This is a genomic window from Streptomyces sp. NPDC006174 (assembly GCF_040614075.1).
GTDB lineage: Bacteria > Actinomycetota > Actinomycetes > Streptomycetales > Streptomycetaceae > Streptomyces.
Window position 1 is genome coordinate 164,257 of sequence record NZ_JBEXTJ010000009.1, and the last position, 53,769, is coordinate 218,025.

The 53,769-nt window shown below is 72.2% G+C and carries 56 protein-coding genes, 1 tRNA gene and 2 pseudogenes (2 of these 59 cut by a window edge); 34 read left to right on the forward strand and 25 right to left on the reverse strand.

The features are described 5' to 3' along the window. Positions 1-110, forward strand: partial view of an MFS transporter gene (locus ABZ267_RS21750; protein WP_356747536.1) — the 3' portion only. 1,213 nt of this gene lie to the left of the window's left edge; 110 of the gene's 1,323 nt are visible here — the last part of the coding sequence; its start codon lies off the left edge, out of view; it ends in the stop codon at positions 108-110. On the opposite strand, the gene ABZ267_RS21755 is transcribed toward ABZ267_RS21750, so the two are convergent. Further along, the gene (locus tag ABZ267_RS21755; protein ID WP_356747871.1) at positions 100-696 is read right to left on the reverse strand and encodes a flavin reductase family protein; all 597 of its coding nucleotides are present in this window, start codon (positions 694-696) and stop codon (positions 100-102) included. The two genes, ABZ267_RS21750 and ABZ267_RS21755, sit on opposite strands and share 11 nt — an antisense overlap. 80 nt (positions 697-776) lie before the next feature. Next, on the reverse strand, positions 777-1,361 hold the full coding sequence (locus tag ABZ267_RS21760; RefSeq protein WP_356747538.1) for a CGNR zinc finger domain-containing protein: 585 nt from the start codon (positions 1,359-1,361) through the stop codon (positions 777-779). A 161-nt stretch (positions 1,362-1,522) separates the two neighbouring features. Between ABZ267_RS21760 and ABZ267_RS21765 the strand changes: the two genes are divergently transcribed. Both ABZ267_RS21765 and ABZ267_RS21770 read left to right on the forward strand, forming a co-directional pair. Then, positions 1,523-1,978, forward strand: coding sequence for a VOC family protein (locus ABZ267_RS21765; RefSeq protein WP_356747540.1), 456 nt, complete (start codon positions 1,523-1,525; stop codon positions 1,976-1,978). 51 nt (positions 1,979-2,029) lie between these two features. Then, positions 2,030-2,980 (forward strand): pyridoxamine 5'-phosphate oxidase family protein, encoded by a 951-nt coding sequence (locus ABZ267_RS21770; protein WP_356747542.1) that lies wholly within the window; start codon positions 2,030-2,032, stop codon positions 2,978-2,980. A 15-nt stretch (positions 2,981-2,995) separates the two neighbouring features. Here the strand turns inward: ABZ267_RS21770 and ABZ267_RS21775 are convergent, their stop codons facing one another. Next, positions 2,996-3,853 carry an enoyl-CoA hydratase-related protein gene (locus ABZ267_RS21775; protein ID WP_356747544.1) on the reverse strand — a complete coding sequence of 286 codons (858 nt, stop codon included), beginning with the start codon at positions 3,851-3,853 and terminating at the stop codon, positions 2,996-2,998. Positions 3,854-3,930: 77 nt separating this feature from the next. Beyond that, a pseudogene (locus tag ABZ267_RS21780) lies at positions 3,931-6,160 on the reverse strand (acetate--CoA ligase family protein). Positions 6,161-6,358: 198 nt separating this feature from the next. On the opposite strand from ABZ267_RS21780, the gene ABZ267_RS21785 reads away from it, so the two are divergent. The 3 genes from ABZ267_RS21785 (at position 6,359) to ABZ267_RS21795 (ending at position 7,983) form a co-directional block, all read left to right on the forward strand. Further along, positions 6,359-6,432, forward strand: a tRNA-Met gene (locus tag ABZ267_RS21785). 217 nt (positions 6,433-6,649) lie between these two features. Beyond that, the gene (locus ABZ267_RS21790) at positions 6,650-7,477 is read left to right on the forward strand and encodes an NAD(P)H-binding protein (protein ID WP_356899721.1); all 828 of its coding nucleotides are present in this window, start codon (positions 6,650-6,652) and stop codon (positions 7,475-7,477) included. Between the two features lie 122 nt (positions 7,478-7,599). Beyond that, positions 7,600-7,983 carry a hypothetical protein gene (locus ABZ267_RS21795; protein WP_356747548.1) on the forward strand — a complete coding sequence of 128 codons (384 nt, stop codon included), beginning with the start codon at positions 7,600-7,602 and terminating at the stop codon, positions 7,981-7,983. A 17-nt stretch (positions 7,984-8,000) separates the two neighbouring features. On the opposite strand, the gene ABZ267_RS21800 is transcribed toward ABZ267_RS21795, so the two are convergent. Next, positions 8,001-8,927, reverse strand: a complete 927-nt coding sequence (locus ABZ267_RS21800; protein ID WP_356747550.1) for an AraC family transcriptional regulator — start codon at positions 8,925-8,927, stop codon at positions 8,001-8,003. 123 nt (positions 8,928-9,050) lie between these two features. Here ABZ267_RS21800 and ABZ267_RS21805 point away from each other — a divergent pair, with 123 nt between their 5' ends. After that, positions 9,051-9,908, forward strand: coding sequence for an NAD(P)H-binding protein (locus tag ABZ267_RS21805; RefSeq protein WP_356747552.1), 858 nt, complete (start codon positions 9,051-9,053; stop codon positions 9,906-9,908). 15 nt (positions 9,909-9,923) lie between these two features. Here the strand turns inward: ABZ267_RS21805 and ABZ267_RS21810 are convergent. Further along, a pseudogene (locus tag ABZ267_RS21810) lies at positions 9,924-10,686 on the reverse strand (NAD(P)-dependent oxidoreductase); the annotation flags it as partial. A 2-nt stretch (positions 10,687-10,688) separates the two neighbouring features. Further along, entirely contained in the window at positions 10,689-11,882 is a 1,194-nt protein-coding gene (locus ABZ267_RS21815) for an NAD(P)/FAD-dependent oxidoreductase (protein ID WP_356747553.1), read from the reverse strand. A gap of 225 nt (positions 11,883-12,107) precedes the next feature. Here ABZ267_RS21815 and fepB point away from each other — a divergent pair, with 225 nt between their 5' ends. The 5 genes from fepB (at position 12,108) to ABZ267_RS21840 (ending at position 16,162) form a co-directional block, all read left to right on the forward strand. Next, positions 12,108-13,106: a Fe2+-enterobactin ABC transporter substrate-binding protein gene (gene fepB, locus ABZ267_RS21820; protein ID WP_356747555.1), complete on the forward strand. Its 999-nt coding sequence runs from the start codon at positions 12,108-12,110 to the stop codon at positions 13,104-13,106. A gap of 33 nt (positions 13,107-13,139) precedes the next feature. Beyond that, positions 13,140-14,168 carry an iron ABC transporter permease gene (locus tag ABZ267_RS21825; protein ID WP_356747557.1) on the forward strand — a complete coding sequence of 343 codons (1,029 nt, stop codon included), beginning with the start codon at positions 13,140-13,142 and terminating at the stop codon, positions 14,166-14,168. Then, positions 14,165-15,220, forward strand: a complete 1,056-nt coding sequence (locus ABZ267_RS21830; RefSeq protein WP_356747559.1) for an iron chelate uptake ABC transporter family permease subunit — start codon at positions 14,165-14,167, stop codon at positions 15,218-15,220. The genes ABZ267_RS21825 and ABZ267_RS21830 overlap by 4 nt, the downstream gene beginning before the upstream one ends. 79 nt (positions 15,221-15,299) lie before the next feature. Next, a complete protein-coding gene (locus ABZ267_RS21835) occupies positions 15,300-15,752 on the forward strand; it encodes a DoxX family protein (RefSeq protein ID WP_356747561.1) in 453 nt (150 codons plus the stop codon). After that, positions 15,749-16,162 (forward strand): Zn-ribbon domain-containing OB-fold protein, encoded by a 414-nt coding sequence (locus ABZ267_RS21840; protein ID WP_356747563.1) that lies wholly within the window; start codon positions 15,749-15,751, stop codon positions 16,160-16,162. Before ABZ267_RS21835 ends, ABZ267_RS21840 begins: the two co-directional genes overlap by 4 nt. Positions 16,163-16,168: 6 nt before the next feature. Here ABZ267_RS21840 and ABZ267_RS21845 read toward each other — a convergent pair whose 3' ends face one another. Beyond that, complete coding sequence (locus tag ABZ267_RS21845; protein ID WP_356364106.1) at positions 16,169-16,582, reverse strand: hypothetical protein; 414 nt, start codon at positions 16,580-16,582, stop codon at positions 16,169-16,171. A gap of 77 nt (positions 16,583-16,659) precedes the next feature. Between ABZ267_RS21845 and ABZ267_RS21850 the strand changes: the two genes are divergently transcribed. Both ABZ267_RS21850 and ABZ267_RS21855 read left to right on the forward strand, forming a co-directional pair. Next, positions 16,660-17,481 carry a helix-turn-helix transcriptional regulator gene (locus tag ABZ267_RS21850; RefSeq protein ID WP_356747565.1) on the forward strand — a complete coding sequence of 274 codons (822 nt, stop codon included), beginning with the start codon at positions 16,660-16,662 and terminating at the stop codon, positions 17,479-17,481. Next, positions 17,478-17,735 carry a DUF397 domain-containing protein gene (locus tag ABZ267_RS21855; RefSeq protein ID WP_356747567.1) on the forward strand — a complete coding sequence of 86 codons (258 nt, stop codon included), beginning with the start codon at positions 17,478-17,480 and terminating at the stop codon, positions 17,733-17,735. The genes ABZ267_RS21850 and ABZ267_RS21855 overlap by 4 nt, the downstream gene beginning before the upstream one ends. Here the strand turns inward: ABZ267_RS21855 and ABZ267_RS21860 are convergent, their stop codons facing one another. The 3 genes from ABZ267_RS21860 to ABZ267_RS21870 form a co-directional block, all read right to left on the reverse strand. Next, on the reverse strand, positions 17,736-18,320 hold the full coding sequence (locus tag ABZ267_RS21860) for a hypothetical protein (RefSeq protein WP_356747569.1): 585 nt from the start codon (positions 18,318-18,320) through the stop codon (positions 17,736-17,738). Between the two features lie 11 nt (positions 18,321-18,331). Further along, positions 18,332-19,240 (reverse strand): zinc metalloprotease HtpX, encoded by a 909-nt coding sequence (gene htpX / locus ABZ267_RS21865; protein ID WP_356747571.1) that lies wholly within the window; start codon positions 19,238-19,240, stop codon positions 18,332-18,334. 91 nt (positions 19,241-19,331) lie between these two features. Continuing rightward, positions 19,332-20,015 (reverse strand): pyridoxal 5'-phosphate synthase, encoded by a 684-nt coding sequence (locus ABZ267_RS21870; protein WP_356747573.1) that lies wholly within the window; start codon positions 20,013-20,015, stop codon positions 19,332-19,334. Between the two features lie 73 nt (positions 20,016-20,088). Between ABZ267_RS21870 and ABZ267_RS21875 the strand changes: the two genes are divergently transcribed. Together ABZ267_RS21875 and ABZ267_RS21880 are read left to right on the forward strand one after the other, a co-directional pair. Beyond that, complete coding sequence (locus ABZ267_RS21875) at positions 20,089-20,367, forward strand: type II toxin-antitoxin system Phd/YefM family antitoxin (RefSeq protein WP_018510729.1); 279 nt, start codon at positions 20,089-20,091, stop codon at positions 20,365-20,367. Next, complete coding sequence (locus ABZ267_RS21880; RefSeq protein ID WP_356747575.1) at positions 20,360-20,764, forward strand: type II toxin-antitoxin system VapC family toxin; 405 nt, start codon at positions 20,360-20,362, stop codon at positions 20,762-20,764. The genes ABZ267_RS21875 and ABZ267_RS21880 overlap by 8 nt, the downstream gene beginning before the upstream one ends. A gap of 22 nt (positions 20,765-20,786) precedes the next feature. On the opposite strand, the gene ABZ267_RS21885 is transcribed toward ABZ267_RS21880, so the two are convergent. Next, complete coding sequence (locus tag ABZ267_RS21885; protein ID WP_356747576.1) at positions 20,787-21,968, reverse strand: acetyl-CoA acetyltransferase; 1,182 nt, start codon at positions 21,966-21,968, stop codon at positions 20,787-20,789. A 164-nt stretch (positions 21,969-22,132) separates the two neighbouring features. On the opposite strand from ABZ267_RS21885, the gene ABZ267_RS21890 reads away from it, so the two are divergent. Both ABZ267_RS21890 and ABZ267_RS21895 read left to right on the forward strand, forming a co-directional pair. Further along, positions 22,133-23,338 (forward strand): acyl-CoA dehydrogenase family protein, encoded by a 1,206-nt coding sequence (locus ABZ267_RS21890; protein WP_356747578.1) that lies wholly within the window; start codon positions 22,133-22,135, stop codon positions 23,336-23,338. Then, the gene (locus ABZ267_RS21895; protein WP_356747580.1) at positions 23,338-23,829 is read left to right on the forward strand and encodes a nitroreductase family deazaflavin-dependent oxidoreductase; all 492 of its coding nucleotides are present in this window, start codon (positions 23,338-23,340) and stop codon (positions 23,827-23,829) included. The genes ABZ267_RS21890 and ABZ267_RS21895 overlap by 1 nt, the downstream gene beginning before the upstream one ends. A gap of 105 nt (positions 23,830-23,934) precedes the next feature. Here the strand turns inward: ABZ267_RS21895 and ABZ267_RS21900 are convergent, their stop codons facing one another. Continuing rightward, positions 23,935-24,582, reverse strand: a complete 648-nt coding sequence (locus ABZ267_RS21900) for a TetR family transcriptional regulator (RefSeq protein ID WP_356747582.1) — start codon at positions 24,580-24,582, stop codon at positions 23,935-23,937. A 364-nt stretch (positions 24,583-24,946) separates the two neighbouring features. On the opposite strand from ABZ267_RS21900, the gene ABZ267_RS21905 reads away from it, so the two are divergent. Further along, positions 24,947-25,756, forward strand: coding sequence for a VOC family protein (locus ABZ267_RS21905; RefSeq protein WP_356747584.1), 810 nt, complete (start codon positions 24,947-24,949; stop codon positions 25,754-25,756). Between the two features lie 230 nt (positions 25,757-25,986). Then, positions 25,987-28,410 carry a PQQ-binding-like beta-propeller repeat protein gene (locus ABZ267_RS21910; protein WP_356747586.1) on the forward strand — a complete coding sequence of 808 codons (2,424 nt, stop codon included), beginning with the start codon at positions 25,987-25,989 and terminating at the stop codon, positions 28,408-28,410. A gap of 98 nt (positions 28,411-28,508) precedes the next feature. Here the strand turns inward: ABZ267_RS21910 and ABZ267_RS21915 are convergent, their stop codons facing one another. Continuing rightward, positions 28,509-29,171, reverse strand: coding sequence for a hypothetical protein (locus tag ABZ267_RS21915; RefSeq protein ID WP_356747588.1), 663 nt, complete (start codon positions 29,169-29,171; stop codon positions 28,509-28,511). 240 nt (positions 29,172-29,411) lie between these two features. On the opposite strand from ABZ267_RS21915, the gene ABZ267_RS21920 reads away from it, so the two are divergent. Next, positions 29,412-29,945, forward strand: a complete 534-nt coding sequence (locus tag ABZ267_RS21920) for a hypothetical protein (protein ID WP_356747590.1) — start codon at positions 29,412-29,414, stop codon at positions 29,943-29,945. Positions 29,946-29,978: 33 nt separating this feature from the next. Here ABZ267_RS21920 and ABZ267_RS21925 read toward each other — a convergent pair whose 3' ends face one another. The 3 genes from ABZ267_RS21925 to ABZ267_RS21935 are packed head-to-tail and all read right to left on the reverse strand — an operon-like array spanning position 29,979 to position 32,376. After that, a complete protein-coding gene (locus tag ABZ267_RS21925; protein ID WP_356747592.1) occupies positions 29,979-30,764 on the reverse strand; it encodes an enoyl-CoA hydratase/isomerase family protein in 786 nt (261 codons plus the stop codon). 3 nt (positions 30,765-30,767) lie between these two features. Beyond that, positions 30,768-31,223 carry an OB-fold domain-containing protein gene (locus ABZ267_RS21930; protein ID WP_356747594.1) on the reverse strand — a complete coding sequence of 152 codons (456 nt, stop codon included), beginning with the start codon at positions 31,221-31,223 and terminating at the stop codon, positions 30,768-30,770. A 4-nt stretch (positions 31,224-31,227) separates the two neighbouring features. Beyond that, a complete protein-coding gene (locus ABZ267_RS21935) occupies positions 31,228-32,376 on the reverse strand; it encodes a lipid-transfer protein (RefSeq protein WP_356747596.1) in 1,149 nt (382 codons plus the stop codon). A 100-nt stretch (positions 32,377-32,476) separates the two neighbouring features. Here ABZ267_RS21935 and ABZ267_RS21940 point away from each other — a divergent pair, with 100 nt between their 5' ends. The 3 genes from ABZ267_RS21940 to ABZ267_RS21950 all read left to right on the forward strand — a co-directional run bounded on the left by ABZ267_RS21940 (position 32,477) and on the right by ABZ267_RS21950 (position 34,707). After that, positions 32,477-34,033: a FadD3 family acyl-CoA ligase gene (locus ABZ267_RS21940; RefSeq protein ID WP_356747598.1), complete on the forward strand. Its 1,557-nt coding sequence runs from the start codon at positions 32,477-32,479 to the stop codon at positions 34,031-34,033. Between the two features lie 150 nt (positions 34,034-34,183). Next, a complete protein-coding gene (locus ABZ267_RS21945; protein WP_356363284.1) occupies positions 34,184-34,312 on the forward strand; it encodes a hypothetical protein in 129 nt (42 codons plus the stop codon). After that, on the forward strand, positions 34,312-34,707 hold the full coding sequence (locus tag ABZ267_RS21950) for a PIN domain-containing protein (RefSeq protein ID WP_356747600.1): 396 nt from the start codon (positions 34,312-34,314) through the stop codon (positions 34,705-34,707). The genes ABZ267_RS21945 and ABZ267_RS21950 overlap by 1 nt, the downstream gene beginning before the upstream one ends. 148 nt (positions 34,708-34,855) lie before the next feature. Here the strand turns inward: ABZ267_RS21950 and ABZ267_RS21955 are convergent, their stop codons facing one another. After that, on the reverse strand, positions 34,856-35,026 hold the full coding sequence (locus ABZ267_RS21955) for a hypothetical protein (RefSeq protein ID WP_356747602.1): 171 nt from the start codon (positions 35,024-35,026) through the stop codon (positions 34,856-34,858). A 205-nt stretch (positions 35,027-35,231) separates the two neighbouring features. Then, positions 35,232-38,186, reverse strand: coding sequence for a BTAD domain-containing putative transcriptional regulator (locus ABZ267_RS21960; RefSeq protein WP_356747604.1), 2,955 nt, complete (start codon positions 38,184-38,186; stop codon positions 35,232-35,234). 322 nt (positions 38,187-38,508) lie between these two features. Here ABZ267_RS21960 and ABZ267_RS21965 point away from each other — a divergent pair, with 322 nt between their 5' ends. Further along, positions 38,509-39,729 carry an amidohydrolase family protein gene (locus tag ABZ267_RS21965; protein WP_356747606.1) on the forward strand — a complete coding sequence of 407 codons (1,221 nt, stop codon included), beginning with the start codon at positions 38,509-38,511 and terminating at the stop codon, positions 39,727-39,729. A 45-nt stretch (positions 39,730-39,774) separates the two neighbouring features. Here ABZ267_RS21965 and ABZ267_RS21970 read toward each other — a convergent pair whose 3' ends face one another. Both ABZ267_RS21970 and ABZ267_RS21975 read right to left on the reverse strand, forming a co-directional pair. Continuing rightward, on the reverse strand, positions 39,775-40,614 hold the full coding sequence (locus ABZ267_RS21970; protein ID WP_356747608.1) for a MerR family transcriptional regulator: 840 nt from the start codon (positions 40,612-40,614) through the stop codon (positions 39,775-39,777). 154 nt (positions 40,615-40,768) lie between these two features. Further along, complete coding sequence (locus tag ABZ267_RS21975; RefSeq protein ID WP_003967102.1) at positions 40,769-40,972, reverse strand: cold-shock protein; 204 nt, start codon at positions 40,970-40,972, stop codon at positions 40,769-40,771. 331 nt (positions 40,973-41,303) lie between these two features. Between ABZ267_RS21975 and ABZ267_RS21980 the strand changes: the two genes are divergently transcribed. The 4 genes from ABZ267_RS21980 (at position 41,304) to ABZ267_RS21995 (ending at position 46,321) form a co-directional block, all read left to right on the forward strand. After that, positions 41,304-42,197 carry a menaquinone biosynthesis protein gene (locus tag ABZ267_RS21980; RefSeq protein WP_356747610.1) on the forward strand — a complete coding sequence of 298 codons (894 nt, stop codon included), beginning with the start codon at positions 41,304-41,306 and terminating at the stop codon, positions 42,195-42,197. Between the two features lie 278 nt (positions 42,198-42,475). Continuing rightward, positions 42,476-44,383, forward strand: a complete 1,908-nt coding sequence (locus ABZ267_RS21985; RefSeq protein ID WP_356747612.1) for a protein kinase — start codon at positions 42,476-42,478, stop codon at positions 44,381-44,383. Positions 44,384-44,454: 71 nt separating this feature from the next. After that, the gene (mqnC, locus tag ABZ267_RS21990) at positions 44,455-45,654 is read left to right on the forward strand and encodes a cyclic dehypoxanthinyl futalosine synthase (RefSeq protein WP_356747614.1); all 1,200 of its coding nucleotides are present in this window, start codon (positions 44,455-44,457) and stop codon (positions 45,652-45,654) included. A 7-nt stretch (positions 45,655-45,661) separates the two neighbouring features. Continuing rightward, positions 45,662-46,321, forward strand: a complete 660-nt coding sequence (locus ABZ267_RS21995; RefSeq protein WP_356747616.1) for a hypothetical protein — start codon at positions 45,662-45,664, stop codon at positions 46,319-46,321. 19 nt (positions 46,322-46,340) lie between these two features. On the opposite strand, the gene ABZ267_RS22000 is transcribed toward ABZ267_RS21995, so the two are convergent. From ABZ267_RS22000 to ABZ267_RS22010, 3 genes are read right to left on the reverse strand one after another with little or no spacing between them, the layout of a single operon-like run. Beyond that, positions 46,341-47,339: a DUF3152 domain-containing protein gene (locus ABZ267_RS22000; protein ID WP_356747618.1), complete on the reverse strand. Its 999-nt coding sequence runs from the start codon at positions 47,337-47,339 to the stop codon at positions 46,341-46,343. Then, entirely contained in the window at positions 47,336-47,833 is a 498-nt protein-coding gene (locus ABZ267_RS22005; RefSeq protein ID WP_356747620.1) for a hypothetical protein, read from the reverse strand. The genes ABZ267_RS22000 and ABZ267_RS22005 overlap by 4 nt, the downstream gene beginning before the upstream one ends. 9 nt (positions 47,834-47,842) lie before the next feature. Next, the gene (locus tag ABZ267_RS22010; protein ID WP_356747622.1) at positions 47,843-48,382 is read right to left on the reverse strand and encodes a SigE family RNA polymerase sigma factor; all 540 of its coding nucleotides are present in this window, start codon (positions 48,380-48,382) and stop codon (positions 47,843-47,845) included. A 442-nt stretch (positions 48,383-48,824) separates the two neighbouring features. On the opposite strand from ABZ267_RS22010, the gene ABZ267_RS22015 reads away from it, so the two are divergent. From ABZ267_RS22015 to ABZ267_RS22035, 5 genes are read left to right on the forward strand one after another with little or no spacing between them, the layout of a single operon-like run. Next, on the forward strand, positions 48,825-49,700 hold the full coding sequence (locus tag ABZ267_RS22015; RefSeq protein WP_356747624.1) for an ABC transporter permease: 876 nt from the start codon (positions 48,825-48,827) through the stop codon (positions 49,698-49,700). A gap of 58 nt (positions 49,701-49,758) precedes the next feature. Continuing rightward, positions 49,759-50,811, forward strand: coding sequence for an ABC transporter substrate-binding protein (locus tag ABZ267_RS22020; RefSeq protein WP_356747626.1), 1,053 nt, complete (start codon positions 49,759-49,761; stop codon positions 50,809-50,811). Next, on the forward strand, positions 50,795-51,616 hold the full coding sequence (locus tag ABZ267_RS22025) for an ABC transporter ATP-binding protein (protein ID WP_356747628.1): 822 nt from the start codon (positions 50,795-50,797) through the stop codon (positions 51,614-51,616). The genes ABZ267_RS22020 and ABZ267_RS22025 overlap by 17 nt, the downstream gene beginning before the upstream one ends. Positions 51,617-51,648: 32 nt before the next feature. Next, positions 51,649-52,572: a TauD/TfdA family dioxygenase gene (locus ABZ267_RS22030; protein WP_356747630.1), complete on the forward strand. Its 924-nt coding sequence runs from the start codon at positions 51,649-51,651 to the stop codon at positions 52,570-52,572. Between the two features lie 30 nt (positions 52,573-52,602). Next, positions 52,603-53,295, forward strand: coding sequence for a demethylmenaquinone methyltransferase (locus ABZ267_RS22035; protein ID WP_356747632.1), 693 nt, complete (start codon positions 52,603-52,605; stop codon positions 53,293-53,295). 13 nt (positions 53,296-53,308) lie between these two features. On the opposite strand, the gene ABZ267_RS22040 is transcribed toward ABZ267_RS22035, so the two are convergent. Then, positions 53,309-53,769, reverse strand: partial view of a GNAT family N-acetyltransferase gene (locus ABZ267_RS22040; protein ID WP_356747634.1) — the 3' portion only. Its footprint extends 73 nt past the window's final position; only the last 461 of its 534 coding nucleotides appear in the window; its start codon lies off the right edge, out of view; it ends in the stop codon at positions 53,309-53,311.

The following is a 53,769-nucleotide window of genomic DNA, read 5'->3' on the forward strand; positions in this document are numbered from 1 at the left end:
GCGGCTACGACGTGGTCTGGTACGCGTCGGGAGCGCTGTGCGCGGTGGCCGCGCTGATGTCGCTGGTGATCCGGCGGGCGAGGGCGGCTTCGGAGGCCGCTAGCGGCTGAACCGCCCGAACACGCCCCGGTGGAACAGCAGCGGCTCCGCCTCCTCCGCCGCGCCGAGCGCCTCCACCCGGCCCACCACGATGAGGTGGTCGCCACCGGTGTGGACGGTGTGGACGCGGCAGTCGATCCAGGCCGGTACGGAGTCGAGCAGCGGTGACCCGGTCGCCGGGGCCTCCTCGTACGCCACGCCCGCGAACTTGTCGGCCCCGCTCACCGCGAACGCCCGGCACAGCGCGCCCTGCTCGGCGCCGAGGATGTTCACGCAGAACGACCCGGCGCGGGCGATGCGCGGCCAGGTCGTCGACGTACGGGCGACCATGAAGGACACCAGCGGCGGGTCCAGCGAGAGCGAGGCGAAGGACTGGCAGGCGAAGCCGGTCGGTCCGTCCTCGTCGCGCGCGGTGACGACCGTGACGCCGCTGGCGAAGTGGCCCAGTACGCGGCGGAATTCGGCCGGATCGATCCGCAGCCGCTCGTCGTCCCGGACGGCCCTGAGGTCCGGCCGGGGCAGTACCTCCAGAGGCGGCCGGTCTGCTGTCGTGGCGGCGCCGACGGACCTGAGGTACCGGACGGCGGTGGCGGCCATGCCTGCGTGTCCCATCACCCGGCCATTAGAGCTGACGGAACGTCAGATGTGAACCCACATGTGCCACGCGCTCGTTCGCCTCACGCGCCCGTGCGGCGCGCGTAATGGCGTTGCGCCTTCGCGCGGTTGCCGCAGCCCGCCATCGAGCACCAGCGGCGGGTGCCGTTCTTGGAGATGTCGTAGAAGTGCAGGACGCAGGCGTCGTTGGCGCACGGGCGGATGCGGTCGGGCCGGTCGGCCACCAGGTGGAGCCAGTTGTCGGCCGCGTACCAGGCCGGCCCCCAGGACGCGTCGTCCACCTCCACCGCCGACTCCGGCAGCCCGTCGGGCCCGAGCGTGCGGCGGATGCGGCCGTGCGACAGCACCTCGTTGAGTGCCGCCGCGGTGGCGGGCGTGGCCGGTTCCTGTCGGGCGGCGGACGCGGCGAGCGCCTCCAGTGCCGTACGGGTCTCCAGCAGCCGGTCCAAGGTGGCGCGGCCGGCGGGTGCGGCGAGCGGGCCCGTGTGGGCGCGGACCGGATCGCTGTTCAGCCAGATCGCCAGGCCGTTCTCGGATTCCAGCAGGTCGCGCGGGCCCTCCGTGTCGATCCAGCGGGTGTTGAGCAGATCCAGCGCGAGCGGTTCGCCGGTCAGCGGCCGGGGGTCGGGCCCGGTGGAGTGCGGCACGGCTGTGGGTCCTTCCGTCGCGAGGTGTTCTCCTTCGATTCTAACCGGTCAAGAAATTTTCACCGGTTGACGGCCTCCGTTCTAACCTTTAAATTCTCTTTTACTGGTTGCGGGAGTACTCGCGACGCCGACCGGACGACCGAAAGCGTGAGGATCCGACCATGAGCAAGGCGAAGAACCTGCAGACCGGCCACATCGGCCTCAACGTCACCGACCTGGACCGCTCGGCCGCCTTCTACCGCGAGGTCTTCGACTTCGACGTGCTGGCCGAAGGCGAGGACGCCGACCGCCGCTGGGCCTTCCTCGGGCGCGACACCCGGCTCGTGGTGACCCTGTGGCAGCAGAGCGCAGGCGCGTTCGATCCGGCGCTGCCCGGTCTCCACCACCTCTCCTTCCAGGTGGACACCGTCGAGGAGGTCCGGGCCACCGAGGAGGTGCTGCGCTCGCTCGGCGCCGCGTTCGCCTACGACGGCGTCGTACCGCACGGCGAGACCGGCACCTCGGGCGGCATCTTCTTCACCGATCCCGACGGCATCCGCCTGGAGGTCTACGCGCCGACCGGCGCCGACCCGGCGGACGCACCGAGCGCCGGTGCTCCCACCTGCGGTTTCTTCTAGGCCGGACACGTCCCAGGCATGGCCGGAGCGGAAAGGGCAAGGTGCGGAACCATGAGCGGATACCACCGAGGTGAGCTCGCCGTGCAGGAGCGGGCCGGTCTCGACCGGCGGGCGGCCGGTGCGCAGCGGGCCATCCGCCCGGACATCCCCGAGGTGGCGGCGGACTTCCTCGCCCGGCAGCCCTTCCTGGTGGTGGGCGGCGCGGACGAGCGAGGCCGGATCTGGGCGACGCAGCTCACCGGCGAACCGGGATTCCTCCGCGTCCCCGCGCCGGACACCTTGGTCATCGACGCCCTGCCGCTGCCCGGCGACCCACTGGCCGGCCTGCTGACCAGCGCCGGCCCGGACGGCGCCGGCAAGCGTGAGGTGGCCCCGGCCCGGATCGGCATGATCGGCATCGAACCGGCCACCCGTCGGCGGATGCGCATGAACGGCCGGGCGGTCCGCGACGGGAACGGCCTCCGCGTCACCCTCGACCAGGCCGTCGCCAACTGCCCCAAGTACATCCAGGAGCGCCACCACCACCGGATCGCACCGGGCGAGGAGAGCGGTCAGCGCCACACGGTCGCGGACGGCGACGCCCTGAGCCCCGCGCAGCAGGAGGCGCTGCGGACCGCCGACACCTTCTTCGTCGCCACCGCCTCCGACCGAGGCGACGCCGACGCCTCGCACCGGGGCGGCAACCCGGGCTTCGTCCAGGTGCTCACACCCCGGCTGCTGCGCTGGCCCGACTACGCGGGCAACGGCATGTTCCTGACCCTCGGCAACCTCGAACTCAACCCGGCCGCCGGGCTGTTGGTCCCCGGCTGGGCCACCGGCACCTCCCTGCACGTGACCGGCTCGGCCCGCACCGTCTGGGACGCGGAGGCGGTGGCGCGGGTCCCGGGAGCGGAGCGCCTCGTGGAGTTCGAGATCGCCGCCGTACGGGAGGTCGCCGCCGCCTCTCCGCTGCGCTGGTCGGAGCCGGTCCCGCACCGCTTCAACCCGCCGGTGGCAGGCTGAGGTCGGGTGCTCCGGTCAGTGGCCCCGGTACTCCGGAGTACGGCGCTCGATGAACGACGCCACACCCTCACCGGCGTCCCGCGTGGTCATGTTGATCTCCTGAGCCGCCGCCTCGGCCGCGAACGCCGTGGCCCGGTCGCTGTCCAGAGACGCGTTCACCAACTGCTTGGCCAGGGCCAGGGACCGCGTGGGCCCGGAGGCGAGCCGTCCGGCCCACGCGGTGGCGAGACCGGCCAACTCGCCTTCCGTAACAACCCGGTTGACGATCCCCATCCGCTCCGCGTCCGCCGCCGACAGCGCGTCACCGAAGAACATCAGCTCCTTCGCCCGCTGCGGCCCCACCAGCCGGGGCAGCAGATACGCGCCGCCGCCGTCCGGGACGAGTCCTCGGCGTACGAAGACCTCGATGAACTTCGCGGTGTCGGCCGCCAGGACCAGATCGCAGGCGAACGCCAGATGCGCGCCGATCCCGGCGGCGGTCCCGTTGACGGCGGCGATCACCGGCTTCTCGCAGTCCAGCACGGCGGCGATGAGCCGTTGCGCGCCGAGCCGGATGGTCCGGGCGACATCGCCGGCGACCCGTTCGCGGGCCCGCGTGGGCGCGCCGCGCAGATCGGCGCCCGCGCAGAAGCCGCGCCCGGTCGCGGTGAGCACGACGGCTCGTACGGCCGGGTCGGCGGAGGCGTCGGCCAGCAGGTCGATGACCCGCTCCCGCTGCTCCCAGGTGACGGCGTTCATGGCCTCGGGCCGGTTGAGCGTGATCCAGGAGACGCCGTCGGCGGTGGTGGAGTGGAGGACGGTGGACTCGACGGGCGCGGAGGCCGACGGCGTACGGTCGACGGATGCCGGGCCCGCGACCGGAACACGGCTCACGGGTTCCGGGCCGGCCACCGGCGTACGTTCCACGGGTTCCGGGCCGGCGACCGGCGTACGGTCCCCAGGCTCCGCGCTCACCGGCACACCGCCAACGCGTCCAGAGCCACCGCGCCCTGCCCGCGACCCAGCACCACCAGCGGGTTGATGTCCAGCTCCGTCAGGTCGTCGCCGAGCTCCAGCGCCATCCGCTGCACCCGCAGCACCACCTCCACCAGCGCGTCCACATCCACCGGCGCTCCGCCGCGTACGCCCGCCAGCAGCGCCCGGCCGCGCAGCTCGCCGAGCATGTCCCGGGCCTCCTTCTCGCCGAACGGAGGCACCCGTACCGCCGTGTCGTGCAGCACCTCCACCAGTACACCGCCGAGTCCGACCGTGACCGTCGGGCCGAAGAGCGGGTCGTGCGTGACGCCGACCATCATCTCGACGCCCCGGTCGATCATCTGGCAGACCAGGATGCCGTCCAGGTCCACCGACTCGAAGCGGGCGATGTCGGTCAACTCGCGGTAGGCGTCCCGTACTTGGCTGGCGGACGTCAGCCCCGCCTTCACCAGGCCCAACTCCGTCTTGTGGGCCAGGTGCGGCCCGGAGGCCTTCATCACGACCGGGTAGCCGACCGGACCGGCCGCCCGGACCGCACCCGCCGCGCTGGTCACGAGCTGCTCGCGCGGCACGCGGATCCCGTACGCGCGCAGGAGCTGCTTCGCCGCGTGCTCGCTGAGCTGTTGGCCCGGCCGCATCAGGCCGCGCGCCTTGCGGAAGGACGGAGAAGGGGTGCGCGGCGCCTCGTCGAAGGGGGAGCGGTAGGCGGTGGCGAAGCGGTGGTGGTCCAGGTAGGCCTTCACGGCGGTGACGCAGTTGGAGAACGTGCGGAAGGTGGCGACGCGGGAGGAGCCGAGGAGCGTGGTGCGGTAGGCGTCCTCGGTGCCGACGGGAGAGCCCCAGATCACGCAGACCAGCTTGTCCGTGGCCTCGGCGGCGTCCACCAGGTCCTGTGCGAGGCGGTCGCTCATGGGCGGGAACGGGCCGGTGATCGGACAGATCAGGACCCCTACGGACGGGTCGGCGAGGATCGCGTCGATGATCTTCCGGCCGCGGTGGTCGCCGACCGGGTGGCCGCCGTTGTCGATCGGGTTGGCGACGTTGAGGTAGCCGGGTATCCAGGTGTGCAGCTCGTCCTGCTTGGCGGCGGAGAGCGTGGGCAGCGGCAGACCGGCCGCGGTCGCCAGGTCGGCGAAGTGGGCGCCGGTGCCGCCGGAGATGGAGTACACGGCGACGCCCTCGGCCTGCGGCGGCCGGGCGCGGGCCAACAGGGCCGCGGTGTCCTGGAGTTCGTCGAGACCGTCCACGCGGACCACACCGAACTGCCGCATCGCCGCGTCCACCACCTGGTTCGCTCCGGTGAGCTTGCCGGTGTGCGAGGCGGCGGCCTCGGCCCCGGCCTCCGTACGTCCCACCTTCACCGCCACGACCGGCACACCCGCGCGCGCGGCCCGGTCGGCGGCGAGCAGAAAGGCGCGGCCGTCCTTGAACCCCTCCATGTAACAGGCGATGGCCCCGACCTCCGGCCGCTGCGCGAAGTACGCCAGGAAGTCGGCGGTCTCCAGATCGGCCTCGTTGCCCGTCGGCGCCCAGTGCGAGAGCCGGATGCCGAGTTCCTGGAGCGTGTAGAGCGGCCGGCCCTGGTGGCCGGACTGGGTGATGAGAGCGATGGCCGGGCCCTCCAGGTCGTCCCGGAACTCCTCGAAGGCGTTCAGGTTGGTGTTCGGCCCGAGCAGCCGTACGCCGGACCGCTCCACGGCCGCCGCCAGCCGCGCCTGTGCCACCGCGCCCGCCTCACCGGTCTCGGCGAACCCGGAGGCGAAGGCCACGGCGAACGGGATCTTGGCCTCGCCGAGCTCCTCGACCACCGGGAGCGGGTCGGCGACCAGCAGGACCCGCGAGGTCGACGGGCTCCGGCAGCGCGGCGACCGACGGGACGCAGGTCAGGCCGAACACGGCGTCCCGGGCCGGATGCACCGGATACAGCCGCGCTCCGACGCGCTCGGCCCAGGCGATGAGCTGCCGGGTGATGCCGGTGTTCGGGCGCCCTTCGGTGTCGGAAGCGCCGACGACGGCCACCGAGCGCGGCCGGAAGAAGCGGTCCAGGTCGGGCACGGCCAGGTGCAGTGGCCGCCCGCTGACATCGAGCCCGCCCTGCCGGGTGGCGGTGGGCAGACTGACGACGGAGGCGTGCGGCTCCTCGCCGCAGGCCACCACCCGGGCGCGGAAGTCGGTGGTGAGGGTGCCGTGAGTCGATCCAAGCATCGTTCCGCCACTCCTGCTCAATGGTCCGCCGGCCCGGTGTCCTCGTGGGGGCAGGCGCGATTGGCTGACGCTCTGTCAGGTTACTGAACTGACGGCTCGTCAGGAATGGTCGTGCAGGCAAAGGCTTTCGGCGGTACGGGACGGCGGTCGCCGCTGGTCACGGCGGGGCGGGAAGTGGCGTAGGGTGGGGTTCACCGACGCGGGGTGGAGCAGCTCGGTAGCTCGCTGGGCTCATAACCCAGAGGTCGCAGGTTCAAATCCTGTCCCCGCTACTGATGGAAAACGTGAGGCCCGGATCTCTTGGATCCGGGCCTCACGCGTTCTCCGCCTCCAGGGCCCGGACGGTCGGACATCCCTCCCGGACGCTGAGCCATGGCGGGGCGGCGGAGCCCGGGCCAGGCTCGAGCCATGACACACACGCCAGACGCAACACCCGCACAGACCCCGTCCCCGTCTCCGTCTCCGTCCTCGTCTCCGTCTCCGGTTCTGGTGATCGGCGGCACCGGCAAGACCGGCCGCCGTGTGGTGGCCCGCCTCCGTGAGATGGGAGTGGAGACCCGGGCGGCCTCCCGGTCCGGCGAGACCCGGTTCGACTGGGAGGACCCGACGACCTGGGCGCCGGCCCTGGAAGGGGCCGAGGCCGTCTACATCGTCCCGCTGGACACCGAGCCGTCCCCGACGCCCGCCTTCGTCGAGCAGGCCGTGGCTGCCGGAGTGCGACGGCTGGTGCTGCTCTCGGCCCGAGGTGTCGACGTACCGGGCTACTTCGGCTCTCCGCTCCTCGACGGAGGCCCGCACCTGAAGGGCGAGGAGGCGGTACGTTCCTCCGGGCTGGCCTGGACGATTCTGCGGCCCGGCTGGTTCATCCAGAACTTCACCGAGGGCGTCTTCCTCGACGCCGTACGCGACGGCGAGCTTGCTCTTCCGGTCGGCGACGGCCAGGCCGCGTACATCGACACGGACGACATCGCGGCCGTTGCTGTGGCGGCCCTCACCGAGGACGGCCACGACGGCGAGGTGTACGAGCTGTCGGGCCCGCGCGCGCTGGGCATCGCCGACGTCCTGGACGAGATCGCGAAGGCGCGGGGCGGTGCGCCTGCCGTCTACGTCGCGGCCGAGGAGACGGCGTTCCGGGACGAGCTGATCGCGCAGGGCATGGCGGAGGTGGAGGCCAAGCTCTGGACGGCCGCCCTGGACCCGATCCGCACGAGCCGCGAGGCCCCGCTGAAGGACGGCGTACGCCGAGCCCTGGGCCGCCCGCCGCGCGATGTTGCCGACGTCTTCCGGGACGCGGCGGCGGAGGGGGCCTGGGGGTGAGGTGCGGAGAACCACACGTTGAGCTGACGTCAAGGAGGTGGTGGCGTAGGGCCGCGCGGTAGGGTGCGCAGGCGGCTTTCAGGGCTTACGAGGGTCGGGCCTGCCCACCGGACGGAGCGGTGATGGAACGGTTCCGTGTGCTGCTGGTGGACGCGGCTCCCGGTGCGTTGCTCGGCCGGGAGCTGGAGCGGCTGCTCGGCCATGGGCTGGCCGTCACGCTGAACCTGCGGCGGGTGGCCGATCGCGCCGGAGCGCGGGCCGACTGGGGCGGCCGGGTGGAGTTCGCCGACTTCGACCCCTTCGAGGAGGCCGCGCTGCTCGCCGAGGCGGTACGGGACGGGCTCGGCCACCACGCGGTCAAGTCCCGGGCCGGAGTGCCGCCGCGGGCGGCGTTCCTCGCCGGAATGACCAGGACCGCCATGGCCACCGCCGCCCTACGCTGCGCGGACCACATCGCGGCCCTGCTCGCCGGGCGGCCGGACGGCGTTCCGGTGGTCACGGCCTGACGGCCGGCGCCCCGCTCTCACCCCGCCGGAGCGGACCGCACCGGTCCCGCCGCCGTCGCCTCCTGGCGGTACGTGCTCGGGCTCTCGCCGCGCAGTCGCTTGAACGCCGCGCTGAAGCCGAACGCGTCCGCGTAGCCGACCCGTCGGGCCACCGCCGCCACCGTCAGCTCCGGGCGGGTCAGCAGGTCGGCGGCGAGGGTCATGCGCCACTCGGTCAGGTACGCCACCGGGCCGTCGCCGACCAGCTCCGTGAACCGTTTCGCCAGTGTCGTCCGCGAGACTCCGGCCCGGGCCGCCAGCTCCGCCGTGGTCCAGGGATGGGCCGGGTCCTCGTGCATCGCGCGGAGCGCGGGGCCCGCGACCTCGTCGCCGAGGGCTCCGTACCAGCCCGGCGGCTCGGCCTCCGGGCGGTCGAACCAGTCCCGCAGCGTGCACACCAGCATCCAGTCCAGCAGCCGGTCCAGCACGATCTGGTGGCCGGGCCGCGCGCCGCCGATCTGCGCGACCAGGTAGTCGCGCAGCGGCCCGCAGTCGTCCTCGTCGGGCACGACGAGCGCCGGCGGGAGCGCCCGGAGCAGCCGCTGAGGAACCTGCGCCTGTACGTCGTAGGTGGCGGCCAACAGCACGGTGGGACCGTCGAGTTCGGGCGCGGCGGACATGTCGGCGCTCCAGTGCACCTCCCGTACGCCCGGCTTCGCCGCGTTCTCCGGGTCGTCGGTGAAGGTGAACGGCGCCGGCCCCCGTACGATCGCGGCCTCGCCGACCGCCAGCCGCAGCGGCTCCCCGCCCTCCGGCACGATCCAGCCGGACCCGCGCATCGGCAGGCACAGCGTCAGGTAGGCCCCGTCCGTGAAGCGCAGGGACCACGGCGGCCAGAGCACCGACCGCCCGAACACCGCACCCTTGCCCCGCACGCCCCGCAACAGCTCGTCGAACACGTCCATGGCGCCACGATAGGCAGAAACATCGCGTGCCCGGACCGGTGGTACCCCTGGGCCGGACGCTCACCTATGCACGACGGACGGGCGCCCATGGCCCGGATGGCCGCCGCGCGATGGACTTGCCCCATGACAGCGAAGACCGGCACGCACCGCACCACCCCGTCCACCGTCCTCGTCCTCGGCGCCACCGGCAAGACCGGCCGCCGGGTCGTGGCCCGTCTGCGCGACTCGGCTGCGGTCACGGTCCGGCCGGCCTCCCGCTCCGGTGAGGTCCGCTTCGACTGGACGCTGCCCGAGACCTGGGAGCCGGCACTCGCCGGAGCCGACGCGCTCTACCTCGTGGCGCCCGACGACCCTTCTCCGGTACGGGAGTTCGTGCGGCAGGCCGAAGCCTCCGGCGTACGCCGCTTCGTCGTGCTCTCCGGCCACGGCATCGAGAAGGCGGGCGCGGAGTTCGGCCAGGGCATGGCGGCCGCCGAGGCGGCGGTCCAGGAGACCGGAGCCGCGTGGACGCTCCTGCGGCCCAACAACTTCTTCCAGAACTTCGACGAGGACCTGTGGCTGGCCCCGCTCCGGGCCGGCCGGCTGGGCCTGCCGATCGGCGACATGCCGGAGCCGTTCATCGACGCCGACGACGTGGCGGCGGTCGCGGCGGCGGTCCTCACCGAGGACGGCCACGACGGCAAGACGTACGACCTGTCGGGCCCGCGCGCGCTCACCTTCGCCGAGGCCACCCGCACGATCGCCGAGGCGGCGGGCCGCCCGATCCGCTACGAGGAGCTGACCGCGGCCGCGTACCGCGCCGAACTCCTCGCCGAGGGCTGGCCGGAGGCGGCGGCCGACGCGCTGAACGCCATGTTCGCCCTGCACCGCGCGGGCCACACGGCCGAGGTCACCGACGGCGTCCAGCAGGTCCTGGGCCGCGCTCCGGCCGGCCTGGAGCCGTGGGCGCGGAGCGTCGCGGCGCGCGGAGTGTGGGCGTAGGGCCTTCCGTTCGGATCATGCCGGGCTCCTGAGCACCTCGGTCAGGGCCGAGATGCTGTGGCCGCCATGACCGGCGTCGACGGCGCGCCGCAGCAGGTCGTGGAAGGGCAGGTGCCACGCCACGTCCAGCCCGGCCTCCTCGGCGAACGCCTCGTCGTGGGCCGCTCCGGCCAGGAACAGGTCCACCGAGGACGCGGGATCGCCGTAGTCGCGCCGGTCGATCTCCTCGGCGAAGACCGGCAGGAGCGCGCCGATCATGTCGAACCACTTGACCCCGAACCGCACCATGGAGGCGGCGTCGAGACCGCGCGCCCGGAGCGCCGCCGCACCCTGGAAGAAGCCGACGAGCGCGGGGAGCAGGGTGCCGCCGACCGCCATCTCGTACAGCGCCGCGAGGTCGGGGTCGTCGCCGAGGTGGACGGTGTCGCCGCCCAGCACCCGCAGGGTCGCCGCGTGCTCGTCGAAGACGCGCCGGTCGCCGCCGTAGTACAGCAGGGTGTCCTCGGCGCCGACGGCGGACGGCACGTTCTTGACCGCTCCGCCGAGATAGCGCGCGCCGTGCCTGGACGCCCAGTCGGCCATCGCCCGGGCCTCGGCCGGTGACCCGCTGTTCAGGGTCACCAAGGTGGCCTCCGATCGTCGCTGCGGCCGGCCCGAGCGCCTCGACGGTGGACGCGAACGTGGTCAGGCAGGCGATGACCAGGCCACTCGCCGCGACGGCCTCGCCGGCCGTCCGCGCCTGCCGGGCCCCGAGCGCCACCAGCGGCGCGACGCGGGACCTCAGTGCGCCCGCGCGACCCTCTTCGCGATCTTCCGCGCGTCCAGGGCCATTTCGCGGAGCATCCCGCTGATCGGGTTGGTGAAGCCGGTGAAGTAGAGGCCCGGCGCCTGCTTCGGCGTGCGGGCGCCGTGGACGACCGGGCGGCCGCGCGCGTCCAGCACGTCCAGGTGGCCGAGCAGCGGCTCCAGGGCACGGGTGTAGCCGGTCGCCGCGATGACCGTGTCCGGGGTGAGGCGGGTGCCGTCGGCCAGGAGCACCGCGTCCTTCTCGAAGGAGGCGACGGTCGCCACCGGAACCACCGTGCCGGTCTTCACCGCGGCGATCAGGCCGACGTCCTGCACCGGAATCGCACCCTCCCGCACCCGCGAGTACAGGCCCGACTCCGGCCGCGGCAGCCCCTTCGCCGACAGATCCGGTACGGCGATCCGCGCCATCACGGACCCCGCCCGGTCCACCAGCCACACCGGCAGCCGGCGGACCAGGATGCCGGTCGCCTGCGCGGGCCAGCCGGCCGTGGAGCGCCGCACGATGTGCGGAGCCGTACGCACCGCGATCCGCACGCGCGAGGCGCCGCCTTCCGCCAGGTCCGCCGCGATCTCGGCCCCGGTGTTGCCGATGCCGACCACCAGGACGTCCTTGTCGGCGTACGGGGCCGGGTTCCGGTACTCCGCCGCGTGCAGCAGCTCGCCGGTGAACGTGTCGCGGCCCGGCCACTCCGGAACGCGCGGCGTGTGGTTGAAGCCGGTCGCGACGACGACCGCGCGGGCCCGCAGGACGCGGCCGCCGGTGGCGGTCAGCTGCCAGTCGCCGGAGCCGTCGGGAGCCGGGTCGATCCGGGTCACCTCGACGCCCGTCACCACCTCCAGCTCATGGTGCTCGGTGTACTTCTCCAGGTACCGCACCACATCGTCCCGGCCGACCCACCGGCCGAACCTGCGCGGCATCTTCAGCCCCGGCAGCGCCGACCACCGCCGCGTGGTGTGCAGGTGCAGCCGGTCGTAGTGGCCGCGCCAGGAGGCGCCGACCCGGTCCGCCTTCTCCAGGACCACCACCCGTACGCCACGGTCGCGGAGCGCGGCGGCGGTGGCGAGGCCGCCGGGGCCGCCGCCGATGACGTAGACGGGGCGGTCGTCCGTACGGTCGGTGAGCGCGACGGCGTCGGTACTGCCGGTGGGGGACGGGCTGTTGGGCATGGTTCGGAGCGTAATCGCCCGCTCTGTTGATGGGTCTCGGTCAAGGTGGGAATCGATTGCGAATTGATCACGAGAGGCAGGATGTGGCGGTTGCGCACCCTTCGCTCCGCTCACCCCGTCTAAGGTAAGGCTAACCTTGCTTCGGTTGATGTGAGGTGACCATCGGGGGCCCTCGCGCGGTGCGGTGCCGCGCGCCCACCAGGCGGTCGAAGGGGTGGGACGTACATGAACGGCAGACAGCTTCGGACCCGGTTCCAGGGAGTGGCGGTCCTCGCGGCCGGGCTCCTCGCGCTCACCGCCTGCGGTGACACGGCCGACAAGAGCGCCGGGACCGGCACGAGCGACAAGGCTGCCGCCGCCACCCACTCCGTCAAGCACGACGCCGGTACGGCCGAGAAGGTCCCGGCACAGCCGAAGCGCATCGTCTCGGTCAGCGTCACCATGACCGGCCACCTGCTCGCGCTCGACGCCCCGGTCATCGCCTCGCAGGCCACTCCGCCCTCGGTCATCACCGACAAGCAGGGCTTCTTCACGCAGTGGTCCGACGCGGCCGCCAAGAACAGCGTCAAGGTCGCCTACCAGGGCTTCGAGCCCGACGTGGAGAAAGTACTGGCCCTGAAGCCGGACCTCATCGTCGGCGCCTCCTCCGGCGCGGAGAACGCCGAGAAGTTCTACGACAAGCTCTCCGCCGTCGCGCCGACCCTCCTCTACCGCCACGACGACGTCTCCTGGCAGGACCTCACCGCCCGCCTCGGCAAGGACCTCGGCCTGGAGAAGCGCGCGAGCGAGGTCGTCGCCGCCCACGACGAGCGGGTCGGTGAGGTCAAGGCCGCCATCACCGTGCCGAAGCAGTCCGCCGCGCTCGTCCGCGACAACCAGTCCGCGATGACCGTCTTCACTCCCGAGTCCGCCCAGGGCCGGCTGCTCACCTCGCTCGGCTTCACCGTTCTGGAACCGCCGGCCGGCAAGGGCCAGACGCAGGGCGGCCGTTCGGACTTCGCCGAGTTCAGCCAGGAGAAGGTGGCCGACACCGCGAAGGACAGCTCGCTCCTCTTCGTCAGCCACACGCCCGAGGAGATCACCGCCGCCACCGCGCGCCCGGTCTGGAAGGACCTGGCCGCCGTCAAGGACAAGCGCGTGCACGACCTCGGTCTCGACACCTTCCGGCTGGACTACTACAGCGCGGGCAACCTGATCGACAAGATCGAGACGGCCTTCGGCTGACGGTGGCCGGGAACGACGTGAACCTCAAGCGCCGTGATCCGTAAGAGACCCGCCGTACGCGTACGGTACGCCGCCGGGCTCACGGCGGGCCTGCTCCTCCTGGCCCTCGCCGTGGCCGGCGGCCTCGCCGTGGGCGCGCAGCCCGTACCGCCGGCCGAGGTGCTGGCCGCGCTGTCCGACCCGGACGCTCCGCACGCCTCGCTCGTCCGCGAGGTCCGGGTGCCGCGCACGCTCCTCGCCGTCACGGCCGGAGCGGCGCTCGGCCTGGCCGGTGCGGTGATGCAGGGCATGACCCGTAACCCGCTGGCCGATCCCGGCATCCTCGGCGTCAACACCGGCGCCGCCTGCGCGGTCGTCGCCGCGACCGTCCTGCTCGGTACGCGCTCGCTCCAGGCCGTCGTCTGGTGGGCGCTGCTCGGAGCGGCGGTCGCGGTGGTGGTCGTGTACCTGCTCGGCGGCCGGGGCGCGGGTCGCGGGACTCCGGAAGGGCTCGTGCTGGCGGGAGTCGCCGTCACCGCGGTGCTGGGCGCCGTGGTCAGCGGGCTCGGCGTGCTGGACGCGGACGCGTACGGGACGCTGCGGATGTGGTCCGTCGGTACGCTGGCGGGCCGCGAACTCCCGGTGCTCTGGGAGGTGTTGCCGTTCCTGCTGGTCGGTGCGGTGCTGGCGCTCACCGTCGCGCCGGCCCTGAACGCGTTCGCGCTCGGCGACGAGGCCGGCCGCGCGCTGGGCGTCGCGCCGGGACGCGTACGGCTGCTCGGCACGCTCGCCACGGTGCTCCTCAGCGGAGCCGCGACGGCCGCGATCGGCCCGGTCGGCTTCATCGGCCTGGTCGCACCGCACGTGGCCCGCCTGCTCACCGGCCCGGACCACCGCCGCCTGATGCCGTACGCGGTCCTCATCGGCGCGGGCCTGCTGCTCGTCGCGGACATCGTGGGCCGGGTCATCGCGCGGCCGGCCGAGATCCAGGTGGGCATCGTGACGGCGTTCGTGGGAGCGCCGGTGCTGATCTGGCTGATCGGCCGCACCCGGTCCGCCTCGCGGAAGGCGGCGACGGCATGAGCGTTCTGACCCGAACGGCGGCGGTACGAGGAGCTCTGACGCGAACCACGGTGGTACGGACCCGATCCCTCTCCCTCCGCGTACGCTTCCGGCCTCTCGCCGTCACCCTCCTCCTGGCCCTCCTCGCGGCAGCCAGCGGCGCGCTCGCGCTCACCCGGGACGGTCTCGTACCGCCCGCAGAGGTGCTCGGCGCACTGTTCGGCGCGGGCTCGGAGCAGGTCGCGTTCGTGGTCCTGGAGCTGCGGCTGCCGCGCGTGGCGCTCGGGCTCGTCGTCGGTGCGGCACTGGGCGCGGCCGGTGCGCTGTTCCAGCAGCTCTCCCGTAACCCGCTCGGCAGCCCGGACATCGTGGGCTTCAACTCCGGTGCGGCGACCGGTGCGTTGCTGGTCCTGCTGCACGGAAACCCGGCGTACGTGGCGGTGGGAGCAGCAGGCGGCGGACTGGCCACGGCGGTGACCGTCCAACTCCTGGCCCGACGCGGCTCGTTCCGGGGCAACCGGCTCATCCTCGCCGGAATCGCGGTCGGTTCTCTGCTGACCTCGGTCAACGCGTACCTGCTTACGCGAGCCGCCCTCGACCACGCCCAGTCGGCCCAGCTCTGGCTGATCGGCAGCCTCGGCTCCACCGAACGCCACCAGATCCTCCCGGCTCTCATCGCGCTGGCGGCCCTGCTCCTGCTCGCTCTTCCTCTGGTCCGTCGGCTGGACCTGCTGGAGATGGGCGACGAGGCGGCGGGCGGCCTGGGCATCGAGGCGGGCCGGACGCGCGTGCTCGTCCTCCTGGTCGCGGTGGGACTCAGCGCGGTGGCGGTCTCGGTGGCCGGGCCGATCGTGTTCGTGGCGCTCTGCGCACCGCAGCTGGCCCGCCGCCTGAGCCGCGGTACGGGAACGGGTCTGCTGCCCGCCGCCGCGATGGGCGCACTGCTGCTCTCCGCCTCCGACCTGGTGGCGATCACGCTGCCGACGGCGGGCCCGCTGCCGGTGGGCGTGGTGACGGGTGCGCTGGGCGGCGTCTACCTGGCGTGGCTGCGGGGCCGCAGGCGGCGGCGCTGAGGGCCGTGCAGACCTCTTGCGCGGGCGGCCCGCATCCGCTGAACTGACGTACCGTCAGAAGGCGACAACTGGAGGGCCGATGCAGACGATCTGGCTCGGCGGTGCGGAGTGGCTCGCCGTCCTGCGCATAGGCCTCGGCCTGTGGTGGCTGGAAAGCTGGCGGCACAAGGACAGGAAGGGCTGGTTCGAGCGCGGTACGGGGATCGCCTGGGCGGCGGACGTGGCGGACAAGCACCGGTGGGGCGTGGTGCGTACCGGCTTCCGGCGGGTCGTGGAACCGCGCCCGAAGGTGATCGCGTACGTCGTCGTCCACGCCGAACTCGCCCTCGGACTGGGCCTGGTGACGGGCTTCCTCACCCCCATCGCCCTGATCGCCGGCCTCCTCCTCAACCTCCTGTACCTGGTCCTGATGATCCACGACTGGGCCGAGCAGGGGCAGAACGCGATGATGGCCCTGATCTCGCTGGTGGCCCTGTTCGCGATGGCCTGGCAGACGTGGTCACTGGACGCGGCGTTCGGGCTCTTCCTGTGAGCGCGGACCGGACAGCGGCGGGCCCGCGCTTCGACCTTCCCGAGCCGGACGCCTTCACGCGGCCGTACTGGGACGCGGCGGCGGAGGGGCGGCTGCTGATCCGGCGGTGCGGCGGCTGCGGCCGGGCGCACCACTACCCGCGCGAGTTCTGCCCGTACTGCTGGAGCGAGGACGTGGAGTGGGAGCGCGCGAGTGGTGACGCGACCCTGTACACGTGGTCGGTCGTCCACCGCAACGACCTGCCGCCCTTCGGGGACCGCGTCCCGTACGTGGCCGCTGTCGTCGACCTCGCCGAGGGGCCGCGGATGATGACGGAGGTCGTGGAGTGCGCGCACGGCGACCTCCGCATCGGTATGGGGCTGACGGTCACGTTCCGGGAGGCGGTACCGGTCTTCCGGCCCGGCCGCTGAACCCGCTCACTCCTCGTGGGCCGCCGGAGCCAGCTGGGCCATCACCAGCCCGTGCAGCAGCTCCGGATCCACGAACTCGTCCTCCTCCGGCGCACCGCACCGCCAGCTCAGCGGATACGTGTTGCCGTCCGGCGCCGGGATGCCCACCCACTCGTCCCGCGCCGCCGGCCCGAAGCACTTCGCACCCGGCGGCCAGTCGTACCCGTCGCTCGTCCCCGGCGGAATCAGGAAGTACGTCCACCGCGCCCCGGCCATCTCCCGCACCACCGGCCCCGGCTCGCCCTCGGTCAGCGTCGCCAGATGCTGGAGCACGGCCTCGCCTCGGACGCCCCGGAGCCGGATGGCGTCGAAGTAGATGCCGGTGAGGTGGAGTTGGTGTCCGGCGGCCGGTACCCATTCAGGGTGTTTCTTGCTCGTCATGGCTACGAGCATTCCCTCGGCTGCGTAGCGTGACCAGCGGAACACGGCGTACATCAAGGCGATGTGAGGAGGGCGGGATGGCTGTGGGGACGAGTGGTGCACCGACGCACGGACTGCGGCTCGTGGGAGACCTGATCCGTATCCACCGGGCGCGGGCCGGACACACGCAGAAGACGGCGGCCGACGTGCTGCTGATCTCGGAATCCCTGATGGGAGCGTTCGAGCGAGCGGAACGCATTCCTTCGCGGGAGGTGCTGGCGGACGCCGAGCGCGCGTTCGGAGCGGATGGGGCGCTGGAGGCATGCTGCGATCTGGTGGACGAGGAGAAGTACCCGCCGAAGTTCCTGGACTGGGCGCGGCTGGAACGGCTTGCGCGCATCATCAGCGCGTACGAGACGATGCTGATGCCTGGCCTGCTCCAGACGGAGGCGTATGCGACGGCGCTGTACCACTCGCGCGTACCGGCGTACTCGGAGGCGGAGATCATCCGGCACGTCGAAGCGCGACTGGAACGGCAGACGGTACTGACGCGCAAGTCGCCGCCGCGTATCGGGTACGTCATCGAGGAGTCGGTCCTGGACCGGACGCTGGGCGGACCGGAGGTGCTGAAGGAGCAGTTGCTGCACGTGCTGGACTGCATCGAGCGGTTCAACCACCTGACGGTGCAGGTGATGCCGTCGGACCAGCACACGCATGCGGGGCTGATGGGGCCCATGCAGTTGATGTCCACAGCGGAAGGTCGCAATCTGCTGTATGTCGAGGCTCAGGGCGGCGGTAGGTTGATCTCGAAGCCGGAGCAAGTGAGCGACCATTTGGACCTCTTCGGCATTCTGCGGGCTCAGGCGCACAACCCCTGGAAGTCGGCGGAGATCATCGAGACGAAGGTGAGGCAACTGTGAGCCACGGACCCGGATTGACCTGGTTCAAGTCGAGCTACAGCGGCAACGAAGGCGAAGCTTGCATCGAAGTCGCCTACGACTGGCGTAAGTCGGGCTACAGCGGCAACGAAGGCGCCGCCTGCGTAGAGGTCGCCACCTGCCTCCACACCGTCCACGTCCGCGACTCCAAGGTCACCGACGGCCCCACCTTCGCCGTCGCCCCGGCCGCCTGGACCACGTTCCTGGACCACGCGACCGCGACCGTCAGCGCCTGATCACAACCCCGGCGCGCCCCACACCGGAAACCACCGCGACAGGTCCTTCTCGACCCGCAGGTCGTCGCCGAGAGCGCCGCGCACCTGGAGCTCCAACTGGTTGTCCCGCTTCTCGGCGCCGCCGGGGAGCGGGGCGAACGGATAGAACGTGCCGCGCTTGTAGAGGTAGACGAGCGCCAGCGCACGCCCCTCCGCGTCCCGGAAGCCGATCAGCGAGCAGAGCAGGTGCGGGCCGAAGCCGCCGTCCTGGAGCAGGGTGTTCACCGCGTGCAGGTCGTTGACGAGGCCCGCCGTGTCGTCGGCCGGGTGGGTGGCGAGGAGCCAGGTGTAGCCGTACGTGTCGCGGCTGAACTCCACCGGGATGCCGCCGCGCTCGGTGTCCGCGTCGAGCAGCTCCCGTACGTCCTCCTGGAGGCGAGCGAAACCGCCGCCTTCCACGCCCGCGAAGCAGACCGAGCCCAGGCCGGTCGGCGTGAGGCCGGTGGCGGCCTGGAGGGTGAGGGCGGCGGAGGGGACGGCGAAGAGCTGGTCGAGGTCGGGGCGGACGGGTTTGCTGCGGCCGAGGATGGCGTCGAGCAGGCCCACGGAACGGCTCCTTATCGGGACAGGTCGGTGGAGATGCGGGACAGCTGGTCCAGGCGCTGTTCCAGCGTCGGGTGCGAGGAGAACAGCCGGCCCAGGGACTCCTTCGCGGAGAACGCGGGCATGAAGTAGAACGCGTTGTACGGCTCCGCTTTCCGCAGGTCCTCGGTCGGGATGCGGGCCATCTGGCCGCTGACCTTCGTCAGCGCCGAGGCGAGGGCGGAGGGCCGGCCGGTGAGGAGGGCGGCGGCGCGGTCGGCGGAGAGCTCACGGTAGCGGGAGAGCAGCCGGGTGAGCAGGAAGCTGATCGCGTACACGACGGCGCTGATCAGCGGGATGAGCAGGAGCAGGACGCCGGCCGGGTCGTTGCCGGGACGGCTGCGCGCGAAGCCGCCCCAGAGAGCGATCCGCGTGATGATGCCGGCCAGGACGCCGAGGAACGAGGCGATCGTCATGACGGCGACGTCCCGGTGCGCGACGTGGGACATCTCGTGCGCGAGGACGCCTTCCAGTTCCTCCGGCTCCAGCCGGCGCAGCAGGCCCGTCGTCGCGCAGACGAGAGCGGTCTTCTCGCTGCGGCCGGTGGCGAACGCGTTCGGTACGTCACTCTCGGCGATGGCCACCTTGGGTTTCGGCATGTCCGCCAGCGCGCAGATGCGGTCGATGGTGCCGTGCAGCTCGGGGGCCTGTTCGGGCGTGACCTCGCGGGCGCCCATGCCGTACGCCGCGATGCGGTCGCTGAACCAGAACTGGGCGATGAACAGGCCGCCGGTGATGATCAGGATGATCGGCCAGGAACCGCGCAGGGCCGCGAGGAGCACGCCCACGAAGACGACGTACAGCAGACCGATCAGGAACATGGTGGTGACCATGCGACCGGTCAGGCCCCGGTCCGGGGCGTAGCGGGAACGGGCTCGTGGCATCGGTACCTCCAGCGACTCGCCTTCCTCCCATAGTGCCCTCTTCCTGTTGAAACCGGGTTAAGGGGGGCGGTGGGGTGCTGGTGGGGCCGCTTCAGGGCCAGAGCAGCTCGCGCGTCCATGCGCCGCCTTCCGTGCCGCTCCCCGTACGGCGGTAGCGGAGCCGGATGTGGCGCCGCCGGGCGTCGCCCTGGAAGAACTCGGCCTCGGCCGGCTCGACCACGTACCGGGTCCAGGTCGGAGCCTCGGCGTCCGGCTCCGCCTGGGCCCGCTCCCAGGCCGCGTCGGCCGTCCGGTGGAGGGTGTCCACGGACTCCACGACCTCGCTCTGTGAGCCGGTCAGCGCGGCGGCGAGGGCTCCGGTGGACCGGGCATGCAGGTCGGCGTGGCTTTCGGCCGGTGTGCAGCGGAGAACGGGGCCCCGGACCCGTACCTGGCGGCCCAGAGCCGGCCAGTAGAAGCCGAGCGCGGCGTACGGGCGGGCGGCGAGCTGGTGGCCCTTGGCGCTGGTGGTGTGCGAGGCGAAGTGGAAGCCGCGCTCGTCGGCACCGTGGAGGAGCAGGGTGCGTACGTCGGGGAGGCCGTCGGCGTCCGCCGTGGCGAGGGTCATCGCGTGCGGCTCGGGCTGCCCGGCCGCCACGGCGTCGGCGAACCACGCATGGAAGAGGGGGAGGGGCGAGGGCGGGGCGGTGGCCGGGTCGAAGTGCGGCAGTTCGGTGTCCCAGACGCGTTGGGCGTGCAGGAGGGAGGAGAAGAGGCGCGGGGCGGGTGCGTTCATGGTGGCTATTTGACCGCATGGCTTGCCTCTGATCGCTGTAGCACGATGAGACACAGAGCGCTACGGTGGCTTTATGAAGACCATCACGCAGCGGGAGTTCCGCAACAAGTCCGCAGAGGTCATGGACGCGGTGGAGGGCGGTGAGACCTTCCACATCACCCGGAATGGCATAGAGGTCGCCGAACTGCGCCCCCTCAGTCGCAAGAGGCAGCTCAGCGCAGAGGAGCTCGTGGCCCGGCATCGGCGGCTGCCCCGAGTGGACGGTGCGCTGCTGCGCCGCGAGGCGGATGAGTTCTTCGGCGGGGACGACCGGGTGGGCGACGACGACGTGTGGGAGCGCAACGGTGGCTGAGCGACACCGCGCGGGTGTGCTCGATACCTGCGCGTACATCGATCTCGATGTGCTGGAGCCGGAGCGGCTGCCCGCGCTGCCCCTCCTTACGGCCGTTTCGCTGGCCGAACTCCAGCAGGGGGTGGCCATGGCGAAGGACCCGCTGGTGCGGGCCGCGCGGATGGAGAAGCTGGGGGCGGCGGTGGCAGACTTCGAACCGCTCCCCTTCGACGCGGCCGCCGCCGCACGCTACGGGACCCTCGTCACGCTCGTCCTCGCGGCTGGGCGCGACCCTCGGCCGCGACGCCTGGACCTGATGATCGCGTCCATCGCGTCGGTCCGGGATCTGCCGCTCTGCACGCGGAACGCTGACGACTTCAAGGGGCTGGAGAGCGCGGTCACGGTCGTCGGGCTGTGAGACAGGCGGAGCGGTGGCCCCCTCACCCCCGCCCCAGCACCACCGTCCCCGACGAGCAGAACCAGCCGCCCGTCCCCGATGCCACCGCCAGCTCCGGCAGGCGGCCTCCGGACCGGTGGACCTGGCGGTCGCCGGCCTCGCCGCGTAGCTGGCGTACCGCCTCCACCAGCAGGAACAGGCCGCGCATCCCGGGATGGCAGGCGGAGAGGCCGCCGCCGTCCGTGTTCACCGGCAGCTCGCCGCGCAGGCCCGTGCGGCCCTTTTCCACGAACGCGCCGCCCTCGCCCTTCGCGCAGAAGCCCAGGTCCTCCAGCGTCACCAGCGTCATGTACGTGAACGCGTCGTAGATCTCCGCCAGGTCGATGTCGGCCGGCCGCACTCCGGCCCGCTCGAAGGCCAGGCGGCCCGAGACGGCGGCCGGCGAGACCGTGAAGTCCTCCCACTCCGACATGGTCACGTGCGAGACGTGCTCGCCGGTGCCGAGGATCCACACCGGCGCCTTTGCCGTGTCCGGTACGTACTCCTCCGCCGCCAGCAGCACCGCGCAGCCTCCGTCGCTGCGGATACAGCAGTGCAGCTTGGTGAACGGGTCCGCGATCATGGGCCCGGACAGCACGTCGTCCACCGTGATCGGGTCCCGGAACATCGCCTCCGGGTTCGCCGCCGCGTTCGCGCGGGCCGTCACGGCCACCTCGGCGAGCTGCTCCAAGGTCGTGCCGTACGCGTGCATGTGGCGGCGGGCGGCCATCGCGTACTTGGCGATCAGGCTGTGTCCGTACGGCACCTCGAACTGGAGCGGCCCTCGTGCTCCGAACGACAGGTTCGACGTGCGGCGGCCCGCCTTGATGTCGGCCCGGGCCGTGGATCCGTAGACGAGGAGTACGGCCTTCGCCCGGCCCGCCGCGATCGCGTCCGCCGCGTGGGCCGCCATCACCTCCCAGGTCGCGCCGCCCACCGCCGTGGAGTCGACCCAGGTCGGCCGCAGCCCCAGATACTCCGCGACCTCCACCGGCGCCAGCGTTCCGAGTCCGGCTGAGGCGAAGCCGTCCACCACCGAGCGGTCCAGGCCGGAATCGGCCAGCGCGCGGCGGGCCGCCTGGGCGTGGAGGGCGTACGGCGTGGCGTCGTCGACGCGTCCGCACTCCGCGAGCGCGATGCCGACGACAGCGACCTTGCGAGGGAGGCGGGACGAGGAAGCGGGCATGAATCTGACGGTACATCAGGTGACGGTGCCCGCAACCGGGTCGTACGCGTGGCTTCCGTACGCCCTTGTGCTTGCGGGACTCTGGGAATCGGCTTGCTCTGCACCTAACATGACGGGCCGTCAGGTCAGGAACCGCTCCGGTTCCTGAAGGGAGGAGCCCGACGATGGACGCCGCCTTCACCGCGGAACAGGACGAGATCCGCCGCATCCTGCGCGACCTGCTCGTCCGCCACAGCGGCCCCGGCGAGGTCCGCGCCGCCGTGTGCACCGCCGAGGGCCACGACCGGGCCCTGTGGCGCCGCCTCGCGCAGGAGCTCGGGCTGCCGGGGCTCGCGCTGCCGGAGGAGTACGGCGGTACCGGCTGCACCGCCACCGAGCTGGCCCTCGCCTGCGAGGAGACCGGCCGTGCCCTGCTGCCCTCGCCGCTCCTCGCCACCGCCGTACTCGCCGCGCCGCTGATCACCGCGCTCGGTACTCCGGCACAGCGCGCCGACCTGCTGCCCCGGATCGCCGCCGGCACCCTCACCGCCGCACTCGCCGCACCCGGCGGGTCCATGGCCACCGCTCTCGGCCTCACCGCCGACAACCGCACCGGCCACTGGGCGGGCGGAGGACGGGCCGGTGGCGTCCAGGCCCGCCGGGACCTCGAAGACGGCGGCTGGCGGCTCTACGGCGAGGCCGAACGGGTCCTCGACGGACACAGCGCCGGACTCCTCCTCGTCGCGGCCCACACCGGCGGCTATCCGCGCAGCCGGACGCTCCTCCTCCTCGTGTCCGCCGAGGCCGAAGGGCTGGCACGTACCCGGCTGACCGCGATGGACGAGACCCGGCCCCTCGCCCGTGTCGAGCTGCGCGACACTCCGGCCGAGCTCCTTGGTGGGGACGCGGGGACGGACTGTTGCGACGCGCTCGCCGCCACCGGGCGGACCGCCGCCGCCGTTCTCGCCGCCGAGGCGGTCGGCGCGGCGGCCGGTGCGCTGGAGCGGACCGTGGCGTACGTGAAGGAGCGCGAGCAGTTCGGCCGGGCGATCGGGTCGTTCCAGGCGGTCAAACACCGCCTCGCCGACCTGTACGTACGGGTGGAGGCGGCCCGCTCCGCCGCGTACCACGCCGCCCGGGACCCGGCGGCGGGCCCGCTCGCGCTGGCCCAGGCGCTGGAGGCGGCCCGGATCGTGGCCGGTGAGGCCGTACAGCTGCACGGCGGTATCGGCTTCACCTGGGAGCACGAGGCGCACCTGTACGTGAAGCGGGCGGCGGGCGACGAGCTGCTCTTCGGGCCCGTACACCGGCTGCGTGACCATGCGGCCGGGCGGGCCGGGCTGTTCGGGGACGTGGCGCCGCAGGGTCTTGCGCACGGGGTGGCCGTCTGATGGCGGGCGCCGGTGGCCGGGCCGTCCGGCTGGTCCGGAAGGTCTCCTCGACCCGCGCCTTCGCGAAGGTCGCTCCGCACGTCGTGCCCGTCCTGGACCGCACCGTGCACCGGCTCACCCGCGGCAAGGTGCTGCCGAGCGCGCGGATGCTGCCGGGGCTCGTCCTGACGGTGCCGGGCGCGCGGAGCGGGCGGCTCCGGGTGACTCCGCTGGCCTGTATGCCGGAGGGGGAGTCCGAGAGCACGTGGATCCTGGTCGGCAGCAATTTCGGCCGTACGGGTCATCCGGCCTGGACCGCGAATCTGCTGGCCCGCCCGGAGGAGGCCGTCATCAGCTGGCGCGGCCGGTCCATTCCGGTGCGGGCGCGGCTGCTGGAAGGAGCGGAGCGGGAGGAGGTGTGGCGGGTGGCGCTGAGGTTCTGGCCGCCGTACGCGGCGTACCAGGCGCGGGTGGAGCGGGAGATCCGGCTCTTCCGGCTGGAGCGGCGGTAGTTGAGGCCCGTCCTGCCGTGGGTGTCCGGGAACACCGACGGCGGACCACCGGCAGAGTGCGTGGTGGTCCGCCGTCGGTGAGACAGGACGTGCGTGCCGGTGGGACTACTTGGTGGGCTTCTTGCCGGTGATGCCCAGGTGCACCAACAGCGCCAGGTTCGGGCGCAGTTCGGCCTGCTTCACGCCCCAGGTGGTGAACCCCTTCTGGTGCGAGGCGACCGCGGCCAGCATCGCGACCAGCGAGCCCGCCATCGCCGCGGCGCTGACGTCCTTGTCGACCTTGCCCTTGGTCTGGAGCTCCTTCACCGAATCGGTGAGGGAGTTGGTGACCGAGTTCAGGATCTTCATGCGGATCTTGTAGAACCGCTTGTCCCCTTCGGCCGCGCCGAGGTCGATCACGCGGAGGATCGCGTCGTTGCGGCGCCAGAAGTCGAGGAATCCTTCGACGAGTTCCTCGGCCGTCTGCCAGCCGGCCTTGCCGACCCACGGGCGTCCGGCGACCAGTTCGGTCAGTCCGGCACCCTCCTTGGCGACCTCCTCGGCGATTTCGAGGACGGCGCCCTCCACATCGGGGAAGTACTGGTAGAAAGTCGCGGGTGAAGTCCCGGCCTTCCGGGCGACGTCGATGACTTTGACGTCCCGGTACGGCGAGGAGCTGAGCATCTCGCTGAGGCAGTCGAGCAGCTTCTGCCGCGTCGCCTGACCGCGTCGACCGGCCACGCGGCCGTCGACGGTACGTACTTGTCCTGTCATGCCGTCAGCTTACCGAGGGGTGATGGGAGCGCTATTCGGCCGACTGCAAATGGGGAACGCCGCAGGAACGCCGGGGTGCGAAGGGTGCGGAGCGGGTGCGGCGCATGTTTTCGGCCGCTGCGCCGGAGGCCCTGGGGCGCGCCGTCACCGCAGGACGATGGTGTTATCAACAGCCTGTGGACAACTTCGGTGGACAACCTGCGTCCACCTGGTGACCGCACCTTCATTATCCGATCAAATGTTCCCTATGGGTCGCTTCGGCCGTCGCTCGGGGCGCGCCGGGCCGGTCGCGCCGTTACGTTGACTGTGACGGGCGTCACTGCGATGGCACCGCAAGGGAACTGCGACGGAAGGACCGGGCCCCATGGCCGCATTCGCGCACTCGGCGCCGTGCTGGGTGGACGTGCAGCTCTCCGACCTCGAAGCGGGCAAGCGCTTCTACGGCGGCCTCTTCGGCTGGACCTTCCGCGCGGCCGACGGCATGCCCTTCGCGGACGCGCTGAGCGGCGGCAGGCTCGTCGCCGCGCTCGCCGCCAAGAAGGACGGGCGGATGCCGACGGCCTGGGGCGTCTACTTCGCCACCGACGACATCCGGGCCACCGTCGCCGCCATCCGCGAACACGGCGGCCAGATCATCACCGACCCGGTACGGGCGGGCCTCGCCGGGATCGTGGCGCAGGCGGCCGACCCCGGAGGCGCGGTCTTCGGCCTCTGGCAGCCCGAGGAGCGCGAAGGGTTCGAGAAGCGGAACGAGCCCGGCTCCTTCTGCTGGACCGAGGTCCACACCCGGCAGCCGGAGAAGGTGGACGCCTTCTACGAGCAGGTCTTCGGCTTCCGCGGCACCGACCTGGACGAGGCGGGCAACGACGTCTCCGGCGACGCCGAAGCGCTGGTCGACTTCCGGATGTGGTCGCCCGAAGGCAGCGAACCCGGTCCGGAGACCGCCGTCGGCGGCCGCAGCGTCATCACGGACGCGTTCCCGGCCGAGCTGCCGAGCTACTTCCTCAACTACTTCACCGTCGCCGACTGCGACGCGGCGGCCGAACTCGCCGTACAGCTCGGCGGCCGCGTCTCCGCGCCGCCCTTCGACATCCCGTACGGGCGGATGGCGGTCCTCCACGACGACCAGGGAGCGCTCTTCGCGGTGCTCCAGCCGAGCGAACTGCTTCCCTGACCCCGTCACGTACCCCTTGTGGGCGAGAATCGGCCGAAGTGACATGAGACACCCACATCCGCCCCCGGGTTCGCAACCGGCGCCCGAGCCAGGAAGAATCAGGGTGCGCACCGCCAGGTGGTGCCCAGCGGTGAGACGCTGCGCAGGCCGGAAATCGCACCGGGCGGTAACGGGCGGGTAATTCGCGGGCTTCGTTCCTGAGGTCCGTACGGGGAGGTGGCAGGCACGTGATGGAGCAGCTGACGCAGCACGACCCGAGACGGATCGGCCCGTTCGAGGTGCTGGGACGGCTCGGGGCCGGCGGCATGGGGCTGGTCTATCTCGCCCGCTCGGCGTCGGGCCGGCGGGTGGCGATCAAGACGGTACGGACCGAGCTCGCCGAGGACCAGCTCTTCCGGGTCCGCTTCACGCGCGAGGTCGAGGCGGCCCGCGCGGTCAGCGGCTTCTACACCGCCGCCGTGGTCGACGCCGACCCCCGTGCCGCCGTGCCGTGGCTGGCCACCGCCTATGTGCCCGCGCCCTCGCTCGAAGAGATCGTCAACGAGTGCGGCCCGATGCCGACCCAGGCCGTACGGTGGCTGGCCGCCGGGATCGCCGAGGCCCTCCAGTCCATCCACGGCGCCGGGCTGGTCCACCGCGACCTGAAGCCGTCCAACGTGCTCGTCGTCGAGGACGGCCCGCGCGTCATCGACTTCGGCATCGCGTCGGGCGTCTCCAACACCCGCCTGACCATGACGAACGTGGCCGTCGGCACGCCCGCCTACATGTCGCCCGAGCAGGCCCGCGACTCGCGCAGCGTCACCGGCGCCAGCGACATCTTCTCGCTCGGCTCCACCCTCGTCTTCGCCGCCACCGGCCACGCTCCGTACCACGGGGCCAACCCGGTCGAGACGGTGTTCATGCTGCTGCGCGAGGGACCCGACCTGGAAGGGCTGCCGGACGACCTGCGGCCGCTCATCGACTCCTGCATGCAGATGGACGCCTCCCGCCGGCCCAGCCCCGCCGACCTCCAGGCCCAGCTCGCGCCGCACCTCTTCGCCTCCGGCAGCGACGACAGCGGTACGGCGTCGGCCTGGCTGCCGACCCCGGCGACGGCCATGATCGAACGGCGCCGAGGAGGCGGCCGCACCGCACCGCCCGTGCCTTCCGCGCCTCCGCCGCGCCCTCCGCAGCCTCCACGCGCCCCGGACCGCGCTTCGGACCGGAGTCCGGACCGCGTTCCGGACCGTGGATCCGAGTGGCGCGGTGGGAACGACCTGCGCTCGCCGTCCCCGCTCTCCTCCTCGCCTCCGGCACCTGACAGCGGACCCGTCCACCTGCCCGGCGCCAAGGCGCCGATCGGTCCCGGGCCGAAGCCGGGAGAGGTCCGGGGCGCGGCCGCCGCGTATCCGGCGGCCGCGACGGGCTGGGTCCGTCCGCCCGCGGGCCTGAACGGCTCGGCCGCCGGTACGTCCACGGCGGCCACCGCACCCGTACCGGCTCCGGGACCCGCACCGGACGCCTCGCCCGCCGCGCCGGACCGGTGGCGGCCGTGGCGCTTCCGCATGTCCAACGACGTGTGGGGGACGCCGGTGGTCTCCGGTGACCTGCTGTACGTCACGTCCTTCGAGATCCACGCGCTGGACGTCGGCAACGGGCGCCGCCAGTTCAAGACCCGGGACGTGGCGTGGGCGATGGCGGTCGAGGGCGGCCGCATCCACGCCTCGGACGGCCCGTCGCTGTACGCGCTGGACGCGGCGTCCGGTGCCGAGCAGTGGCGGCTCCGGACCGACGCCTGGGTGTACGCGCTCAAGGCCGACCGGGGCACGGTGCTGACCGCGACCCGGGGCGGCGGGGTGCAGGGGTGGGAGGCGTCCAGCGGCGACAAGCTGTGGGAGATCACCGGGGTCCAGAGCGACTTCGAGACGGCGGAGGCCGCGCCGGTCATCCACGACGGCACGGTCTACGTCTGGCAGGACGCCCGACTCCGCGCGCTCGACGCCCGTACGGGCCTGGAGCGCTGGTCGTACCCGATCGGCGACGCGGCCTCCTGCGGCGGCGTCCCGGTCCGGGTGACGCCGGCGCCGGACGGCTACGTCTACATCGCGGCGGGCACGCGCGTGCTGGCCGTGGACACGGTCTCCGGCCGCGTGCGCTGGCACTTCGAGTCGCCGGCGGTCTTCCTCTCGCCGCCGGCCTTCGCGCCGGGACCGGCGGTGACCGGCGGCGGGGTCTACCTCGCGGACTACCTCGGCACGGTGTACGCGCTCGACGCGACGACCGGCAAGGACCGCTGGCGCATCGCCACGGAGGCCCGCGCCTCGCTCGAACCGGTGCTCGTCGCGGTCGGCAACGTCCACGTGGGCAGCGGCAGCGCGCTCTACACGCTGGACGCGGTCACCGGCACGCCGAAGTGGCGCTTCGCGGCGGGCGGCGACGTGGTGGGCTCGCCGGTCGTGGCGGACGGCCGCGTCCACTTCGGCTCGGCGGACCACGTGCTGTACACGCTGGACGCGGCGGGCGGCCAACTCCGCTGGAAGCTGGCGACAGGCGGCGAGATCACGGGCTCGCCGGTGGCGCAGGCGGGCGTGGTGTACGCGTGCAGCAAGGACCGGTGCGTGTACGCGCTGGACGCGCTGAAGGGCACGGGCACGGGAAACAGGGCCCGGACCTGAGCCGGACACCCCAGCACCTGAGCCGGACACCCCAGCACCTGAGCCGGACACCCCAGCCCGTCCGGCGTTTGAGGACGGAAGCCCCGACGAGGTGACCGTCACTGCTCCGGTGGCCGCCCAGGCGGGTGCACCGGATCCCTAGGATCCCCGGGCCCGGGCCACCGCCCCGGCACCTGCGGATACGACCGCGTACGGGGATCACGGGGATCGGGCCCCGTGTAAGGATCCACCTCCGGCTCCGGCCAAGGCGACGTGTTCGTCGACATCCCCGGCTCCTGCGTAGGCGGCCACATGTCCACCTGATCCGCCGGCGGCGCCTCGTACGGCTCGACCGGCCGACGCTCCCGCCGCCGACGGCCCTTCATCAACACCGCCCCGATCACCATCAGCACGCCACCCGCCAGAGCGTTCACCACCCCCACTCCCAGCCCCACCCCGTCCCCGCCCACCGTCAGCGACCCCGTCGCCTGTCCCTGGCGGACCATCCACAGGATCGTGAAGCCCAGCACCACCAGCCCCGCGAGCGCGACGACGAGCCGCGACCGCAGCAGCACGCCCAGAACCACCAGCACCGCCGCGCCCAGGAACGGCAGCAGCACCGACACCAGCACCCCCGACTCCGTGGCGGTGATGCCTCCGAACAGGTCCTCCACCTGGTACTCCCGCCCCGTCCGGCCCTCGTACCAGTCACGGAACGGGCTCAGCACGGCCGACGCCGCCCCGGCCAGGGCGACGAGTGAGCCGAGGATGTTGCGGATCATCGTCAGCCTCCAACGGCGTACGGCGAACACCCCCCGCACGGCCGACGCTACGCCGGGACGATCACCGCCGCCACGCGGACGCCACCGACCGCCATGAGGATGCCCCGCCCCGCGGATCATGACGTGACCGTGACAGGGTCATGACCTAGGCGTCGGCCCCGTCCGGCATGCTGTCGGACGGCAGCACGGGAAACGACGACACACGACAACACAAGGAACGACACAAGGGGGGCTGCATCCATGATGCGGCGACAGATGAAGCTCGCGGCGGTCCTGGTCGTGGTGGTGCTCGCGCTCACCGGATTCTCGACGTCCACCAGCGGCGGCAAGGGCAGCAAGAGCAAGGGCAGCAGCAGTTCGGGCGGCGGCTGCTCCAACTCCGAGAAGAGCAACAGCGGTTACCGCCACACCGACTACAGCGACGACGACTACGACGACAACTCCGGCTCCGGCTCGTCCGGTTCCACCTACGGAACCCCGACGCCCACCGCCACCGACGGCCCCGCCGTCCGCGTGATCCGCTGCGCCCAGCCCCGTAAGGGCAAGCGCAAGGCGGTCACCGCGTCCGTAATCGAGCTGCGGTCCAACGACAGCCGCAGTTACGCGTACGAGGTGGACGTGACGTTCTACGACGGCCGCGGGAACATCGTCGACACCGCCGAGACCACGACGACCCTCGACGCCGGTGACGTCCGCAACCTCACCGTACGGATGGAGAGCCCGCGCCGGGTCTCCGAGGTCAAGCGGTGCGAGGTAACGGCTCAACTGCTCTGAACGGAGAGGGAGCGGGCTCGGCGCCGTAAGACCTCACCGCACCCTCGGCGCCTCGCCTCCGCCCGCGTCCCGCCGTCCCGCGAACAGCTCCGCCTGCCGCTCCGGCCCCAGGTTCCCGAGCGCGATCAGCGCGGGTGCCTGGGCCATCGCCTGCGTACGCGCGGCCTCCTTCGCCGACCACACCGCCCGGACCGTGCCCTGCACCGCGTCCGTCGGGTATCCGGCGATCACCGCCGCCGTCCGCAGTGCCGCCGCCACCGCACCGCCGGGCTCCGTCACCTCGCTGACCAGACCGATCGCGTACGCCCGCTCGGCGCCGACCCGTTCCGCCGTACCCATCAGGGCCATCCGCGCCACTTCGCCGAACGGCATCCGCTGGGCCATCGCGATCGCCTCGTACGCCGAGACCATCCCGTACGTCGTGTGCGGGTCGAAGAAGGTCGCCTCGCGCGAGGCGATCACGAACTCCGCCTCGCCCAGCAGGTAGAACGCCCCGCCGCACGCCATCCCTTCCACGGCCGCGACCACCGGCTTCCACAGGTCGTTCGCCTTGGGTCCGATCCGCAGGAGAGGATCGTCGATGGCGTACGGAGAAGGAGGCTGCGGGACCTTGGTGTCCCGGTCGATCCCGGTGCAGAAGGCGCGGGTGCCGGCCCCGGTGAGGACCACGGCCCGTACCGACACGTCGTACCGCAACTCCCGCCACACCGAGCTCAGTCCGTCGGCCATCTGCAGGTCGATCGCGTTGAGCCTCGTAGGCCGGTCCAGGACCACGAGCGCGACCCCGCGCTCCGCGTCCCGCTCGATACGCAGCGCCACCGCTCACCGCTCCAGCAGCCAACGGACCAGCGTGGCACTGCCACTTGGCCCAGCCGGACAGAAGACCGCCCGCACCGGCGCACCGATCCGCAGCCGCGCCGGGTCCACCGAGTTCAGCGGCGCCTCGGCGGACGCGACGACGTTCCCGGCCAGCCGGATGTGCGGAGCCTCCACCAGCTCCACCACCACCGCGTTGTACGGCGCCTGTTCGGCGTAGGCGGGGAGCAGCGGCGGGTGCGGGATCACGTACGACCAGAGCCGGCCGCGCCCGCTCATCACCCGCCACTCGCTGTCGAAGGAGCCGCAGTGCGGGCAGCAGGGCCGGGGCGGGAAGCGGAGTTCGCCGCAGGCGGCGGAGGCGCAGGCCTGGACGCGCAGCTCGCCTCGGGCGGCGTACTGCCAGAAAGGCGCACCGTCCTCGTCGACCACGGGAAGCAGCAGGGAATCGTGCACGGCCATCTCCTCAACTCCTCAGCAGTACGGCGGAGGTCGGTACGCCTTCACCTGCCGTGACCAGGCAGGTCGCCGCGTCCGGCACCTGCGCGGTGGACGTCCCGCGCAGCTGTTTGACGCCCTCGGTGATGAGGTTGAACCCGTGGACGTACGCCTCGCTCAGCCCGCCGCCGCCGGTGTTGACCGGCAGCCGCCCACCGCTCTCCAGCGCACCGCCCTCCGTGAACGCGCCGCCCTCGCCGCGCCCGCAGAAGCCGTAGCCCTCCAAGGAGAGCGGGACGAGCGGCGTGAACGCGTCGTAGATCTGGGCCACATCGACGTCGTCCGGCCCGAAGTCGGCCTGTTTCCACAGCTGTCGGGCCGCTGTCCAGGCGGGACCGGTGAGCGGGTCGTCGTTCCAGTAGTTGACCATTCCGTGGTGCTGGGCGGGCAGGCCCTGGGCGACGGAGTGGAGGTAGACGGGCCGCTGCCGGCAGTCGCGGGCGCGCTCGGCGGAGACGATGACACACGCCAACGCACCGTCTGTCTCCAGGCAGTTGTCGAAGAGGCAGAGCGGCTCGCTGATCCAGCGGGAGGTCATGTACATCTCGCGGGTCAGCGGACGCTCGTACATGATCGCGGCCGGATTCTGGTTGGCCCGGTTGCGGCAGGCGAGGGCCACGTTGAAGAGGTGGTCACGCGTGGCTCCGTACTCGTGCATGTAGCGGCGGGCCAGCATGCCGATCTCGTCGGCGGGCCGCAGCAGTCCGTACGGTCTGGTCCACTGCGCGGGCGTCGGCAGCTGTACGGCGGTGTTCTTCCACGGCCGAGGGCCCGACCCGCGCTTCCGTGACCGCCAGGCGACACCGACGCTCGCCTGTCCGGTGGCGATGGCGCCGGCGAGATGGCCGAGCGTGGCACAGGAACCGCCACCTCCGTAGCCGACCTTGGAGAAGAAGGTGACATCGCCGGCGCCGATCGCCTTGGCGACCTCCACCTCGTCGGTCTCCTCCATCGTGTACGAGGCGAAGCCGTCGACCTCCGACGGTGCGATGCCCGCGTCGTCCAGGGCCGCCAGGATCGCCCGGCAGGCGAGCGTCTTCTCGGACTCCGGGAGCCGTTTCGCGAAGCCCGTCTGTCCGATCCCGGCTATCGCCGTCGCGTCCTTGAGCGTCGCCATCCGCCAACCTCCCGCACTCCCGCGCCTGCTGACAGCGGCAGAGGCTACCGCTAATCTGACGGATAGTCAGCTGGTGCGGCGGCGGGAAGGCGGGCGCGTGATGCGGGGCGACGAGGAGTGGGGCTCCATCGCGGGGCTGGTACGGGAGGCGGCGCGGCGGTTCGGACCGGCGGAGGCGGTGGTCGAGGGCCGCACCCGCCTCACGTACGCCGGACTCGGCGCCCGGGTGGAGCGCGCGGCGGCCGCGTGCCTGGCCGCCGGCGTGGAGCCGGGCGACCGGGTCGCGATCTGGGCGCCGAACACGCTGGACTGGATCGTCTCCGGGCTCGGCGCGGTGAGCGCGGGCGCGGTGCTGGTCCCGCTGAACACCCGGTTCAAGGGCACGGAGGCGGCGCACATCCTGCGCCGCAGCCGGGCCAGGCTGCTCTTCGTCACCGGCACCTTCCTGGGCACCTCCTACGTGGCGTCGCTGCGCCGGGCCGAGGTCGAACTGCCGGACCTGGAGCGGGTGGTGGTGCTGGCGGACGCGGCTCCGGAGGACTACACGAGCTGGCCGGAGTTCCTGGCGGCGGGCGAGGACGTACCGGCGTCCACCGTACGGGAACGGGCCGACGCCATCCGTCCCTCGGACCCCTCCGACATCATCTACACCTCGGGCACCACGGGTGCGCCGAAGGGTGCGGTGATCACGCATGCGCAGACGCTCCGCGCGTACGCGATCTGGAGCGAGCTGGCGGGCCTGCGCGAAGGCGACCGCTACCTGATCGTGAATCCGTTCTTCCACACTTTCGGCTACAAGGCCGGGATCATCGCCTGCCTGATGCGCGGGGCCACGATGGTTCCGCAGCCGGTCTTCAGCGTGGACACGGTGCTGGCGAACATCGCGGCGGAACGTATCTCCGTCCTGCCCGGACCGCCGACCCTCCACCAGTCCCTCCTGGACCACCCGGCCCGCGACGCCCACGACCTGACAGCCCTGCGCCTGGTGGTCACGGGCGCGGCCGTCGTCCCGCTCCGGCTGGTGGAGCGCCTGCGCGGCGAGCTGCACATCGCCACGGTCCTCACGGCGTACGGCCTCTCCGAGGCGAGCGGCATCGTCACCATGTGCCGCCGAGGCGATCCGGCGGAGACCGTGGCCACCACGTCCGGCCGCGCGATCCCCGGCACCGAGGTCCGCGTCCTGGCCGGTCCCGGAGAGCCCGGCGAGATCCAGCTCCGCGGCTTCAACGTGATGACCGGCTACTTCGAGGACCCGGAGACCACGGCCGCCACCATCACCGCGGACGGCTGGCTCCGCACCGGCGACGTGGGCGTCCTGGACGAGGCGGGCAACCTGCGGATCACGGACCGGATCAAGGACATGTTCATCGTGGGCGGCTTCAACGCCTACCCGGCCGAGATCGAACAGCTCCTCGGCCTCCACCCGGACATCGCCGACGTGGCGGTCGTCGGCGTCCCGGACCCGCGCCTCGGCGAGGTCGGCAAGGCGTACGCGGTCCGCCGCCGCGGCGCCACGGTGACGGCGGACGACCTGATCGCCTGGTCCCGCCGCGAGATGGCGAACTTCAAGGTGCCGAGGACGGTGGAGTTCGTCCCGGAACTCCCGCGCAACGCGAGCGGCAAGGTGGTGAAGGGGGAGCTGCGGGGGAGTGGGTAGCGCATCTCCGTTCGACTTCACCGGATGGGATGAACGGGCCGAGGGCGACACCGTGAACCGGAGGTCGGCCCGGGGGCCTTCAGCGCGTATGTCACGCGGGCCATAGAGCGTCAGCGCGAGCATGACCGGCTGGGGGAGCTGGTGGCGTGGATGCAGACGGAGCGCGGCCCGCTCACCGAGGAGGAGCAGGATGCGGCCACCGCCGAGATGCGGGACATCGAGCGGTGGTTCGAGGAGCGGGAAACCGACGGACACGGTGAAGAGGCGGCAGCTGCCTGATGAAGGACATCTGCTTCATCCTGGACTCGGTGGCGCTGTCCAGGGTTGCTCTGCGTGACCGTACGATGACAGCCATCCTGACGAAGGCGCACCAGGCGGGCAACCGGGTGATGACGAGCCCCACGACCCTCGTGGAGGCGTACCACGGCAAGGTCCGTCCGGCGGAGTGGAACTGGGCCATGTCCCGCCTCGTCGTCGAGCCGGTCACCAGGGAGCTCGCGGACGAGGCGATCCGGCTCCTGCTGGACACGGGCCTCCACGGCCACAAGTACGCCATCGACGCGGTGCTGGCGGTGCTGGCGAACCGGCAGCGCGGCCGGACGGTCGTCTTCACCTCCGACGCCGACGACCTGAGCAAGCTGTGCGCGCCCCGGGTGCAGGTCCGGGCCTTGTAACCCGTCCACCGCACACACCCGAGGGGCCCGAGCCCATCCCCAGGCTCGGGCCCCTCTGCGTACGACGGCCGCGACGGCTCCCCCTCCGCGCCACCGCGGCCGCTCCCCCGTACGTACCCCCGGTACCCCCGTACCCCGTCGGAAAGGTCTACTTCTTCGGCTTCAGCGGCTCGCTCGTGGCGTGCTGGTCGCCCTGGATGGTCGCGCCCGTGGGCTCGCCCGTCGCGTGCTGGTCGCCCTGGATGGTCGCGCCGGCCGGCTCGCCCGTGGCGTGCTGGTCGCCGAGCTTGGAGAGCTGGTCCTTCTGGGTGTCGGCCATGGCGGTCAACTCCTTCTCTTCGTACGTGCGCAGTGGGTTGACGAGGCTCGTCCGGCTGTTCCCCCGTGGACTGCCGGACGAGCCTCTCAGGGCCGCTCACCCTAGTGGTGCGGCCGATGTCGCCCCCGTCTGCCCCCCGACGCGACGGATCGACAGCGCTGAGCATGCCTGGGCGCGATAAACGAACGATGAACGCGTCCGTTTCTCAGGACGCCGTCGTCGTCAGCAGCGACCTGACCTGGGCCGCTTCCGTCGAGCCGAGGGTGTCGTAGATGTCCAGTGCCTCGTTCCAGCAGACCTGGGCGCGGCGGGTCTGGCCTATGCCGGCCAAAGCGCGTCCCAGCACGGTCAGGACGTTGCCCCGCCGCCAGTCGCCGCCGATGCCGCGCAGCACGGTCAGAGCCGACTCGGCGTACTGGGCGGCCCTTGCGGGATGGCCGGAGGCGATCTCGACCTCGGCCAGCCGGAACAGGGCCATCCCTTCCCACAGCCGCTGCCGGCTGTCCCGGAATATCTCCAGCGCCTCGGTCAGCTTGTCGGTGGCCGCGGTGAACTCGCCGTTCTGGGTCAGGGCCATGCCGAGGGCGTAGCGGCCGTTGGCGCCGCGCAGGGCGTGGCCGAGCGAGTCGTAGATGTCGATGCCGGACCGGGCCAGCGCGATGGCGCTGCCGGTGCGGGCCGTGGCGAGGTGGATGCGGGAGAGGTTGCACAGCGCGCTCGCCTCTCCTGGGAGGTTCCCGTCGCTGCGGAACGCCTCGATCGCCTGGTTCAGGAAGGCCTCGCCGTCCTCATGGCGGTTGTGGTAAAGCGCGATGATCCCGCGGGCGTTGGCCGCCCAGCTGCCCGCCAGCAGGTCCTGGGCGGTCTCGGCCAGCTGCATCGCCTCCGCGGCCTCCCGCTCCGCCTGGTCGAACCGGCCGGCCAGCTGATGAGCGTTGGCCAGCGACATGACGGCGCGGCTCTCCGACCGAGGGTCACCGCACCCTCTGGCCGCCTCGCGCACCGTCACGGCCGCCGCCTCGTACTGCTTGGCGTTCGCCCCCGACTCGCCGAGGTCCAGCGCGGCGTACAGCAGGTCCACCGCGCGCCGCAGCGTGGCCGGCCGGGCCACCTGACGTACGCAGGCGAGCAGGTTCGTCGCCTCCGTGTACAGCCAGTCCAGCGCCGCGTGCCGGTCGCCGAAGGTGAGGCCCGGGTGGTCAGTCTCCTCGAGGTGGTCCACCAGCCGGTCGCCAGGCCGCTCCAGCGCGTACACCCCCGCCGCCGTGGCCAGGTAGAAGTCCAGCAGCCGCGAGAGCGCCAGCTCCCGCTCCACCGGTGGCTGCTCGTCGCGCTCGGCGCACGCACGCGCGTAGAGGCGTACGAGGTCGTGGTAGCGGTAGCGGCCCGGTGCGGCCGACTCCAGGAGGGAGGTGTCGACCAGCGCCTCCAGCAGGTCCTCCGCCGTGTGCGGCTCCAGGTTGAGCAGCGCGGCCGCGGCGGCCAGCGAGATGTCCGGGCCGTCGGCGAGGCCGAGCAGGCGGAAGGCGCGGGCCTGGGCCGGTTCCAGCTGGCCGTAGCCGAGTTCGAAGGTGGCCTTGACCGCGAGGTCGCCCGCCTGGAGCTCGTCCAGCCGGCGGCGTTCGTCGGCCAGCTTGGCGGCGAGGACGGAGACCGTCCAGGTGCGGCGGGCGGCCAGGCGGGAGGCGGCGATGCGGATGGCCAGCGGCAGGAACCCGCAGGCGGCCACCACGTCCAGCGCCGCCTCCCGCTCCGCGCCGACCCGCTCCGCGCCGACGATCCGGGTGAAGAGCTGGAGCGCCTCGTCCGGCGACATCACGTCCAGGTCCACCAGATGCGCCCCGGCCAGGTCGACCATCCGCACCCGGCTCGTCACCAGCGCCGCGCACCCCGGCGTCCCGGGCAGCAGCGGGCGGATCTGGGCGGCGTCGTGCGCGTTGTCCAGGAGGACCAGGACCCGGCGGCCGTCCAGCGTCGAGCGGAAGAGCGCGGCCCGCTCGTCCAGCGTGTCCGGGATCGCCGAGTCCGCCGTGCCGAGGGCCCGCAGGAACGAGCCGAGCACCGTCTCCGGCTCCGCCGCCCGCGCGCCCGCACCTTGGAGGTCGACGTAGAGCTGGCCGTCCGGGAAATGCGGACGCGCCTGGTGCGCCACGTGGACGGCGAGCGTCGTCTTGCCGACACCGCCGATCCCGGCCAGCGCGGAGACCGCCATCACCGACCCCTCGGTGCTGGCGAGCTGGGCTCCGAGATCCCGTACGAAGGAGTCCCGGCCGGTGAAGTCCGGCACGGTCGCCGGAAGTTGCGCGGGCCTCAACGGCGCGTGCGCCGGAGCCGGTTCGTCCGCCGGGCGGGCCAGCTCCTCGTCGGCCCGCAGGATGCGCTGCTGGAGCTGGGCCAGTTCGGGCCGCGGGTCCACGCCCAGCTCCTCGGACAGGAGCCGCCGGGTGTCCGCGTACACGGCCAGCGCCTCCGCCTGCCGGCCGCTGCGGTACAGCGCCACCATCAGCAGCTCGCGCAGGCGTTCGCGCAGCGGGTGGGCCGCGGTGAGCGCGGTCAGCTCGGAGACGGCCTCCGCGTGGCTGCCCACCTCCAGGTCCAGATCGAGCCGCGCCTCGGTGAGCTGGAGGCGCCACTCCTCCAGCCGGGTGCGCTGGTTCTCCGCGTACGGCCCCGGCACCGAGGCCAGCGCCTCGCCGTCCCACAGGCCCAGCACCTTGTTGATCAGCGTGCGGGCCTGGAGCCGGTTCCCGCCGGCGCGCGCCTTCTCCGCCTCGACCGCCAGATCCTGCGCCAGCGTGAGGTCGAGCGCGCCGCGCCCGATCCGGAGCGCGTACCCGCCGGACTCGCTCACCAGCGTCTCCTGGCCCAGGATCTTGCGGAGCCGCGAGGCGTACGTACGGATGGTGGCCAGCGCCTGCGACGGCGGGTCCTCGCCCCAGAACGCGTCGATCAGCTCGCCCGCCGTGGCCGTCCGGCCCTCGCGCAGGAGCAGGGCGGCGAGCAGCGCGCGCTGCTGCGGTGAGCCGGACGGCAGCGCGTCGGACCCGCGCCATGCCCGTACGGGACCCAGGACGGTGAACCTGAGGGAGTCGGCGGCCCCCGGTTCCTCCGGAGCGCGCTGCTCCGGTACGCGCACGCGTGGCCCGTGGTCACGGTCCATTGATGCCCCCTGTCCTGCTCGCCTGCCGGCCCGCCTCGTCAGCGGGTCCTGCCGGTGGTGCCCGTCTCCGGATGTCCCGCCCGTTCCCGCGCGTCCGTCGGCCTGCGCGTCGGTCCGCCCGCGAGTCCGTCGACGTGCGGTGTACATCCGGATTGCTCGGTACCGCTGGTATCGCGCTCAACAGTCTGCCTTGTCGCGGGCGGGCGCGTCAGCAGTGGGTGACGCTCTGCACAAGCCCTCGACAACGATTCGGGAACCGTGGCCCCGTCCCATCCGTGCACGCTAGCTGACGGTTCGTCAGATGGGCGCTACCGTGGAACGCATGGAGACCTTCCCGAAGATCATCTCGGTGGACGACCACACGGTGGAGCCCGCTCATGTCTGGCGGGACCGGCTCCCGTCCAAGTACGCGGACTCCGGGCCGCGCATCGTCCGCGCGCCGCTGAAGGAAATGACCTTCATGGGCGGCAAGTTCGCGCCGGTGATGGGCGCCAAGGGCGACGACGGGCCGGTCGGTGACTGGTGGGTCTACGAGGACCTGCACCGGCCGCTCACCCGCCTGGACACCGCCGTCGGCTACGCCAGGGACGAGATCAAGCTGGAGATCATCACCTACGAGCAGATGCGTCCCGGCTCCTTCTCGGTGCCGGACCGGCTCGCCGACATGGACGTCAACCACGTCCAGTCCGCGCTCTGCTTCCCGACCTTCCCGCGCTTCTGCGGCCAGACGTTCACCGAGGCGAGCGACCGCGAGCTGGGGCTGCTCGGAGTGCGCGCGTACAACGACTGGATGGTGGAGGAGTGGTGCGGCCCCGAGGCGCACGGCCGCCTCATCCCGCTCACTCTCGTCCCGCTCTGGGACGCGGAGCTGGCCGCCGTCGAGGTCCGGCGCAACGCGGCGCGGGGCGTGCGCGCGGTGGCGTTCTCCGAGATACCTCCTCATCTCGGGCTTCCGTCCATACATACGGACGAGTGGGATCCGTTCCTCGCCGCCTGCGACGAGACCGGGACCGTCATCGCCATGCACATCGGCTCCTCGTCGAAGATGCCGTCCACCTCCGCCGACGCGCCGCCGGCCGTCGGCTCCACGATCACCTTCGCCAACTGCTGCTTCTCGATGGTCGACTGGCTGATGAGCGGCAAGTTCGAGCGCTTCCCGAACCTCAAGATCATGTACGCGGAGGGCCAGATCGGCTGGATCCCGTACATCCTGGAGCGCGCCGACGTCGTCTGGGAGGAGAACCGCGCCTGGGGCGGCGTCGCGGACAAGGTCCACCGCCCGCCGTCCGAACTGTTCGCGGACCACGTCTACGGCTGCTTCTTCGACGACGCCTTCGGCCTGCGGAACCTGGACGCGATCGGCGTAGGCAACGTCCTGTACGAGACGGACTACCCGCACTCCGACTCCACCTGGCCCAAGTCCCGCGAGGTCGGCGAGGCACAGATGGGCCACCTCGCGCCGGACGTCGTGGACCGGATCGTGCGCGGCAACGCGATCGACCTGCTGGGACTGACGGAGGACGGGCTCTGGGCGGGGCCGTAGCGGCGTCGGTACGGGGAGGGGCGCTCCTCCCCGTACCGACGAGCGTCAGGCCTTCGCCACCGGCTCCTGCAACTCCGTCACCCACCGGCTCCGGTCCGCCGGGCACTCCAGGTTGACCTCGCGGGCGTATCCCGTGGAGCGGTAGCCGTTCGCGTCCAGCCACCGGGCCAGGGTCTGCGCGGCCGGCAGCACGTCGTCCATCGCGCCACGGTGCACGATGGTCGCCGCCTCGAACGCGGGCAGCTCCACGACCCGTACGCCGGTCTCACCGACCGGCCCCACCGGCGCCGACACCGTCACTCCGGCGTGCACGACGATCGCGCCACCGCCTTCGGGAGAGCCGTGCGGGGCATCCTCGTACCAGGCGATCCCGGGGCCGGTCGGCCGGACGCCGGCGGCCTCCAGGAGCGGGAAGAGCTCCTCGTACAGCGGCCCGATCACCGGCCCGATGTCCTGCGGCTCGTAGCTCGCGGCCGTCCCGGTCAGCTCGGCCACCCGGACCGCGGGAACGGTCTTAATCACGACGTCGTCAGCAGGCATGTGCCCCTCGCTCTCGATCGACCGGAGCCGCGCCTCGACCTGGGCAAGCCGCGCGGTCGCGACCGCCACCGCCTCCGCCAGCTCCGCCCGGCGCAGCCGCAGCATCCCGCGCAGCTCCTCCGGTCCCACCCGCTCGTCCAGGACGGCCCGCACCTGCTGGAGCGTGAAGCCGAGATCCTTGAGCGCGATGATCCGGTTGAGCCGCGCCAGCTGGGCGGCGCCGTAGAAGCGGTAGCCGGTGGCGGGGTCGGTACGGTCCGGGCGCAGCAGCCCGATGGCGTCGTAGTGACGCAGCATCCGGCGCGACACCCGCCCGTACCTGGCGAAGTCTCCGATGGTGAACATGATGGCTCCCACTGCACGCCTTCACACGAGGTGAAGGTCAAGCGCCGCCGGTGCGGAGGGGTAGACAGGCAGGAGCCCCGTTCCTCCGCCGAAGCGGGGGAGCGGGGCTCCTTGGGTACTGCTATGTACGGCCGCGATCGGCCGACCCGGGCAACTAGGCCGGGGTGACGTTCTCAGCCTGCGGACCCTTGGGTCCCTGAGTGACGTCGAAGTTCACGACCTGGTTCTCCTCGAGGGAGCGGAACCCGGACGCGTTGATCGCGGAGTAGTGAACGAAGACATCCGGGCCGCCGCCGTCCTGGGCGATGAAGCCGAAGCCCTTTTCAGCGTTGAACCACTTGACGGTTCCGGTAGCCATAAGCCCTCCTTGGGCCAAAGGGTTGCCCTGCTCCAGAACCTGCAAACAAGTCTGAAAACTACAAAAGCCTGCGGGTTACATGCTCCGCAGGCTCTGTACTGCAAGGGAAACCAAACTGCAACTTGCGGGCGAGCCTAGCACGCAGTCTCCGGAGAGCGGTAGAGGGAAAGATCACTTCACCCGAACGTTTGATTGACCCGTCGAGCGGCATCGGAACCCTCGGTCCCGGCCCCTCGGAGGCACCCCGGCGGTACGCCCCAAGGCGCCCCACCCGTCCGTCCGGAGGCGCCCCGGTGGTGCTCGCCGCCGACGGCGGGTCTAGCCTCGCGATGTGGACAATTCAACCGTCTCAGCCAGCGAAGCCTCAGCCAGTGAGGGCGACGACCGTCGTAGCCGGCCGCGCGTCGGCCACATCCAGTTCCTGAACTGCCTGCCGCTCTACTGGGGTCTGGCGCGTACGGGAACCCTGCTCGACCTGGAGCTCTCCAAGGACACCCCGGAGCGGCTCAGCGAGCAGCTGGTCCGCGGTGATCTGGACATCGGGCCGGTCACCCTCGTGGAGTACCTGCGCAACGCCGACGACCTGGTGGCCTTCCCGGACATCGCGGTCGGCTGCGACGGGCCGGTCATGTCCTGCGTGATCGTCTCGCAGCTCCCGCTGGAGCAGCTCGACCGGGCCCGGGTCGCGCTCGGCTCCACCTCGCGCACCTCCGTACGCCTGGCGCAGCTGCTGCTCGCCGAGCGCTACGGGGTCCGGCCCGACTACTACACCTGCCCGCCCGACCTCGGGCTGATGATGCAGGAGGCGGACGCGGCCGTCCTGATCGGCGACGCGGCCCTGCGCGCCAACCTGCACGACGCTCCGCGCCTCGGGCTCCAGGTCCACGACCTGGGCCAGATGTGGAAGGAGTGGACGGGCCTGCCGTTCGTCTTCGCCGTCTGGGCGGCCCGCAAGGACTTCCTGGCCGCGCACCCCGAGACGGCGGCCAAGGTCCACCAGGCGTTCCTCGCCTCCCGGGACCTCTCGCTGGAGGAGGTCACCAAGGTCGCGGAGCAGGCGGCCCGCTGGGAGGCCTTCGACGCGGAGGTGCTGGAGCGGTACTTCACGACCCTGGACTTCCGCTTCGGGCCGGACCAGCTGGCCGGCGTCCGCGAGTTCGCCCGTCGGACCGGCGCGGACACCGGGTACCCGGCGGATGTACGGGTGGAGCTGCTCGGCGGCTGAGTCGTTGAATGGTTGAATTTCTTTTACGGTTCACGGTCCGGTTCCGGTCCGGTTAGCGGTCCGCTTCCGTACCGGAATTGAGGCGCGGCCGAACAACGCATTTGCGCCTTTCCCCGGGGCGAAATCATCCCCTCCTGCCCGGAGAAGGGGGAATGGTCCGGCCGTTTCCCGGTGACCGCGCCGGTGGCGCCGCCTAGGCTTCGGTCCGAGTCCGGACCGACCACAGGGTTCACCGTCCACGAGGTGCACGGCCCACAGGGTTCACAGGGGGAGCGCATATGCAGCCGCTGGAAGCGGGCGAACCGCACACCATCGGTGCCTACCGGCTGCTCGGCAGGCTCGGCGCGGGCGGCATGGGCCGGGTCTACCTCGGGCGCAGCGCCGGCGGCCGCACGGTCGCGGTCAAGGTGGTCCACCCGCACTTCGCGCTCGACGAGCAGTTCCGCGCCCGGTTCCGGCGCGAGGTGGAGTCCGCGCGGCGCATCGGCGCGCAGTGGACCGCGCCGGTCCTGGACGCGGACCCGGACGCTCCGGTGCCGTGGGTCGCCACGGGTTACGTCGCCGGGCCGCCGCTCTCCCAGGCGATCACCGAGCACGGCCCGCTGCCCGAGCACGCCGTACGCACCCTGGGCGCCGGCCTCGCCGAGGCCCTCCACGTCGTCCACGGCCAGGGCATCGTCCACCGCGATGTGAAGCCCTCCAACGTGCTGCTGGCCCTGGACGGCCCCCGCCTCATCGACTTCGGCATCGCCCGGGCCCTCGGCGCCACCGTCTCGCTCACCTCCACCGGCGTCTCCGTCGGCTCGCCCGGCTACATGGCGCCCGAGCAGATCCGCGGCCGGGACATCTCCGGTGCGGCGGACGTCTTCTCGCTGGGCGCGGTCCTGGCGTACGCGGCGACCGGCGCGGCCCCGTTCTCCGGCGACTCCTCCGCCGTACTCCTCTACAAGGTGGTCCACGAGGAGCCGGAGCTGGGCGACCTGGAGGGCGAGCTGCGCGAGGTGGTCGCCGGATGCCTGGCCAAGGACCCGGACGCGCGGCCCGCTCCGGCCGACCTCGCCCGCACGCTGGCTCCGGACGGGGCGGCGGCGATGGTGGCGGCGGGGTGGCTGCCGGGCCGGCTGGTGGGCGAGGTCAGCCGGTCGGCGGTGGCGCTGCTGGATCTGGAACCGCAGGACGCGCCGACGGGCTCGGGCCCGGTGCCGTTCAGCAGCGCGTCGCTGGGTGCGGGGTTCGGCGCTGACCCGCACGAGGGCCCGGGCCGCGATTCCCGTACGGGATCCGGCGCCGACTCTCGTACGGGATCCGGCTCCGATCCGCGTACCGGTTCCGGATCCGACCCTCGTTCCGGCTCCGACGGCTCCACAGGCGCGGGCGCAGGCTCCGAATCCGGCCTCCTGGGAGTCTTCGGCCCGCCGCTCGTCCACGCGCCGGACACTCCGCCGCCGCCCGGCGCGCCGCCCGGCGTCGGGCTTCCCGGCCGGCGGCCGTACGACCCCCGGTTCTCCGTCACCGTCAGCGCCGACGCGCGGACGAGCAGCGGTACGGGCACAGGCACCGGGGACGGCTCCGCCGCGCGCCGGAGCCGCCGCGTGAGCTGCACCGTGGCGCTGGCCGTGGCCGGGTCGTTCGTGGTCGTCGCTCTCGGTTCGGGCCTGCTCGACGGCTTCTTCCCGGGCGGCGACGCCGACGGGCGCAAGGGCGGCGACTCGGCGGCCGGCACACCGTCGCCGTCCGCCACCGCCACGGCCTCCGAAGATCCGGATCCGGCCACATCCGGCCCCGCCGGTGACGAGGAGCCTGCCGTGAGCGAGGTGCCGAAGGCGTTCGTCGGCACCTGGGAGGGTCCGCTCACCGAGAGGACGACCGGCCAGCCGCACGGCACGCTCACCGCGGTCTTCACCGAGGGCGAAAAGGGCACGCAGGTCGTCCGGATGTCCACCACGATCTCGCAGCTCGGCATCACCGTCACCTGTAACAGTGTCGGCGCCCTCACCTCCGGCACCGCGAAGGAGCTGAAGGTCCGCGAGCGCACCGACCCCGACCGCCCCAGCACCCCGGGCCTCTGCACCACCACCGAGGCCGACCTGGTCTTCCGCCTCGCCGCCGACGGAACGCTCGGCTACCGCTCCGAGGAGCGTGCCGCGGGCCTGCCGTACGGCGACCTCACCCGGTCCGGCGGCTGACGGCGCAAGGGGCTGGCGTACGCTGGATCGGTCCGAGGATCCTCAAAAAACCGCCGAAAGGTGACAGCCCGGTGACCGAGAAGGCCGATCTCCAGCCCGTCCTCGACCGAGCCGCCGAGGGCGGTCGGATCACTCCGGAGGAGGCGCTCGACCTCTACCGCTCGGCGCCGCTGCACGCGCTGGGTGCGGCCGCCGACGCCGTACGGCGACGCCGTTACGCCGGTACGGAGCACATCGCGACGTACATCATCGAGCGCAACATCAACTACACCAACGTGTGTGTGACGGCCTGCAAGTTCTGCGCCTTCTACGCGCCGCCGAAGGACACGGCCAAGGGCTGGACCCGGGACATCGAGGACATCCTGCGCCGCTGCGCGGAGACCGTCGAGCTCGGCGGCACGCAGATCATGTTCCAGGGCGGCCACCACCCGGACTTCGGCGTCGAGTACTACGAGGAGCACTTCTCCGCGATCAAGAAGGCGTTCCCGCAGCTGGTGATCCATTCGCTCGGCGCCTCCGAGATCGAGCACATGGCCCGGATCTCCAAGGTCTCCGCCGAGGAGGCCATCAGCCGCATCCACGCCGCCGGTCTCGACTCCTTCGCCGGTGCCGGCGCCGAGCTGCTGCCGGCCCGGCCGCGCACCGCCATCGCGCCGCTCAAGGAGTCCGGTGAGCGGTGGCTGGAGATCATGGAGATCGCGCACGGCCTCGGCGTCGAGTCGACCTCCACCATGCTGATGGGCACCGGCGAGACCAACGCCGAGCGGATCGAGCACCTGCGGATGATCCGGGACGTCCAGGACCGTACGGGCGGCTTCCGCGCCTTCATCCCGTACACCTACCAGCCGGAGAACAACAAGCTGAAGGGCCGCACGCAGGCCACGCTCTTCGAGTACCTGCGGATGATCTCCATCGCCCGGCTCTTCCTCGACAACGTGGCCCACATCCAGGGCTCCTGGCTGACCACCGGCAAGGAGGCCGGCCAGCTGTCGCTGCACTACGGCGCGGACGACCTCGGCTCGATCATGCTGGAGGAGAACGTGGTCTCCTCGGCCGGCGCCAAGCACCGTTCCAACCGGATGGAGATCATCGACTTGATCCGCAAGGCGGACCGGGTCCCGGCGCAGCGCGCCACGACGTACGAGCACCTCGTCGTGCACGACGACCCGGCGAACGACCCGGTCGACGAGCGGGTCGTCTCGCACATCTCCTCGGTGGCGATCGAAGGCGGCACCGCGCACCCGGAGCTGAAGCTCCTCAACGCCAACTAGTGCTCTCATGCTGACGATTCACGCCGCGCCGCTGGTCCTTCCGGTCGGCGCGGCGGCCGTTGTGGCGGACGCCGGTGGTGGTGCGGTGGCCGTGGACGGCGACCGGATCGCCGCCATCGGTCCGTACGAGGAGGTCGTCGCCGCACACCCGGCGGCCCGGGTCCGCCGCTGGCCCGGTCTCCTCACGCCCGGCCTCCGCCAGGACCGGGCCCGCGAGCTGCTCACCCGCTGCTACCACCCGGACCCGCGCGAGGCCGACGAGCTGGGCGAACTGCCGCTGTGGGGCGAGGAGTTCGAGCGGCTCGCGGCGACCATGGACGCGGCCCGGCGAGCAGGCAGCGTACGGCGCGGGCTCCAGCGGATGCTGCGGCACGGGACCACGCATGTGGTGGGGCCGTTCGGTGCGGAGGATCCGGCGCTGCGGACGGCCGTCGCCCGGTCCGGACTGGTCCAGGTCCACGGCCGGCCGGCAGGCGGTCCGCCGGACCTGGATCCCTGCGCGGCCGGCGGTGATTTGGCCGCCACCGCCCACGGCCCGCTGACCGTGGGCGGCCGCGCGGACCTCGCCGTCTTCGATGTGGCCGACGAGGTGGCGCTGCGCGCGGGCGGAGCGGTCCACTGCGTGGCGACGGTGCTCGCGGGACGGCTCGTGCACCGCGCCCGCTGAAACCGAGTCCGCGCAGGGTCTACGGCACCGAAGGCCCGCCCAGATAGCGCCCCTTGGCGTCGTACGGCCAGGCATTGGCCACGCACCCCTTCAACCCGTCGATCTGCTGCATCATCGCGGGCGCGGGCCGTCCCTTCCCCGGACAGGTCTCATGACCGCGGCCCAGCCAGTGGCCGACCTCGTGGTTGATGATCAGGGCCCGGTACTCGGCCACCGGCCCGTCGAACTGCGGTGAACCCAGCTGCCAGCGCTTGAGGTTGACCATCACCTGCTCGCCGCCACGGCAGTTGACCTCGCCACGCGTCTTCAGGCCGTACGCGCCGCAGAGCCGGTCCGTGGTCGCCGGAGTGCCGATCTTCACCACCAACCCGGCCGACGTGTCCGCGACTTGGCGGAACGAGCGCTCGCCGCCATGGCTCCAGCCGCGCGGGTCGGCCAGGATCGCCGCGATCTCCTCGGCGGCCCGGTCGGGGTCGACGCCGATGCCGTCCTCCACCTCGACCCGGTAGGGCTCGCCCTGGCCGGACTTCGTGACGCCCGCACGGGCCACGGTGAACGTGCCGGGGCCGGAGGCGGGCACGTCGGAGGGCCGGACCGGGCGGTCGTCGTCGGCCGAGGAGGCGGGCGTGGGTGTCGGCTTCGGGTTCGGTTCCGGGGAGGCGGCCGGTGGAGGTGGCGGTGGGGCGAGGGGAGTCTCGGCGTTGTCGTCCCCGGTGCCGGTGTCCGCGCCGGCGGTGACGGACGGGTCTCCGTTCTGCCAGGGACGGTCGACGAGGAGGGCCGCCAGGGCCACGGCTGCCAAGGCGAGCGCGACAAGTCCCGCCGTCCGGCGGCGGATCCGGCGTCTTCGCCGCTCACGGGAGCGGGAGAGCGACCGGCTCGCGGACCGGCTCCTCGGTACGCGCCCCGGGCCGCGCGACCCGGTCCGGTCTCCCGGCAGGACGCGCAGCCGGAACGTCTCGGTGTCGCGGGCCGGCTCCTCGCGCGGCAGCGTGCCGAGGCCGCGGCGGCCCGTCATCGCGTCGCTCCGGGATGCGGCGACGGCGCGAACGGCCCGGCGGCGGACCGGGCCGGGCCGGGCGCGGCCGGCGGCGCGGCGGGCGGTGTGGACCGGTGAGGTGTGGGCGGAGAGGCGGGTATCGGCATGCCGGTTACGGGCTCCGTCGGGTCGGGGGAGGGGCCTGGCGCGGGCCGGGTGAGCGAGGGGACCGGAGTGGGTGAGGGCTCCGGCGTGGGGCGGGTGAGGGAGGGGCCGGGAGGAGGGGCGGCGGGTTCGGCGTCGGGTGTCTGCCGCACCAAGGGTCCCAGCAGGGCCAGCCCGAGCGTCACGGCGGTCACCGCCACGAAGGCGCCCGCCACCGCGAGCCCCCGCCGCCGGGCCCGCCGCCGCTGCCCCTCCCGTACGGCGTCGGGCACCAGATCGGGCAGCGGGGACAGGGTGTCGGCGGTCCGGTGGAGCGCGTCCCGGAACAGCTCCTCCTCGGGCGAACCGTGGCGGCTTTCTGGAGTCATGACCGGCCCTCAGCTTCCGGTGGAGTAGAGCTGGACATCGCCCATGCGGGCGCGCAGCCGGACGAGCGAACGCGAACACTGGCTCTTCACCGTGGACTCGCTGCACCGCAGCAGCGAGGCGACCGACTCCACGCTCAGATCGTCCCAGTACCGCAGCACGACCATCGCCCTGGCCCGGGGCGGCAGTTCGTCGAGCAGTGCGAGCAGCGTGACGCGGAGGTCGACACCCGACGCCGGATCGGCCTGCGGACGCGGTGCGTTGGACCGGTGGGCGAGCAAGTCCCTTACGGTGCGGCGGCGTTCGGCGACGTACGTACGGACGAGGACGGTCTTGGCGTAGGCGTCCAGGTTGTCCGCCCGGCTCGCCCGCCGCCAGTGCTGGAACAGCTTGGCCAGGGTCGTCTGCGTCAGATCCTTGGCGCCTTCCACGTTCCCGCAGAGCAGATAGGCCGTCCGGTACAGCCGCCGCTGCCCGTCCCGCGCGTACGCCTCGAACGCGGCGTCGCTCCCGCCGTACGCCGCCTCCTCGGCCTCCGCCCCTGCCGGCATCCGCCCTCCCTTTCCTCGCTCACCCCTTACAGAGTCCGCGCGCACGGAAAAGGTTGAAGCCGAATCGCCACCGATTCGCCACCGGTTCGCGAGCCCGGACAGCGGGACGGAACGTCTCACTCCGCGGTACGAACCTGGTGGACGGCGGAGCGCCTGTGCTAGAACAACTGCCGTGACAGTCGATCGTTTTCTGGTGGAGTGCCTCCACATCGATCTCTGCCGCGTGTCCAGCGCTTCCTGTTGTTGAAGCCCTGACGCGGCATCCTCAGTGATGCCCTGACACATTGACGCGCTGACGTCTTCGCGCTCGCTCTCTGTGTGTACACCCGTCGGCCGACTCTTCGGCGGGCCCACTCTCCTCGCCTCCCGGCGGTCGCCCGCGCCCGGCTTCTCCGTGAACCCGGCGTTCCGTCCCGACCTCCCCCTGTCCCCGGAGCCCTCCATGACCACGCCCACTTCCGTACGGAAACGGGCCGCCGACGCCCCGGCCCCCGCCACCGCGTCCGCGTCCGCGGGCCGTCGGCCGGAGCGTGGTGCGCGCCTGCGCCGCGTCGGGCTCCGCCTCGTCGCTCTCGCCGCGCTCCTCGCGCTCTGGCAGCTGGTGATCGTGCTCCAGCTCTGGTCACCGGTCCTGGTGCCCTCGCCCGCCGCCGTGTGGAACGCGCTGCTGGAGACCTCCGGTACGCACGACGGCGTGCGCGGCTACCAGGGCCACACCTTGATCGAGCACCTCGGCATCAGTCTGCGCCGCATCTTCATCGGGGCCGGCGCGGGCGTCGTCGCGGGGCTCGTCGTCGGTGTGCTGATGGGGACACTGCCGTGGGTGCGGGTGGTGCTGGAGCCCGCCGTGGCGTTCCTGCGCACCCTGCCGCCGCTCGCCTACTTCAGCCTGCTGATCATCTGGTTCGGCATCGACGAGGCGCCCAAGCTCTGGCTCCTCGCCATCGCCGCCATGCCGCCGGTCGCCGTGGCCACCGCCTCCGCCGTGGCGTCCGCGCCGACGGCCCTGGTCGAGGCGGCCCGGGCGATCGGGGCCAGGCGCGGGCAGGTCGTGACGTCGGTGGTGCTGCCGTCCGCGCTGCCGGAGATCCTCGTCGGCGTCCGGCTCGCCTTCGGCATCGCGTACTCCTCGGTGGTCGCCGCCGAGACGGTCAACGGGCTGCCGGGCATCGGCGGTCTGATCCGGGACGCCCAGCGCTACAACCAGTCGGACACGGTCGTCCTCGGCCTCTTCGCCATCGGCATCTCCGGCCTGCTCATCGACGCCGGGCTGCGGGTGCTCTCGGACCGGCTCGCTCCGTGGCGAAGCCACACGTAGGCCACGTAAGCCCTCCCGTCCCTCTCTCTCCATCCATCCCAGTACGAAGGACACGCACATGGCCGGAACACGCGGTTGGCTCCGCCTCTCCTCGATCGCCGCGGCACTCGGAGCCCTCCTGGCGGTGACGGCCTGCGGTGAGGGCGGTTCCGGCGACGCGGGCAAGGACGGCGGCAAGACGATACGCATCGCCTACCAGGCCTTTCCCAGCGGCGACCTGATCGTCAAGGAGAAGGGCTGGCTGGAGAAGGCGCTGCCCGGCTACGACATCAAGTGGACGAAGTTCGACTCCGGCGCCAGCATCAACACCGCTTTCGTGGCCGGCTCCGTGGACCTCGCGGCCATCGGCTCCAGCCCGGTCGCCCGAGGGCTCTCCGAGCCGCTGAACATTCCGTACCAGGTCACCTGGGTACTGGACGTGGCCGGCGAGAACGAGGCGCTCGTCGCCCGGAACGGCTCCAAGGTCTCCTCGGTCAAGGATCTGGAAGGCAAGAAGGTCGCGACGCCGTTCAGCTCCACCTCGCACTACAGCCTGCTCGCCGCGCTCGACCAGGCCGGAGTGGACGCGTCGAAGGTACAGCTCCTCGACCTGGAGCCGCAGGACATCCTGGCCGCCTGGACGCGCGGCGACATCGACGCCACGTACGTCTGGCTGCCGACGCTGGAGGAGCTGAAGAAGACCGGCAAGGTGCTGGTCTCCAGCCGTGAGCTGGCCGCCGCCGGCAAGCCGACCCTCGACCTCGGCGTCGCCTCCAGCAGCTTCCTCAAGGCCCACCCCGACGTGCTGCCCGCCTGGCGCAAGGCTCAGGCCCAGGCGCTCGACCTCATCCACGACGACCCGGACGCGGCCTCGGCGGTGGTCGGCAAGCAGCTCGGGATCAGCCCGGCCGAGGCCGGCGCGCAGCTGAAGCAGGGCATCTTCCTGAAGCCGGCCGAGCAGGCCGACGCGAAGTGGCTCGGCACGCCCGGCAAGGTCGGCGGTCTCGCGGACAACCTGCACAGCGCGGCGCAGTTCCTGGTCGACCAGAAGCAGATCGACACCGCGCCCGATTTGGAGAAGCTGCGGAAGTCCATCTACGTGGAAGGGCTCACCGATGCCGTCTCTCCCTGACACCGACACCGCGAAGGTTCCCCGGCAACGCGACGCCACCGCCGTCGTCTCCGTACGCGACGTCGAGCACAGCTACGGCGGCCGCGGCGCCGAGAGCTTGACGGCTCTCGGCCCGGTCTCGCTGGAGATCCCGGCCGGTGAGTTCCTCGTCCTCGTCGGCCCCTCCGGCTGCGGCAAGAGCACGCTGCTGCGCCTCGTCGCGGGCTTCGAGCGGGCCTCGTCGGGCGAGGTCGAGGTGTTCGGCGAGCGGCCCGAGCCCGGCGACCAGGCGGGCATCGTCTTCCAGCAGCCGCGGCTCTTCCCGTGGCGCACGGTCGGCGACAACATCGGCCTGGCGCTGAGGTACGCGGGCGTTCCGCGCGCCGAACGGGCCGAGCGCACCGACGAGTTGCTGGAGCGCGTGGGCCTCGCGGACACCGCAGGCCGGCGCATCTGGCAGATCTCCGGCGGCCAGCAGCAGCGGGTGGCCATCGCGCGTGCGCTGGCGGGCGGGAAGCGGCTGCTGCTGCTCGACGAACCGTTCGCCGCGCTGGACGCGCTCACCCGGGAGCGGCTGCAGGAGGACCTGCGCACGGTCTCCGCCGAGACCGGCACCACGTCGGTCTTCGTCACCCACAGCGTGGACGAGGCGGTCTTCCTCGGCACCCGCACGGTCGTGCTCAGCGCGCGGCCGGGCCGCATCGCGCTGGACATCCCGATCGGCCTGCCGCGCACCGGCACCGGCCCCGACGAACTGCGCGGGCTGCCGGAGTACGCCGCGCTGCGCGCCGAGATCGGTACGGCGGTACGCGACGCGGCCCGCTGACCCACCGACGTACCGCACCTCCAGGAGGAACCATGACCACCACCGCACCCCCCGCCCTCCGCGACCACCGCATCCCCGCCGACGGCCTCTACGAGGGTCCGCGCGTGCTGCACCGGGTGCCGGAGGGCCGGCCGGACCGGCCGTACGAGCTCTTCGAGCTGGTGCCGCGCGGCCGCGTGATCGGCGCGGAGATCCACGGCGTCGACCTGTCCCGGCCGCTCGGCCCTGCGCTGAGGGCCGAGCTGGACCGGGCGCTGCTGGAATGGAAGGTGCTGTTCTTCCGGGAGCAGCACCTCACCTCGCACCAGCAGCGGGCCTTCGCCGGGCACTGGGGCGAGCTGGAGACCAACCCGCTGCTCGCCACCGGCGACGAGCCGGAGGTGGCCCGCCTCGACCGCACCACGGTCCCCACCTTCGAGAACGTCTGGCACGCCGACGTCACCTTCCGCGAGCGCCCGGCGCTCGGCGCGGTCCTCCAGCTGCGCGAGGTGCCGCCGGTGGGCGGGGACACGATGTGGGCGGACATGGCGGCGGCGTACGACAACCTGCCGGCGCAGGTGAAGGAGCGCATCGAGGGGGCGCGGGCGGTGCACGACTTCATCCCCGGTTTCTCGCGCTTCTACCCGCCGGAGCGGCTGGCTCCGCACCAGGAGCGGTTCCCGCCGGTCGAGCATCCGGTGGTGCGGCGCCATCCGGTCACCGGCCGCCGGACGATCTTCGTCAACGCCTCGTTCACGACCCGGATCGTCGGGTTCGCGCAGGAGGAGAGCGACCGGCTGCTGCGGCTGCTGTTCCAGCAGGCGCACGCGCCGGAGTTCCAGGTGCGGTACAGCTGGCGGGCCGGCGATGTCGCGTTCTGGGACAACCGGGCCACCCAGCACTACGCGGTCAACGACTACGCGCCGCACCGCCGGGTCGCGGAGCGGGTCGCGATCGCGGGTGACCGCCCTTACTGAGACGTGACGTCCGGCTGCTTGAATGGAGTGGTGACCCGAGCCTCCCTGGACAAGCAGCCGCACGAAGTCGCCTCGATGTTCGACGGTGTGGCGGCCAACTACGACCTGACCAACGACGTGATCTCGCTCGGCCAGGCCCGGCAGTGGCGCAAGGCCGTCGCGGCGGCGGTCGACGCCCGTCCCGCGCAGAAGATCCTCGACCTGGCGGCCGGCACCGCGACCTCCTCGCAGCCCTTCGCGCAGGCCGGCGCCTACGTCGTGCCGTGCGACTTCTCGCTCGGCATGCTGGAGGTCGGCAAGCGCCGCCACCCGTGGATGCCGTTCACGGCCGGTGACGGGATGCGGCTGCCGTTCAAGGACGAGGTGTTCGACACCGTCACGATCTCCTTCGGCCTGCGCAACATCCAGGACACCGAGACCGCGCTGAGCGAGCTGTACCGGGTGACGAAGCCGGGCGGCCGGGCCGTGATCTGCGAGTTCTCGCAGCCGACCTGGGCCCCGTTCCGCACGGTCTACACCGAGTACCTGATGCGCGCGCTGCCGCCGACCGCGCGGGCCGTCTCCTCCAACCCGGACGCGTACGTCTATCTCGCCGAGTCCATCCGCGCCTGGCCCGACCAGCCCGGCCTCGCCGCACTCCTTCAGAAGGCGGGCTGGTCGAAGGTGGCGTGGCGCAACCTCACCGGCGGCGTGGTGGCCCTGCACCGGGCCACCCGCGCCTGAAGTCCGGAGAGCCTCAGAGCTCCAGCCGGAAGCAGTAGCCCTCCTGCCCGGCGCGCGGGGTCGTGAAGGTCTCCGCGTGGCGCATCCCGAGCCGTTCCGCCACCGCGATGGACCGGGTGTTACGGGAGTCGATCATCGCGACGACGTCCGGTACCCCGGCCGCCCGCAGCCGTTCCAGCGTGGTGCGGGCGGCGGCGGTGGCGTAACCGCGTCCCCAGGCCGTACGCGCCAGCCGCCAGCCGATCTCGATGGCGCCGACCGGGCCGTAGTGGGTGTGCGGCCACGGCTGCGCGCCGGTGAAGCCGAGCACGGTGCCGTCCTCGTCGGTGACGGTCCACAGGCAGTAGCCGAGTTCCGCGTCATGGCGGCGCTGACGGGCGGTGAGTTCCTCGTACACGGAGAAGTCCGCTCTCCGGCCGCCGAAGAACTCCATCACCTCGGGGTCGTCGAAGACCCGGTGCCAGATCAGCGCGT

Bases quoted from the DNA above. Each gene is read 5' to 3' on its own strand.
- ABZ267_RS21755 (WP_356747871.1), bottom strand. From the start codon at position 696: ATGGCCGCCACCGCCGTCCGGTACCTCAGGTCCGTCGGCGCCGCCACG.
- ABZ267_RS21765 (WP_356747540.1), top strand. From the start codon at position 1,523: ATGAGCAAGGCGAAGAACCTGCAGACCGGCCACATCGGCCTCAACGTC.
- ABZ267_RS21770 (WP_356747542.1), top strand. From the start codon at position 2,030: ATGAGCGGATACCACCGAGGTGAGCTCGCCGTGCAGGAGCGGGCCGGT.
- ABZ267_RS21795 (WP_356747548.1), top strand. From the start codon at position 7,600: ATGGAACGGTTCCGTGTGCTGCTGGTGGACGCGGCTCCCGGTGCGTTG.
- ABZ267_RS21800 (WP_356747550.1), bottom strand. From the start codon at position 8,927: ATGGACGTGTTCGACGAGCTGTTGCGGGGCGTGCGGGGCAAGGGTGCG.
- ABZ267_RS21805 (WP_356747552.1), top strand. From the start codon at position 9,051: ATGACAGCGAAGACCGGCACGCACCGCACCACCCCGTCCACCGTCCTC.
- ABZ267_RS21815 (WP_356747553.1), bottom strand. From the start codon at position 11,882: ATGCCCAACAGCCCGTCCCCCACCGGCAGTACCGACGCCGTCGCGCTC.
- fepB (WP_356747555.1), top strand. From the start codon at position 12,108: ATGAACGGCAGACAGCTTCGGACCCGGTTCCAGGGAGTGGCGGTCCTC.
- ABZ267_RS21830 (WP_356747559.1), top strand. From the start codon at position 14,165: ATGAGCGTTCTGACCCGAACGGCGGCGGTACGAGGAGCTCTGACGCGA.
- ABZ267_RS21835 (WP_356747561.1), top strand. From the start codon at position 15,300: ATGCAGACGATCTGGCTCGGCGGTGCGGAGTGGCTCGCCGTCCTGCGC.
- ABZ267_RS21845 (WP_356364106.1), bottom strand. From the start codon at position 16,582: ATGACGAGCAAGAAACACCCTGAATGGGTACCGGCCGCCGGACACCAA.
- ABZ267_RS21850 (WP_356747565.1), top strand. From the start codon at position 16,660: ATGGCTGTGGGGACGAGTGGTGCACCGACGCACGGACTGCGGCTCGTG.
- htpX (WP_356747571.1), bottom strand. From the start codon at position 19,240: ATGCCACGAGCCCGTTCCCGCTACGCCCCGGACCGGGGCCTGACCGGT.
- ABZ267_RS21870 (WP_356747573.1), bottom strand. From the start codon at position 20,015: ATGAACGCACCCGCCCCGCGCCTCTTCTCCTCCCTCCTGCACGCCCAA.
- ABZ267_RS21875 (WP_018510729.1), top strand. From the start codon at position 20,089: ATGAAGACCATCACGCAGCGGGAGTTCCGCAACAAGTCCGCAGAGGTC.
- ABZ267_RS21885 (WP_356747576.1), bottom strand. From the start codon at position 21,968: ATGCCCGCTTCCTCGTCCCGCCTCCCTCGCAAGGTCGCTGTCGTCGGC.
- ABZ267_RS21890 (WP_356747578.1), top strand. From the start codon at position 22,133: ATGGACGCCGCCTTCACCGCGGAACAGGACGAGATCCGCCGCATCCTG.
- ABZ267_RS21895 (WP_356747580.1), top strand. From the start codon at position 23,338: ATGGCGGGCGCCGGTGGCCGGGCCGTCCGGCTGGTCCGGAAGGTCTCC.
- ABZ267_RS21900 (WP_356747582.1), bottom strand. From the start codon at position 24,582: ATGACAGGACAAGTACGTACCGTCGACGGCCGCGTGGCCGGTCGACGC.
- ABZ267_RS21905 (WP_356747584.1), top strand. From the start codon at position 24,947: ATGGCCGCATTCGCGCACTCGGCGCCGTGCTGGGTGGACGTGCAGCTC.
- ABZ267_RS21910 (WP_356747586.1), top strand. From the start codon at position 25,987: ATGGAGCAGCTGACGCAGCACGACCCGAGACGGATCGGCCCGTTCGAG.
- ABZ267_RS21915 (WP_356747588.1), bottom strand. From the start codon at position 29,171: ATGATCCGCAACATCCTCGGCTCACTCGTCGCCCTGGCCGGGGCGGCG.
- ABZ267_RS21920 (WP_356747590.1), top strand. From the start codon at position 29,412: ATGATGCGGCGACAGATGAAGCTCGCGGCGGTCCTGGTCGTGGTGGTG.
- ABZ267_RS21930 (WP_356747594.1), bottom strand. From the start codon at position 31,223: ATGGCCGTGCACGATTCCCTGCTGCTTCCCGTGGTCGACGAGGACGGT.
- ABZ267_RS21935 (WP_356747596.1), bottom strand. From the start codon at position 32,376: ATGGCGACGCTCAAGGACGCGACGGCGATAGCCGGGATCGGACAGACG.
- ABZ267_RS21940 (WP_356747598.1), top strand. From the start codon at position 32,477: ATGCGGGGCGACGAGGAGTGGGGCTCCATCGCGGGGCTGGTACGGGAG.
- ABZ267_RS21945 (WP_356363284.1), top strand. From the start codon at position 34,184: ATGCAGACGGAGCGCGGCCCGCTCACCGAGGAGGAGCAGGATGCGGCC.
- ABZ267_RS21950 (WP_356747600.1), top strand. From the start codon at position 34,312: ATGAAGGACATCTGCTTCATCCTGGACTCGGTGGCGCTGTCCAGGGTT.
- ABZ267_RS21955 (WP_356747602.1), bottom strand. From the start codon at position 35,026: ATGGCCGACACCCAGAAGGACCAGCTCTCCAAGCTCGGCGACCAGCAC.
- ABZ267_RS21960 (WP_356747604.1), bottom strand. From the start codon at position 38,186: ATGGACCGTGACCACGGGCCACGCGTGCGCGTACCGGAGCAGCGCGCT.
- ABZ267_RS21965 (WP_356747606.1), top strand. From the start codon at position 38,509: ATGGAGACCTTCCCGAAGATCATCTCGGTGGACGACCACACGGTGGAG.
- ABZ267_RS21970 (WP_356747608.1), bottom strand. From the start codon at position 40,614: ATGTTCACCATCGGAGACTTCGCCAGGTACGGGCGGGTGTCGCGCCGG.
- ABZ267_RS21975 (WP_003967102.1), bottom strand. From the start codon at position 40,972: ATGGCTACCGGAACCGTCAAGTGGTTCAACGCTGAAAAGGGCTTCGGC.
- ABZ267_RS21985 (WP_356747612.1), top strand. From the start codon at position 42,476: ATGCAGCCGCTGGAAGCGGGCGAACCGCACACCATCGGTGCCTACCGG.
- ABZ267_RS21995 (WP_356747616.1), top strand. From the start codon at position 45,662: ATGCTGACGATTCACGCCGCGCCGCTGGTCCTTCCGGTCGGCGCGGCG.
- ABZ267_RS22000 (WP_356747618.1), bottom strand. From the start codon at position 47,339: ATGACGGGCCGCCGCGGCCTCGGCACGCTGCCGCGCGAGGAGCCGGCC.
- ABZ267_RS22005 (WP_356747620.1), bottom strand. From the start codon at position 47,833: ATGACTCCAGAAAGCCGCCACGGTTCGCCCGAGGAGGAGCTGTTCCGG.
- ABZ267_RS22010 (WP_356747622.1), bottom strand. From the start codon at position 48,382: ATGCCGGCAGGGGCGGAGGCCGAGGAGGCGGCGTACGGCGGGAGCGAC.
- ABZ267_RS22015 (WP_356747624.1), top strand. From the start codon at position 48,825: ATGACCACGCCCACTTCCGTACGGAAACGGGCCGCCGACGCCCCGGCC.
- ABZ267_RS22020 (WP_356747626.1), top strand. From the start codon at position 49,759: ATGGCCGGAACACGCGGTTGGCTCCGCCTCTCCTCGATCGCCGCGGCA.
- ABZ267_RS22025 (WP_356747628.1), top strand. From the start codon at position 50,795: ATGCCGTCTCTCCCTGACACCGACACCGCGAAGGTTCCCCGGCAACGC.
- ABZ267_RS22030 (WP_356747630.1), top strand. From the start codon at position 51,649: ATGACCACCACCGCACCCCCCGCCCTCCGCGACCACCGCATCCCCGCC.